At 66.2% G+C, this 57,671-nt stretch carries 53 protein-coding genes (1 of these 53 only partly in view); 39 read left to right on the forward strand and 14 right to left on the reverse strand.

Translation table 11 applies throughout. The annotated features are described in order from the left end of the window. The 5 genes from ACWDTF_RS07465 to ACWDTF_RS07485 form a co-directional block, all read left to right on the forward strand. Positions 1–60, forward strand: the 3' portion of a protein-coding gene (locus tag ACWDTF_RS07465; protein WP_355276826.1) for a class II aldolase/adducin family protein. It extends 591 nt beyond the left edge of the window; the window shows 60 of its 651 coding nt (coding positions 592–651); its start codon lies beyond the left edge, outside the window; it ends in the stop codon at positions 58–60. Beyond that, the gene (locus ACWDTF_RS07470) at positions 57–959 is read left to right on the forward strand and encodes a carbohydrate kinase family protein (protein WP_240856841.1); all 903 of its coding nucleotides are present in this window, start codon (positions 57–59) and stop codon (positions 957–959) included. Before ACWDTF_RS07465 ends, ACWDTF_RS07470 begins: the two co-directional genes overlap by 4 nt. A 296-nt stretch (positions 960–1,255) precedes the next feature. Next, entirely contained in the window at positions 1,256–1,672 is a 417-nt protein-coding gene (locus ACWDTF_RS07475) for a RidA family protein (protein ID WP_355276828.1), read from the forward strand. Between the two features lie 35 nt (positions 1,673–1,707). Next, complete coding sequence (locus ACWDTF_RS07480) at positions 1,708–3,090, forward strand: FAD-binding oxidoreductase (RefSeq protein ID WP_240856839.1); 1,383 nt, start codon at positions 1,708–1,710, stop codon at positions 3,088–3,090. Between the two features lie 32 nt (positions 3,091–3,122). Then, positions 3,123–4,271 carry a helix-turn-helix transcriptional regulator gene (locus ACWDTF_RS07485; RefSeq protein WP_449754189.1) on the forward strand — a complete coding sequence of 383 codons (1,149 nt, stop codon included), beginning with the start codon at positions 3,123–3,125 and terminating at the stop codon, positions 4,269–4,271. Positions 4,272–4,358: 87 nt separating this feature from the next. Here the strand turns inward: ACWDTF_RS07485 and ACWDTF_RS07490 are convergent, their stop codons facing one another. After that, on the reverse strand, positions 4,359–4,949 hold the full coding sequence (locus ACWDTF_RS07490; protein ID WP_355276834.1) for a TetR/AcrR family transcriptional regulator: 591 nt from the start codon (positions 4,947–4,949) through the stop codon (positions 4,359–4,361). A gap of 53 nt (positions 4,950–5,002) precedes the next feature. Between ACWDTF_RS07490 and ACWDTF_RS07495 the strand changes: the two genes are divergently transcribed. The 14 genes from ACWDTF_RS07495 to ACWDTF_RS07560 all read left to right on the forward strand — a co-directional run bounded on the left by ACWDTF_RS07495 (position 5,003) and on the right by ACWDTF_RS07560 (position 20,393). Then, on the forward strand, positions 5,003–6,805 hold the full coding sequence (locus ACWDTF_RS07495; protein ID WP_449754190.1) for an acyl-CoA dehydrogenase: 1,803 nt from the start codon (positions 5,003–5,005) through the stop codon (positions 6,803–6,805). Between the two features lie 25 nt (positions 6,806–6,830). Beyond that, positions 6,831–7,592: an SDR family NAD(P)-dependent oxidoreductase gene (locus tag ACWDTF_RS07500; protein ID WP_449754191.1), complete on the forward strand. Its 762-nt coding sequence runs from the start codon at positions 6,831–6,833 to the stop codon at positions 7,590–7,592. Between the two features lie 4 nt (positions 7,593–7,596). After that, the gene (locus ACWDTF_RS07505; RefSeq protein ID WP_449754192.1) at positions 7,597–8,079 is read left to right on the forward strand and encodes a PH domain-containing protein; all 483 of its coding nucleotides are present in this window, start codon (positions 7,597–7,599) and stop codon (positions 8,077–8,079) included. After that, positions 8,066–9,529: a PH domain-containing protein gene (locus ACWDTF_RS07510; protein ID WP_449754193.1), complete on the forward strand. Its 1,464-nt coding sequence runs from the start codon at positions 8,066–8,068 to the stop codon at positions 9,527–9,529. The genes ACWDTF_RS07505 and ACWDTF_RS07510 overlap by 14 nt, the downstream gene beginning before the upstream one ends. A 1-nt stretch (position 9,530) precedes the next feature. Further along, positions 9,531–10,391, forward strand: coding sequence for an LLM class F420-dependent oxidoreductase (locus tag ACWDTF_RS07515; RefSeq protein ID WP_449754194.1), 861 nt, complete (start codon positions 9,531–9,533; stop codon positions 10,389–10,391). Positions 10,392–10,572: 181 nt separating this feature from the next. Further along, positions 10,573–12,390, forward strand: coding sequence for a hydroxysqualene dehydroxylase (locus ACWDTF_RS07520; protein ID WP_449754195.1), 1,818 nt, complete (start codon positions 10,573–10,575; stop codon positions 12,388–12,390). Positions 12,391–12,442: 52 nt separating this feature from the next. After that, positions 12,443–13,048, forward strand: coding sequence for a TetR/AcrR family transcriptional regulator (locus ACWDTF_RS07525; RefSeq protein WP_240856866.1), 606 nt, complete (start codon positions 12,443–12,445; stop codon positions 13,046–13,048). 77 nt (positions 13,049–13,125) lie between these two features. After that, positions 13,126–13,248, forward strand: a complete 123-nt coding sequence (ykgO, locus tag ACWDTF_RS07530; protein WP_160900747.1) for a type B 50S ribosomal protein L36 — start codon at positions 13,126–13,128, stop codon at positions 13,246–13,248. Between the two features lie 79 nt (positions 13,249–13,327). Continuing rightward, positions 13,328–14,272, forward strand: a complete 945-nt coding sequence (locus tag ACWDTF_RS07535; RefSeq protein ID WP_240856832.1) for a metal ABC transporter solute-binding protein, Zn/Mn family — start codon at positions 13,328–13,330, stop codon at positions 14,270–14,272. Continuing rightward, positions 14,259–15,038 (forward strand): metal ABC transporter ATP-binding protein, encoded by a 780-nt coding sequence (locus ACWDTF_RS07540; RefSeq protein ID WP_240856831.1) that lies wholly within the window; start codon positions 14,259–14,261, stop codon positions 15,036–15,038. The genes ACWDTF_RS07535 and ACWDTF_RS07540 overlap by 14 nt, the downstream gene beginning before the upstream one ends. Positions 15,039–15,109: 71 nt before the next feature. After that, positions 15,110–15,970: a metal ABC transporter permease gene (locus tag ACWDTF_RS07545; RefSeq protein ID WP_240856865.1), complete on the forward strand. Its 861-nt coding sequence runs from the start codon at positions 15,110–15,112 to the stop codon at positions 15,968–15,970. A gap of 158 nt (positions 15,971–16,128) precedes the next feature. After that, complete coding sequence (locus tag ACWDTF_RS07550; RefSeq protein ID WP_449754196.1) at positions 16,129–17,970, forward strand: ABC transporter ATP-binding protein; 1,842 nt, start codon at positions 16,129–16,131, stop codon at positions 17,968–17,970. Beyond that, complete coding sequence (locus ACWDTF_RS07555; protein WP_449754197.1) at positions 17,967–19,727, forward strand: ABC transporter ATP-binding protein; 1,761 nt, start codon at positions 17,967–17,969, stop codon at positions 19,725–19,727. Before ACWDTF_RS07550 ends, ACWDTF_RS07555 begins: the two co-directional genes overlap by 4 nt. A 9-nt stretch (positions 19,728–19,736) precedes the next feature. After that, entirely contained in the window at positions 19,737–20,393 is a 657-nt protein-coding gene (locus ACWDTF_RS07560) for a TetR/AcrR family transcriptional regulator (protein ID WP_240856828.1), read from the forward strand. A 56-nt stretch (positions 20,394–20,449) separates the two neighbouring features. On the opposite strand, the gene ACWDTF_RS07565 is transcribed toward ACWDTF_RS07560, so the two are convergent. Beyond that, positions 20,450–20,926: an NUDIX domain-containing protein gene (locus ACWDTF_RS07565; RefSeq protein WP_240856827.1), complete on the reverse strand. Its 477-nt coding sequence runs from the start codon at positions 20,924–20,926 to the stop codon at positions 20,450–20,452. A 75-nt stretch (positions 20,927–21,001) separates the two neighbouring features. Here ACWDTF_RS07565 and ACWDTF_RS07570 point away from each other — a divergent pair, with 75 nt between their 5' ends. The 5 genes from ACWDTF_RS07570 (at position 21,002) to rsgA (ending at position 25,949) form a co-directional block, all read left to right on the forward strand. Further along, positions 21,002–22,696: a nucleobase:cation symporter-2 family protein gene (locus tag ACWDTF_RS07570; protein WP_240856826.1), complete on the forward strand. Its 1,695-nt coding sequence runs from the start codon at positions 21,002–21,004 to the stop codon at positions 22,694–22,696. Between the two features lie 63 nt (positions 22,697–22,759). Beyond that, positions 22,760–23,014 carry a hypothetical protein gene (locus ACWDTF_RS07575; protein WP_240856825.1) on the forward strand — a complete coding sequence of 85 codons (255 nt, stop codon included), beginning with the start codon at positions 22,760–22,762 and terminating at the stop codon, positions 23,012–23,014. Between the two features lie 12 nt (positions 23,015–23,026). Further along, positions 23,027–23,407, forward strand: a complete 381-nt coding sequence (locus tag ACWDTF_RS07580; RefSeq protein ID WP_240856824.1) for a VOC family protein — start codon at positions 23,027–23,029, stop codon at positions 23,405–23,407. 24 nt (positions 23,408–23,431) lie between these two features. Beyond that, the gene (gene aroA / locus ACWDTF_RS07585; RefSeq protein WP_449754198.1) at positions 23,432–24,697 is read left to right on the forward strand and encodes a 3-phosphoshikimate 1-carboxyvinyltransferase; all 1,266 of its coding nucleotides are present in this window, start codon (positions 23,432–23,434) and stop codon (positions 24,695–24,697) included. A gap of 232 nt (positions 24,698–24,929) precedes the next feature. Beyond that, the gene (gene rsgA / locus ACWDTF_RS07590) at positions 24,930–25,949 is read left to right on the forward strand and encodes a ribosome small subunit-dependent GTPase A (protein WP_240856822.1); all 1,020 of its coding nucleotides are present in this window, start codon (positions 24,930–24,932) and stop codon (positions 25,947–25,949) included. On the opposite strand, the gene ACWDTF_RS07595 is transcribed toward rsgA, so the two are convergent. The 4 genes from ACWDTF_RS07595 to ACWDTF_RS07610 all read right to left on the reverse strand — a co-directional run bounded on the left by ACWDTF_RS07595 (position 25,936) and on the right by ACWDTF_RS07610 (position 29,434). Beyond that, entirely contained in the window at positions 25,936–27,138 is a 1,203-nt protein-coding gene (locus ACWDTF_RS07595) for a protein kinase domain-containing protein (RefSeq protein ID WP_449754199.1), read from the reverse strand. The genes rsgA and ACWDTF_RS07595 overlap by 14 nt on opposite strands. Beyond that, the gene (locus tag ACWDTF_RS07600; protein ID WP_449754200.1) at positions 27,096–27,404 is read right to left on the reverse strand and encodes a hypothetical protein; all 309 of its coding nucleotides are present in this window, start codon (positions 27,402–27,404) and stop codon (positions 27,096–27,098) included. Before ACWDTF_RS07600 ends, ACWDTF_RS07595 begins: the two co-directional genes overlap by 43 nt. Before the next feature lie 232 nt (positions 27,405–27,636). Further along, positions 27,637–28,380, reverse strand: a complete 744-nt coding sequence (locus tag ACWDTF_RS07605; protein ID WP_240856820.1) for a GntR family transcriptional regulator — start codon at positions 28,378–28,380, stop codon at positions 27,637–27,639. Between the two features lie 34 nt (positions 28,381–28,414). After that, a complete protein-coding gene (locus ACWDTF_RS07610; RefSeq protein WP_240856819.1) occupies positions 28,415–29,434 on the reverse strand; it encodes a LacI family DNA-binding transcriptional regulator in 1,020 nt (339 codons plus the stop codon). Positions 29,435–29,539: 105 nt separating this feature from the next. Here ACWDTF_RS07610 and ACWDTF_RS07615 point away from each other — a divergent pair, with 105 nt between their 5' ends. The 7 genes from ACWDTF_RS07615 (at position 29,540) to ACWDTF_RS07645 (ending at position 35,518) form a co-directional block, all read left to right on the forward strand. Continuing rightward, positions 29,540–30,727, forward strand: a complete 1,188-nt coding sequence (locus tag ACWDTF_RS07615) for a phytanoyl-CoA dioxygenase family protein (protein ID WP_240856818.1) — start codon at positions 29,540–29,542, stop codon at positions 30,725–30,727. Beyond that, complete coding sequence (locus ACWDTF_RS07620; RefSeq protein WP_240856817.1) at positions 30,727–31,515, forward strand: SDR family oxidoreductase; 789 nt, start codon at positions 30,727–30,729, stop codon at positions 31,513–31,515. The genes ACWDTF_RS07615 and ACWDTF_RS07620 overlap by 1 nt, the downstream gene beginning before the upstream one ends. Continuing rightward, positions 31,515–32,555, forward strand: coding sequence for a Gfo/Idh/MocA family protein (locus ACWDTF_RS07625; RefSeq protein WP_449754201.1), 1,041 nt, complete (start codon positions 31,515–31,517; stop codon positions 32,553–32,555). Before ACWDTF_RS07620 ends, ACWDTF_RS07625 begins: the two co-directional genes overlap by 1 nt. Beyond that, positions 32,552–33,457, forward strand: a complete 906-nt coding sequence (locus tag ACWDTF_RS07630; protein ID WP_449754202.1) for a sugar phosphate isomerase/epimerase family protein — start codon at positions 32,552–32,554, stop codon at positions 33,455–33,457. The genes ACWDTF_RS07625 and ACWDTF_RS07630 overlap by 4 nt, the downstream gene beginning before the upstream one ends. Beyond that, entirely contained in the window at positions 33,454–34,434 is a 981-nt protein-coding gene (locus ACWDTF_RS07635) for a Gfo/Idh/MocA family protein (RefSeq protein WP_240856814.1), read from the forward strand. The genes ACWDTF_RS07630 and ACWDTF_RS07635 overlap by 4 nt, the downstream gene beginning before the upstream one ends. A gap of 215 nt (positions 34,435–34,649) precedes the next feature. After that, positions 34,650–34,976, forward strand: a complete 327-nt coding sequence (locus tag ACWDTF_RS07640) for a type IV toxin-antitoxin system AbiEi family antitoxin domain-containing protein (protein ID WP_355278175.1) — start codon at positions 34,650–34,652, stop codon at positions 34,974–34,976. Between the two features lie 14 nt (positions 34,977–34,990). Further along, complete coding sequence (locus tag ACWDTF_RS07645; RefSeq protein ID WP_240856812.1) at positions 34,991–35,518, forward strand: endonuclease domain-containing protein; 528 nt, start codon at positions 34,991–34,993, stop codon at positions 35,516–35,518. A 36-nt stretch (positions 35,519–35,554) separates the two neighbouring features. Here ACWDTF_RS07645 and ACWDTF_RS07650 read toward each other — a convergent pair whose 3' ends face one another. From ACWDTF_RS07650 to ACWDTF_RS07675, 6 genes are all read right to left on the reverse strand, one after another. Beyond that, positions 35,555–36,397: a LacI family DNA-binding transcriptional regulator gene (locus ACWDTF_RS07650; protein ID WP_240856811.1), complete on the reverse strand. Its 843-nt coding sequence runs from the start codon at positions 36,395–36,397 to the stop codon at positions 35,555–35,557. Next, entirely contained in the window at positions 36,394–37,212 is an 819-nt protein-coding gene (locus ACWDTF_RS07655) for an ATP-binding cassette domain-containing protein (RefSeq protein ID WP_240856810.1), read from the reverse strand. Before ACWDTF_RS07655 ends, ACWDTF_RS07650 begins: the two co-directional genes overlap by 4 nt. A gap of 7 nt (positions 37,213–37,219) precedes the next feature. After that, a complete protein-coding gene (locus ACWDTF_RS07660; protein WP_240856809.1) occupies positions 37,220–38,278 on the reverse strand; it encodes an ABC transporter permease in 1,059 nt (352 codons plus the stop codon). Beyond that, positions 38,275–39,297 (reverse strand): substrate-binding domain-containing protein, encoded by a 1,023-nt coding sequence (locus tag ACWDTF_RS07665; protein WP_240856808.1) that lies wholly within the window; start codon positions 39,295–39,297, stop codon positions 38,275–38,277. Before ACWDTF_RS07665 ends, ACWDTF_RS07660 begins: the two co-directional genes overlap by 4 nt. Positions 39,298–39,419: 122 nt before the next feature. Then, positions 39,420–40,823, reverse strand: a complete 1,404-nt coding sequence (locus tag ACWDTF_RS07670) for an MFS transporter (RefSeq protein WP_355274301.1) — start codon at positions 40,821–40,823, stop codon at positions 39,420–39,422. A gap of 279 nt (positions 40,824–41,102) precedes the next feature. Then, positions 41,103–42,308 carry a Gfo/Idh/MocA family protein gene (locus tag ACWDTF_RS07675; RefSeq protein ID WP_240856806.1) on the reverse strand — a complete coding sequence of 402 codons (1,206 nt, stop codon included), beginning with the start codon at positions 42,306–42,308 and terminating at the stop codon, positions 41,103–41,105. Between the two features lie 122 nt (positions 42,309–42,430). On the opposite strand from ACWDTF_RS07675, the gene iolC reads away from it, so the two are divergent. From iolC to ACWDTF_RS07705, 6 genes are all read left to right on the forward strand, one after another. Further along, complete coding sequence (gene iolC / locus ACWDTF_RS07680; protein ID WP_355274299.1) at positions 42,431–43,441, forward strand: 5-dehydro-2-deoxygluconokinase; 1,011 nt, start codon at positions 42,431–42,433, stop codon at positions 43,439–43,441. Next, a complete protein-coding gene (locus tag ACWDTF_RS07685; protein WP_240856804.1) occupies positions 43,434–44,348 on the forward strand; it encodes a Cgl0159 family (beta/alpha)8-fold protein in 915 nt (304 codons plus the stop codon). Before iolC ends, ACWDTF_RS07685 begins: the two co-directional genes overlap by 8 nt. 9 nt (positions 44,349–44,357) lie before the next feature. Further along, complete coding sequence (gene iolB / locus ACWDTF_RS07690) at positions 44,358–45,230, forward strand: 5-deoxy-glucuronate isomerase (RefSeq protein ID WP_355274295.1); 873 nt, start codon at positions 44,358–44,360, stop codon at positions 45,228–45,230. Between the two features lie 111 nt (positions 45,231–45,341). Further along, a complete protein-coding gene (gene iolD / locus ACWDTF_RS07695; RefSeq protein ID WP_449754203.1) occupies positions 45,342–47,381 on the forward strand; it encodes a 3D-(3,5/4)-trihydroxycyclohexane-1,2-dione acylhydrolase (decyclizing) in 2,040 nt (679 codons plus the stop codon). Continuing rightward, entirely contained in the window at positions 47,378–48,469 is a 1,092-nt protein-coding gene (locus ACWDTF_RS07700; protein ID WP_433255936.1) for a Gfo/Idh/MocA family oxidoreductase, read from the forward strand. The genes iolD and ACWDTF_RS07700 overlap by 4 nt, the downstream gene beginning before the upstream one ends. A gap of 235 nt (positions 48,470–48,704) precedes the next feature. Next, positions 48,705–50,243, forward strand: coding sequence for a CoA-acylating methylmalonate-semialdehyde dehydrogenase (locus ACWDTF_RS07705; protein WP_355274286.1), 1,539 nt, complete (start codon positions 48,705–48,707; stop codon positions 50,241–50,243). A gap of 74 nt (positions 50,244–50,317) precedes the next feature. On the opposite strand, the gene ACWDTF_RS07710 is transcribed toward ACWDTF_RS07705, so the two are convergent. Together ACWDTF_RS07710 and ACWDTF_RS07715 are read right to left on the reverse strand one after the other, a co-directional pair. Further along, positions 50,318–51,238: a hypothetical protein gene (locus tag ACWDTF_RS07710; protein ID WP_355274283.1), complete on the reverse strand. Its 921-nt coding sequence runs from the start codon at positions 51,236–51,238 to the stop codon at positions 50,318–50,320. 111 nt (positions 51,239–51,349) lie between these two features. Then, a complete protein-coding gene (locus tag ACWDTF_RS07715) occupies positions 51,350–52,366 on the reverse strand; it encodes a Gfo/Idh/MocA family protein (RefSeq protein WP_355274281.1) in 1,017 nt (338 codons plus the stop codon). 193 nt (positions 52,367–52,559) lie between these two features. Between ACWDTF_RS07715 and ACWDTF_RS07720 the strand changes: the two genes are divergently transcribed. Together ACWDTF_RS07720 and ACWDTF_RS07725 are read left to right on the forward strand one after the other, a co-directional pair. Beyond that, positions 52,560–54,026 (forward strand): sugar porter family MFS transporter, encoded by a 1,467-nt coding sequence (locus ACWDTF_RS07720; protein WP_433255944.1) that lies wholly within the window; start codon positions 52,560–52,562, stop codon positions 54,024–54,026. Between the two features lie 194 nt (positions 54,027–54,220). Next, the gene (locus ACWDTF_RS07725; RefSeq protein ID WP_449754204.1) at positions 54,221–57,499 is read left to right on the forward strand and encodes a BTAD domain-containing putative transcriptional regulator; all 3,279 of its coding nucleotides are present in this window, start codon (positions 54,221–54,223) and stop codon (positions 57,497–57,499) included. Positions 57,500–57,671 lie beyond the last annotated feature (172 nt).

The raw sequence follows: 57,671 nt of genomic DNA on the forward strand, positions 1-57,671 counted from the left end.
GTGCTCGAGACAGCCACGCGGCGGCACTACCGAGCCTTCCGGGGCGGGAGCGACGCATGAGAGTCGTCACCTTCGGGGCTCACGTACTCGACGTCCTCGCCCAGCCTGTCGACGCCATCCCCGATGGTCAGGGCTCAGTACTCGTGCAGAACATGCGGATGTCCGCGGCCGGCCCGGCCGGCGGCACCGCCATCACCCTTGCCAAACTCGGGGCCGAGGTGTTCACCGTCGGCGCCATCGGCGACGACGATGCCGGCGCGATGCTCGACACCGCACTCAACCGGTTCGGCGTCGTCACCGATCACCTTGTCCGCGTGGACGCGCCGACGTCGATGAGCATGCTGCCGATCCGCAGCAATGGCGATCGGCCTGCCATCCACATGCCGGGCGCCAACCTCGCCTACCCTCTCGATCGAGCCCCGCTCGAACTGCTCACCGGCGCCGACCATGTCCACATCGGCGCACCCGAACTCCTGAATCCACCCGAGCTGGCTCCGCTTCTGGGTGACATCCGGGAAAGTGGCACGACCGTCTCGGCAGACATCCTCGCCGACGGCGATCCCGGCGTCCTCGCGTGGCTGGAACCGATTCTGCCGCATCTGGATTACCTACTCCCCAACGACGATCAGGTGCGCGGCCTCACCGCGATCGAGGACCTCGTCACTGCCTGCCGTTCCCTCATCGACCGTGGTGTGCGATGTGTGGCCGTGACCGCCGGCGCCGACGGTGCGCACGTCGTCACCGCCGACGACGCCGAGCATGCCGAAGCCACTGGAGTGGAGGTGGTCGACACCAGCGGTTGCGGCGACGCCTTCTCGGCCGGCTTCCTCGCCGCCCGCGGCCACGACCTGTCCCTGCTCGATTCGGCGCGGGTCGGCTGCACGGTCGCGGGGATCGTCGCCACCGGATTGGGCAGCGACCACGGCGACTTCACCTGGGGTTCGATCACCGCGAACTGAGGTCCCTCCGACCTCTACTCCTGCCGCTCCACCACCCTCCTACCGCTCCACCCCTCCTACCGCTCCACCACTTGCTGGTTGAGTAGCAACGAGCGAGCGCAGCGAGCCCGATGCGTATCGAAACCACGAAAGCCGAGAATGTCGGTGACCATACGGTTGCGGACACTCAGCGGGATGACCCCCTCCGGCACAGCTCCCAGATTTCTGGGGCGTCGGTGCGCCCAGCGTTCTGGCGGCACAAGTCACCAGCGGCCGGGGATGGTGAAGCAGCTGGTTACTCAACGATTCTCGATTGCATGACAACCACAACAAGCACCAGCGCACCCGTCCGCATCAATCCATCGACCTGGAACGAGCCGTTCCGCTTCGACCATGCGCAACTGCGACCGGCACCCAGCCGAACCCTGTCCATCGCCGGGCAGGCGTCGGTCGACGAGCAGGGGCAGGTGCTGCACGAAGGTGATGTCGCAGCACAGATCTCGTTGGCGATGCACAACATCGAGGAAATCCTGCAGATGGCCGACATGTCGCTGGCCGACGTCACCATGCTCACCATCTACACGACCGATGTTCCCGCAACTCTCGCCGCCTACTCGGCCCTGACCGAACGCCTCGACACCGTCGCCGCCACCCCGCCCGCCGCACTGGTCGGCGTCACCGCACTTGCCTTCCCCGGTCTCGCCGTAGAGATCACCGCCCAAGCCGCCCGATAGCCAAGACCGAATCACACCCACAGAAGGAAACTTTCGTGTCCATCACCATCGATCAATCACCCTCCTCATCGCTGTCCGACCTGCGCGCCGCGGTCGCCGGACCCGTCTTCACCCCCGACGACCCGGAATTCGGTGCCGAACTCGCCGGCTTCAACGTCGCGGTCACTCCCGGCGCGTCGATCGTGGTCGGTGCGACATCCGCCGCCGACGTTGCCGCAGCAGTTCGCCACGCCCGCGCCAACGGCCTCCGCATTGGGGTTCGCGCGACCGGGCACGGACCCGTCCTCGAGGGCGGAAATCAACTGACCATCAGCACATCCCGGATGACCGACATCACCGTCGACCCGATCGCGCGCACCGCCCGGGTCGGGGCCGGAGTCCGGTGGCGCGACGTCGCCGCCGCAACGGCGCCGCACGGCCTGACCGGGCTTGCCGGGTCGTCGTCGAGCGTGGGCGTCGTCGGCTACACCCTCGGTGGCGGCCTGAGCCCATTCGGCCGCGAATTCGGTTACGCCGCAGACCATGTGCGGTCGATCGAGGTCGTGACCGCCGACGGGATCGTTCGGACCCTCGACGCGACGGCGGGTTCGGACCTGTTCACGGCATTGCTCGGCGCCCGAGACGGTCTCGGTATCGTCACCGCCATCGAGTTCGACCTTCTCCCCGTAGCCACCTTCTACGGTGGCGGCATCTTCTTCGCCGGGAACGCGGCGTCCGATGTCCTGCACGCCTGGCGGCAATGGGCACCGACGCTGCCGGAGGAGGCCGGAACCTCGATCGCCATCCTGCGCCTGCCGCCGGACCCCAACCTGCCCCCGCCGCTGCAGGGTCAGCTCGCGGTGCACGTCCGCTACACCCACACCGGCGACCCGGGCGTCGCCGAATCGCTCCTCGCACCGATTCGGTCGGCCGGCCCGGTACTGCTGGAGAACGTGGGCGTACACCCGGCCGCCGCGCTCGACGCGGTGCACATGGACCCGCCCGGGCCGATGCCCTCGGTGGAGCAGGGCGTCGCACTCGGCGAGTTGACCGCATCCGCCGTCGACGCACTGCTCGATGCGGCCGGGCCCGACGTCGCCAGCCCCCTGGCCATCGTCGAGATCCGACTGCTCGGCGGCAAGCTGGTTGCGCCGCAGCGGGTACCCAACGCGGTGAGCGGTCGCGATGCCGCCTTCACCGTGCTCGCCATCGGGGTTCCTGCCGGACCTCTCGGCGATCAGGTCGAGGCCCACCTCTCCGGCGTCGTCGACGCCGTCGCGCCATGGTCGCGCGGTGCGCTGCTCAATCTGTCCGGTCGTCGCGCCCACAATCGCGACGAGCTCTGGCCGCAAGCACAACGGGAACACCTCGCCGAGATCCGCCGTCGCCACGACCCGGCGGGCGTATTCTCCCTGACCGACCCCAACAATCTGGGATAGACATCGTCCCAGCGCAACCGCACAATTGAGCAATGACATCGAGCCTGACAGCCGAGCGTGTGCGCCGCGACCTGGACGTGGTCGCACACGCCGGCCTCGGGCTCGATGACTTTTTCGCCGAATCGGTGGCGTCACTGAGCCGAGCAATACCCAACGACGCGGTGTGCATCGCAAGTCTGGACCCCAGTTCCCTGATCCTGACCGGCGCCCGCAAGTACGGCGACCTTCTCGGTCAGGACGGACGTGATCCCGATTGGGGTCTCCTCGAGTACGGACGCGTCGAGGAATCGTCCTTTCGAGAGATGGCGGCACGCGGCGTCGATGCGGTCGGATTGAGCGAACTCACCCGTGGCGAGACCCGGCAGTCGGACCGGATGAGCGAACTGATGATTCCGGAGTTCTCCTACCACGATGAGGCGCGGGTTCTCCTGCGCGACGGCCGCGGGGTATGGGGCGGGATCTCGTTGTTCCGAAGCGGCACCGGGTGTCTGCCCTTCGATCGCGCCGAGATCGACTTCCTCGCCTCGGTGTCCCAGACGCTTGCTGTCGGCGTCCGAGCCGGGCTGCTCAGCACCGTCGTGGCCGAACCACAGATCCTCGAATCGCAAACCTCGATGACCGGACCCGCGGTGATCATCGTCGACAGCAACGATCAGATCGTGCAGATGAGTGCCGGCAGCCAGGAGCGGATCGATGAACTGGTCGCCGGTGCGAACAGTGGCGCCGCAATCAATCCGATCTTCGGATTGATCGGTGCCGCAAGGCTATACGGCCGCGGCGAATCGACGGTGCCGCCGCGTCTGCGCGTGCGCGGGGCATCAGGCATGTGGCTGGTGATCAATGCGTCGCCGCTGTCGTCGGCCGACGGACGGGTCGGCGAGGTGGTCATCACCATCGAAGAGGCCCGGCCGCCCGAGATCGTGCCGATCGTCGTCGAGGCCTTCGGGCTCACCGCCCGCGAACGTGACGTCACCCAGTTGGTGCTTCAAGGCGTGGCCACCAAGGACATCGCCGCTGCCCTGCACGTGTCGGCGTACACGGTGCAAGATCACCTCAAGTCGATCTTCGACAAGGCCGGGGTCCGCAGCCGCCGCGACCTCATCGCCCGCGTGTACTTCGATCAGTACGCCCCACGCATCAATCAGCCACTGGCCCCGTCGGGGTCGTTTCTGCCGATATGAAAAGTCGTCTCACCTGGCCCTTCGAGGCTCGTCGCTTGCGCTCCTCGCACCTCAGGGAGCGGGGTGGCCGCTCACGGTCCTCGCACCTCAAGGAGCGGGAGTGACCATCCGAACCGCGAGATCGGCGTAGACGCGGCCCAACTGCTGCGGATCGCGATGTGTGCGCGTCGGGAACCATCTGCACACGTCGACGCAGAGCGACGAGATCGCCAGCACGACGTCGTCCCGGTTGTCGACGTCGAAGTCGCCCGACTCGATCCCCGCCCCGACGATCTGAGCCAGGACCGAACTTGTCTCGCGCCGAATCCGGGTGATCGCCGAGTAGTGCGGCCGGGTGAGCCCGTGCAACTCGTACTGCACCACCTTCGCGAGGTCGTGATGTTCGGCCTGCCAGACCGTGAACGCCGCGACCACCGATCGAAGTCGCTGCATCGGTGGCGCGGACTCGTCGTCGGCGGCCCACAGCGCGGCGAGTACGCCACGGTGTCCGTCCAGCGCGATCGCGTAGAGCAATTCCTCTTTGGACCGGTAGTGCGGATACATCGCGGCCGCAGACATGCCCAACTTCCGGGCGATCTGCCGCGTCGACGTGGCACCGTAGCCGACCTCGGCGAACGACGCGATCGCGGCGTTGCGGATTCGCTCGGCCGCTGCCGATTCTGCCCGTCGCTCAGCCATCACAACCCCCAAGGAACGTTGACGTCGTCCATCTTGTCAGCCATTATAAGCGAGTGCTTAGCAAACGTGATCTGGAATTCCTGCTCTACGAATGGCTCGACGTCGAGTCGCTCACGGAGCGGGAACGGTTCGCCGAGCACTCTCGTGAAACCTTCGACGCGGTCCTCGAACTGAGCGAAGATCTCGCGACGAAACGCTTTGCGCCGGTGAACAAAGAGGGCGATCAGAACGAACCGTACGTCGGCGACGACGGTCGTGTGGTTCTGCCCGACGCACTCGGCGCCGGCATCGACGAGTTCCGCAAGACCGGCCTGATGGCGGCCTCGTTCGACGCCGAGCTCGGCGGCATGCAACTGCCGACGGTCGTCAGCCGGGCGTCGTCGGCCTGGTTCCAGGCGGCGAACGCAGCAATGTCCTCGTATGCGTTCCTCACCGTGGGCAACGCGAACCTGTTGGCCACCTACGGCACCGACGAGCAGATCGACACCTGGGTGCGGCCCATGGTCGAGGGCCGATTCTTCGGCACCATGTGCCTGTCCGAACCCCAGGCCGGATCGTCGCTGGCCGACATCACCACCAAGGCCACACCCCAGGACGACGGCACGTATCGGATCACCGGCACCAAGATGTGGATCTCGGCGGGCGAACACGAGCTCGCCGAGAACATCGTGCATCTCGTCCTCGCGAAGGCGCCCGGCGGTGGTCCCGGCGTCAAGGGCATCTCCCTGTTCGTGGTCCCCAAGTATCTTGCCGACGGCACCCGTAACGACGTCGCCTTGGTCGGGCTCAACCACAAGATGGGCAACCGGGCGACGACCAACACGCTCCTGAACTTCGGCGACGGAACACACACGCCGACAAACGCTTCCGGCGCCGCATCAAGTCGGCCCGCTCGCTCCGCTCCCGGCGCCGTCGGATATCTGGTCGGCGAGGAACACCGCGGACTGTCCTACATGTTCCACATGATGAACGAGGCGCGGATCGGCGTCGGCTTCCTTGCCACCTCGCTCGGCTACGCCGGGTATCTGGCCTCCGTCGAATACGCCAAGGTACGCACGCAGGGACGACCGGTCGATGCGAAGGATCCGTCGAGCAAACCGGTGCCGATCATCGAGCACGCCGACGTCAAGCGGATGCTGCTGGCCCAGAAGTCGTATGCGGAAGGCGCACTCGCACTGGGCCTCTACTGCAGCCGCCTCGTCGACATCGAGGCCACCACCGACGGCGACGAACGAGCGCGCACGACCCTGCTGCTCGACGTGCTCACCCCGATCGCCAAGAGTTGGCCGTCTCAGTGGTGCCTGGAGGCCAACAGCCTGGCCATCCAGGTGCACGGCGGGTACGGCTACACCAAGGAGTTCGACGTCGAGCAGTACTACCGCGACAACCGCCTGAACCCCATTCACGAAGGCACGCACGGTATTCAGGCTCTCGACCTGCTCGGCCGCAAGGTCGTGATGGGTGGCGGTAAGGGCTTGGCGCTGCTCGTCGAGACGATCGGTGCCACCATCGATCGGGCATCGTCGGTCGGCTCCGTCGCCGGATACGCCGACGATCTGCGAAAGGTAACCGACCGCTTGGTGTCCACCACGGCACAGATCTGGTCCGCGGGCGACCCGGCGGTGTCGCTGGCCAATGCGACCGCCTACCTCGAGGCAACCGGCCACATCGTGATCGCCTGGATCTGGCTCGAACAAGCACTGGCGGCCGACGGCCACGACGGCGCCTTCTACGACGGCAAACGCGCTGCCGCCCAATACTTCTACCGGTACGAGCTACCCAAGACCGGCCCACAGCTCGATCTGCTCGCCACCCTCGACCGCACCACCCTCGACGCCGACCCGGCGTGGTTCTGACCAACCGCACCAAGGAGATTCACCCATGCCGATTCTTGATCTGTTCGACATGAGCGGCAAGGTCGTGATCGTCACCGGCGCGTCATCGGGGCTCGGCGTCGCGTTCGCCCGCGGCTTCGCCGAGGCCGGTGCCGACATCGTCCTCGCCGCGCGTCGTGCCGAGAAGCTCGCCGACACCGCCGCGATGGTCGAAGGTCTCGGCCGCAAGGCGCTGGTGGTGCCCGCCGACGTCGCCGATCCGGCCGCCTGCAGCAACGTCGTCGACACGGCCATGGAGACGTTCGGCCGGGTCGACGTGCTGGTCAACAATGCCGGCGTCGGAACCGCCTTCCCGGCCACCCGCGAGACTCCCGAGCAGTTCCGCACGGTCATCGACATCAACCTCAACGGGTCGTACTGGATGGCGCAGGCATGCGGGCGCGTGATGCAGCCCGGCAGCGCCGTCATCAACATCTCGAGCATTCTCGGCATCACCACCGCCGGTCTGCCACAGGCCGCATACGCGTCGAGCAAAGCCGGCGTCATCGGCCTCACCCGCGACCTGGCCCAACAGTGGGGCTCCCGCAAGGGAATTCGGGTCAACGCCATCGCGCCCGGCTTCTTCGAGAGCGAGATGACCGACACCTACCAGGACGGCTACCTCGACAGCCAGCTACCGCGCGTGGTTCTCGGACGGGTGGGTCGCGGCGAGGAGATCGCGGCCACCGCAATCTGGCTCGCGTCGCCGGCGTCGGGTTACGTGACGGGGCAGACGGTCGCGGTCGACGGCGGAGTGACGATAACCTGATTTGGTGACGCTGCGCGAGCCGACGAATCGGGTCGATCCCCGTGCCAAGACGCTGTGGCGGATCGTTCCCGCCGTGGTGGGCATACCCCTCACCATCGCCGGGTTGGTCGTCGCGATCCTCGTCCCCGAAGCACGCTGGCTCGCTCTGCTCGGAGCTGTCGTCGTGGCTGCCGCAACGGTGGTCGCTGTCACCGCAATACCCGAGTGGCGCTATCGCTTTCATCGTTGGGAGATCGGCGACGAGGCGGTGTACACGCAGTCCGGCTGGTTTGTCCGGCATCGCGTGATCATCCCGATCGCCCGAATCCAGATCGTCGACACCGAGGCCGGACCGTTCGAGCAATTACTGCGCCTGTCGACGCTCACCGTCACCACGGCGTCGTCGGCGGGCACCATCCGCATCGTCGGACTCGACGCGGCGGTCGCTGCGCAGGTGGCCGCGGAGCTGACCCGACGGACCCAGGTGCACCGCGATGACGCAACCTGAGCCGTGGCGTCGGCTCTCACCAGGGACGATGGTGGTGCAGCCGGTCGAGCAGCTACCGCAACTCATTCCTGCCCTGATTGCACTCGTCTTCGCCGGCCAGTCTGCGCCGGTCTTCTCGTTGCTGGCCACGGTCGTCGTGGTGCTGTTGGTGACGGTGCTGCCCTGGCTGACCACCCGCTACCAGGTGACTCCCGAACACGTCCAGGTGCGAAAGGGACTGTTGACACGCAAGGTCGTCACTGCCCGCCGCGACCGCATCCGCAGCGTCGACCTCACCGCGGGCCCGGTCCACCGAATCCTGGGTCTCAAGAAGGTCATCATCGGCACCGGCGGCGACAAGGATTCCGCGACAGTCAAACTCAATGCCCTGTCGGCTGCCGATGCAGACGCGCTGCACGGATACCTGATGACCACCGCACCCCGGGGCGACGTACCAGCCGTAGACGTGGACCACCAACCGGCCACTGTTCTCACCCGTTTTCGCCCGGAATGGCTTCGGTATTCCCCGTTTTCGATGGCCGGACTCGCCACTGCGGGTGCCGCGCTCGGGCTCGGCGCGCAGATAGCCAACGACGCCGGACTCTTCGAACGCAGCGTCGGGACCGCGGAACGCGCGGCCGATGCAGTGCGCGGCATCCCCGTGGCCGTGGTGATCATCATCGTGGTCGTCGGTGTCATCGGGTTGGGTTCCGCGCTTTCGGTTCTCGGCTACGTTCTGCGCTTCTGGAACTTCACCCTCACCCGCCACCCGGACGGCACCTTGCGCACCGAGCGCGGACTCCTCACCACCAACGCCGTGAGTTTCGACGAATCCCGTATCCGCGGTACGCATCTGCACGAACCGGTTCTGATGCGACCGGTACACGGCGCCCGCCTGGGCGGTATCGCCATTGGCCACATCAAGCACCCCCTGCTGCTCCCACCCGCACCGAAGGACGAGGCTGTGCGCGTGGGCAACCTGGTCGCCGACGATGGGGTGGAACTGACGATGCCGCTCGTCGAGCACGGACGCACCGCGCGGACTCGTCGGCTCAATCGCGCGGCGATGGCCGGTGCCGCCGCGCTGATTCTCTCGGGCATCCCGGCAGTGACCGGCGGTCCGGTGTGGTTTCTGGCGCTCGGCGTCATCGCACTGGCCGCATCGATGACGTTTGGCGTGGCGCGCTACCGCCACCTCGGTCATGCGATCACCGATCAGTCCGTGGTGATCGCGCCGCCGAAGATCGCACGGCACCGGAACGCACTCGATCGCGACGGCATCGTCGGCTGGGCCACCCGCGCGTCGTGGTTTCAGCGGCGCGCGGACGTGCGCACCGTGATCCTCGCAACCGCCGCCGGCTCCGAGGGATACGAACTGGTCGACCTCGACGACGCTGACTCCGACCGCGTCATCGCGACCACCGCTCCACCCTGGATGCGCCAGTTCCTGGCCACAGCGAGAATGGATTGACATGCAGATAGGCCTGCACGCCCTGGGCATCGGCACCGGAGCCGATCCGGACATCATCGCCGCGACCGCACGGCATGCAGAGGACCGAGGTTTCGCCACACTCTGGTGCGGTGAACACGTCGTGATGGTCGACGACCCGACGTCGCGTTATCCGTACACAGCCGACGGGCGCATCGCGGTGCCTGCCGAAGCCGACTGGCTCGACCCGATGGCCTGCCTGAGTTTCGCGGCCGCGCACACGTCGACCATCCGGCTGGCCACGGGAGTGGTACTCCTACCGGAACACAATCCCCTGATCATGGCCAAGCAAGTGGCCTCCCTCGACCGCCTGAGTCGCGGGAGGTTTACCTTCGGCGTGGGAATCGGTTGGGCACGAGAAGAATTCGATGCGCTGGGGGTGCCGTTTGAGCGTCGTGGCAAACGTAGCGCCGACTACATCGAAGCAATGCGCACGCTGTGGACCGAGGAAGTCACGACCTACTCCGGCGAGTTCGTGTCGTTCCGCAACGTCCGAGTCAATCCGAAGCCGACACAATCCGCCCTGCCGATCGTGGTCGGCGGCAACAGCGATCGTGCGCTGACCCGGGTGGCCCAATGGGCCGACGGTTGGTACGGCTTCAACCTCGACGACGCCGACGCCGTGGCCGATCGCCTTTCGATCCTGCGACACGCCTGTGCGGAGCGCGGCCGCACATTCACCGACCTGCGCATCGCGGTCGCGTTGGCCACACCCTCGCCGACCGATCGCGACCGTCTTGAGGAACTCGGGGTCACCGAACTGGTGATCGTCGACTCGCCACCCGACGCGTCGTCCGATGTGCCGCGATGGATCGACGAACTCGGCGACCGCTGGTTGGGGTGACCGATCTGGTGTAGCGCCCTCGCGCTTCGATTGCCACCGTCCCCGACACTGATCCACTGACTGGGACATTCGACCGAGACTTTTCGGTAATTCCGTCCCAGCCCCCTCCGTGGCGTGGTACACATCACAGTAAGAAGAGTCAGATCTGACTGGTTCAGGGTCGAATCGAGGGGTGGACAGCATGCACGACAGGCACACAGAGGACGGGGTTTCGCGGCGGTCGGTGTTGAAAGGCTCAGCCGCTGCGGCAGTTCTGGCGGGCACAGCGGTGACGATGCCGCAGGTCGTGGCCCCGAGTGCACGTGCGGTGCCGCCCACCCCCAAACGTCGACGACGCGAGGTGGCGGTGTTCGGCGGCGGCATGTCGGGCCTGTCCGCGGCCCACGAGCTCATCGAACGTGGCTTCGACGTCACGGTGTACGAGCCCGCCTACCTCGGCGGGAAGGCCCGCAGCCACGACGTGCCGGGCACCGCTCGAGGCGGACGCAAGGCGCTGCCCGGCGAGCACGGCTTCCGCTTCTTCCCCGGCTGCTATCAACACACACCCGACACCATGGAGCGCATACCGCTCCCGGGCGGCGGCAACGTCAAGGATCGTCACCTCATCAACGTCGAGGCCGCGATTGTCGCCTTCGACGATTCCGGATATGCCCCCACCGCGGCCCCTGCGTCGATCATGGGCGGCATCGAGCACGCCGGCGAACTCGTGACCCTGGAGAATCTCCGCAACGCGTTCATGACCGGACTGAAGTTCGTGGTCGACATCCCGCCGTGGGAGCTCGCCTACTTCGTCAACCGCGAGCTGATCATCGCGACGAGCTGCAAAGAGCGCAGGCTCGGCCAGTGGGAGAACCAGTCCTGGATGGAGTTCGTCAAGGCCAAGGGAAAGTCGCCCGCGTACAACAAGTACCTCGCGGGTGCGCTCACGCGAGCACTGGTCGCCGCGAAGTCGGGCACCGCGTCGGCGCGGACGATCGGGCAGATCGGCCTGGCACTGGCGACGTCGGCGACCGGTCTCGTCGGGCAGTACGACGCCGGACTCCTGCACGGCGGCGTCGACCGAATCCTCAACGCGCCCACCAACCATGCGTGGATCGACCCCTGGGTGGCATATCTGAAGGCGCGCGGCGTGAAGTTCGTGATGGGCGACGGGGTCAGCCAGTTCACGCTGGCCGGCGGTCGAATCTCGGGCGCACGTATGACGTCGGGCCGCACCGTGACGACCGACTGGTATGTCGCGGCGATGCCCATCGACCGCCTGGGCCCGATGCTGACCCCCGCGCTGCTCGCCGCCGACCCCTCGCTCGCCGGAATCCGGAAGCTCGAAGACGACTGGATGGTCGGCATTCAGTACTTCCTGAAGCACAAGTCCGACCTCCCACCCGCGCACATCGCATCGCTCGGCACACCGTGGGCGCTGACCGGGCTCTACCAGGCCAAGCCCTGGGGAGTGGATTTCGGGCGTACGTACGGCGACGGTCGGGTCCACGACTGCCTCTCCATCGACATCTCCGACTGGAACAAGCCGGGAATTCTGTACGGCAAGCCCGCCAAGGAATGCTCCAAACAGCAGATCGCGCGTGAGGTGTGGGCGCAGATGAGCCGCGCCATGAACTCGGGCGGTCGTCGCATCCTGCGCAGCGAGGACATCGTGACGTGGTCGTTGGACCCGGGAATCACCTGGTCGCCGACCATCGCCAACGCCACCCCGCTCATGGTGAACACGGCCGGCTCGTACAAGAATCGCCCGACGTCGGACACCCGCATCTCCAACTTCTTCATCGGCGGCGACCACGTCCGCACCAACATCGACCTCGCCACCATGGAGGGCGCGAACGAGTCGGGCCGCATGGTGGCCAACGCGATCATCGGTGAATCGGACAGCCCGGCCCGACCGGCGACGGTGTTCCCCCTGTGGGAGTTGCCGATGCTCGAGCCGCTCAAGCAAGCCGACCGTGCCCGCTACCGCGCGGGCCAGCCGCACGTCCTCGACTTCTGAAGCCCAGGTGAGCATCACCGACAGCTACGATGCGGATGTGGGCAGCAGCCACTTGACTGCGGACATTCAACAGTCACGTCAGCATCGCAGCGACGTGACGCGCACCCGCGTGCTCGACGCCGCGATCCGCGTTCTCGTCGAACGCGGGTATGCGGGTGCGACGACGGTGGCGATCCAGGACGAAGCCCGGGTTTCCCGCGGCCGCATGCTGCATCACTTCCCATCGCGTGACGCCCTCTTGATGGCAGCGGTCGAGCACCTTGCCCGGACCCGGATTGAAGAGCTGCCGCTACAGGTCGAGTGGCCCGACGACCCCATCGCCCGGATCTCGCTGGCCGTCGACACCGGCTGGTCGACCTTCCACCAGCCCTACTTCGTGGCGTCGATGGAGTTGTGGATCGCCGCGCGCAACAACGAGAACCTACGGCAGGCATTGCTGCCGACGGAGAGGGAGATCGGCCTGATCGTGCGTCAGGCCGTCGCCGGGTTCCTCGGCGAGGACCTCACCTCACGCCCGCGCTATCGCGAACTCTTCCCGGTCCTGCTCAGTAGCATGCGCGGTGCCGCCACGACGTACCTCATCGACCGACGCGATCCCACCACCGATCCGCACCTGGATCTGTGGAAGGCAATGATCAAGACGTACCTGCTCGACTGAGCCACCGCCGGCGCGAGCAGGGCTTCCCCCGGATGTGCTCTAATGGCAATTGTTGTCATTAACGAGAGGACTCCGACATGAAGGTACGTGCATCAATCCGGTCGCTGAAGAATCAGCCGGGTTCACAGGTGGTCAAACGCAAGGGCCGAATCTATGTGATCAACAAGGCGAACCCGCGGTTCAAGGCGCGTCAAGGATGACCGGCTTCGACCTGCGTCGAGTCGCTAGTTCCGGGCACCGACTTCGCGACGCTAGTTGATATCGATTATCGTTATGCATATGCCGCTCATCCCCCGCCGAATCAAGCTGTCGGCCGCTGCCCTTCTTCTACTGCCCCTGGGTCTCGTCGGATGTACTTCCAACACCGAAGACGCGTCCCCGTCCGGTCCTGCCGCCTCTGCGCCTGCGTGTCCCATCACCCCGATCAAGGTCGTCGTCAGCGTCGACCAGTGGGGCGACATCGTCTCCGAACTCGGCGGCAAGTGCACCGAGGTCAAGACCATCCTGGCCAGCAGTTCGGTCGACCCGCACGACTACGAGCCCAGCCCGGCAGACGGCGCCGCCTTCACCGACGCGCAACTCGTGGTGGTCAACGGTGCCGACTACGACTCATGGGCGTCCAAGCTCGCAGCGTCGTCGGGCACCAAGGCTCCGACAGTCGATGCGGCAAAGGTGACCAACACCGCCGAAGGCGCCAATCCCCACCTCTGGTACTCGCCGACCGCGGTGACTGCGGTGGCCGATGCGGTGACCGCCGAGCTGACCAAGATCGACTCGAAGGGCGCCGAGTACTTCGCGACGCAGCGTCAGTCCTTCAACACCTCGATGGCCCCCTACAATGACCTGATCACCAAGATCAAGGCCGGGGCGACCGGCAAAACCTACGGCGCGACCGAGGGCGTCTTCGACTACATGGCCCAAGCTGTGGGCCTGATGGACAAGACTCCTGCGGGATTCCGTGCTGCGGCGGCCGCGGAGAGCGACCCCTCACCCGGTGACATCACCGCCTTCACCAGCGCGCTCGCCGGCAAGCAGATCAACGTGCTGATCTACAACAGCCAGACCGAAGGGTCGATCCCCGCACAGATCCGTTCCGCCGCCGAGTCCGCCGGCGTCCCGGTGGTCGAGGTGACCGAAACCGTTCCGCCGGGCCAGGATTCGTTTGCGGCCTGGCAGGTGGCACAGCTGACTGCCCTGGCGAAGGCGCTTGGTGTCCAAGTCTGAGGACGGCAGTACCACTGCGCTGGCATTCTCGGATGTCAGCGCGGTTCGGGGTGGTCGGGTGATCTGGTCGCAGGCGACGTTCGAGATCCCGGCCGGCGGCATCTATGCGGTCATCGGCACCAACGGATCGGGCAAGACCACCCTTCTCCAGATGATCCTCGGGTTGATCCCCAGCGAAGGATCGCTGCGGGTGTTCGGCGAGGCTCCCGGCGCCGAACGGGATCGCATCGGTTACGTCCCACAGCATTACGCCGAGATCAGCGGTGGAGCCATCCGCGCACGCGACGCCGTTCTTCTCGGATTGACCGGTCGACGTTGGGCATTCAGCCCCACCTCGGCGTCCGACAGACGTCGTGTTGACGACGCACTGCGCGCCGTCAACGCGGAGTCCTTCGCCGATTCCCGCCTGGCGTCCCTCTCCGGGGGTCAGCGCCAGCGGGTGGCCATCGCCGAAGCGCTTGTCTCCCAACCAGATATGGTGATCCTCGACGAACCGCTCGCCTCGTTGGACCTGCGTAGCCAGCATGAGATCGTCAGTCTTCTCACCAAGATCCAGCAAGAGATGTCAGTGACCATTCTGGTGGTCGCCCACGACCTCAATCCGTTCCTACCCGTCTTGAGCGGGGCCATCTACCTCCTCGACGGCCACGCACACTATGCCGCGACCGACGACGTGATCGACGAAGACCTCCTGACCCACCTGTACGGCACGCGCGTCCAGGTCCTCCGCACCCCACAGGGCGATCTCTACACGAGGAGCGTCTGACCGTGATGACGACGACAACTCTGGCCATCGGGTACCAGTCCAACTGGTGGGACATCCTCACATCACCGTTCATGCAGAACGCGCTCGTCGGCGGCATTCTCGTCGCCCTGGCGGCCGGACTGGTGGGCTACTTCACCGTCGTCCGCAACACCTCGTTCGCCGCGCACGCACTCGCGCACATCGGTCTTCCCGGCGCCACCGGGGCAGTCCTCATCGGGGTTCCGGTCACGTTGGGGCTCGGCGCCTTCTGTATCGGTGGCGCACTCGTCATCGGCTTCCTCGGTAAGAAGGCCGGCGAACGCGAGGTGATCACCGGCACCGTGCTGGCCTTCGCAACCGGGCTCGGACTGTTCTTCAATTCGCTGGCCACCAAGAGTTCGTCGACGATGACCAACGTCTTGTTCGGCAACCTGCTGGCCATCTCGAATCAGCAGCTGCTCGCCTTCACCGCCATGCTCGCCGTTCTCGCGGTGTGTATCGGATTCGTCTATCGGCCGCTGCTGTACACCTCGGTGAATCCGGGAGTGGCTGAAGCCAAAGGTGTTCCGATCCGTACGTTGTCGATTCTGTTCATGGCCCTGCTGGGTCTGGCGGTGACGATGGCGGTACAGGCCGTGGGCACTCTTCTGCTGTTTGCTCTCGTGGTCACCCCGGCCGCAACGGCGATCATGCTCACTCCCCGGCCGGCCCGGGCAATGGCAATCTCGACGCTCATCAGCGTTGTCGCCGTCGGCGCAGGTCTGACACTGTCCGCGATGTACAACATGCCGCCGAGCTTCCTCATCGTTTCGATCGTCTGCGCGTTCTGGTTGATCGTCTGGGTGAGCAGCAAACGTGTTCGCGCCACGGCACAGGCACTCGACGACACGGCGCCGCCCAGCCACGGCACCCAGACGCACACGACACCTGCCGGGACCTCCTCCGCTCCCTGACGGTGCTCGAGGCGCGAGGCGTCGCATCTCGCAGCGGAGGGGCTTCGACACTCGCAATTCGCCCTCGTGCTCGACCCGGACGACTCCTAAACTGAAGCCCATTCACAAATGAGTATGGTTACCCTAAGTTCCATTCTCTCCTACGTTCGGGAGCGTCCATGACGACGGCTACATCTTCACCGACCGACCAGTCGGACGAGCACGGCCTCGAGCCCGATCCGGCCGAGGAGCACAAGGCACAACAGAAGGCGGACGCTCGGGCTCTCAAGGACCTGATGAAACCGGTTGCGGGACAACTCGCGATCGGCCGGATTCTCGCCGTGATCTCCGGCATCCTCGCGGTATTCCCCTATGTCGCACTGGTGCACATCGGCGACGTGCTGCTCGACGCCTACAACACGGGCACCGCAGTCGACCGCGACGAAGTCGAATGCTGGATTCGAATCCTGGTGATCACCTTCGCCTTACGACTGTTTGTCTACCTGATCGCGCTGCTCGTCACGCATTTCGCCGACGTCAAGCTCGGTCACGTCATCCAGCTGCGACTGGTGCGTAGATTCGCGCGGGTACCTCTCGCGTGGTTCACTTCCACCAACTCGGGGCGAGTGCGCAAGGGCCTGCAGGACGACATCGGAACCATCCACCAGCTCATCGCCCACCAGCCGGTCGACGGCACCATGGCCATCGTGATGCCGCTGGCCTTGATGGTCTACAGCTTCGTCATCGACTGGCGCCTGGGCCTGTTGGCCATCGCCACTCTCCCGCTGTACGTCGGCGCGATGAGCTTGTCCATGCGCGGGATGGGCGGCAAGACCGCCGAGATGGATCAGCGCCTGTCGACGGTCTCGGCCCGCATGGTCGAGTTCGTCACCGGGATCGCCGTGGTGAAGGCCTTTGGGCGCGTGGGACGTTCGCACCGCAACTATCAGGACGCCGCCGACGAGTTCTACGATTTCTACTCCGAGTGGGTCAAGCCGCTGATCCGGGTGTCCGCACTCGGGATGTCGTTCCTCGCAGTTCCGTTGATCCTGGTCATCAACATCGGGATCGGTTCGATCCTCGTACACAACGGCATCGTATCCACGGCCGATGTGCTCGCGACGTCGCTCATCGCCCTGCTGATCCCCTACGCACTCGAGACCCTGATGCACTCGATGTGGTCACAGCAGATCGCCGGCGCGTCGGCGCTGCGACTCGTCGACTTGGCCAACACTCCGATCCTCCCCAGCGCAGACGAGACAGTGCCCCACGAATTACGTTCACATGAAGTGACATTCGACCACGTGAGCTACTCCTACGGCACCGGCCCAGACGCGATCCTCGCCGTGGACGACGTGAGCTTCACGTTGCCGGAGGGCACCGTCACCGCCCTCATCGGACCGTCAGGCTCAGGAAAGTCCACGATCGCGACCCTTCTCGCCCGCTTCGACGACCCGCGATCGGGAACCATCAGCATCGGCGGCGTCCCGATCGCCCACCTGCCCGACCTCTATTCCAGGGTGGGTTTTGTGCTGCAAGACGCTCAACTCCTCAACATCAGCATCCGCGACAACATCAGCCTGGGTCGGCCGCATGCCACCGACGACGAGGTACGACGAGCGGCCGGCGCCGCCCGTATCCTCGACGAGATCGAGTCTCTTCCACACGGATTCGACACGGTGTACGGTGCCGACTCCGGCTTGTCCGGAGGCCAGGCACAGCGCATCGCGATCGCCCGCGCCGTCCTCGTCGACGCACCGATCCTCATCCTCGATGAGGCGACCGCGCTGACCGACCCGGAGTCCGAACACCAGATCCAGCAAGCACTGTCGACGCTCGCGCATGGCCGAACGGTTCTGGTGATCGCCCACCGCCCCGAGGTCATCAAGGGGGTCGACCAGATCATCGTCGTCAACGACGGCCACGTGACAGCGATCGGCAAACACGAAGAGCTCCAGGACAATCCCGACTATGCGCGGCTGTGGAAACTCACCGGCGCGGCGAAGCGAGTTCAGAAATGACCACACTCCCCCTCATCGACATCGTCCCGCGCATGAAGCGCATGGTCTCGCATCCGGAAAACATGCGGCCTGCCATCGCCGGGAGCATCATCGTCGGCCTGGTTGAGGGCGTTGCGCTCGCGGCGCTGCTCCCCACCATCACCACGCTGGCGCAGGGCACCCCGGTCTGGGGCATGGGCCTCGCCGGCTGGCTCTGGGTACTCGGCATTCTCTCCGTCGTCGGCTTTGGCCTACACTACTTCTCGGAGAGCGCGAATTACGCAGTCGCGCTGGACTTCCTGCGGAGTCTGCACCGGCTGGTCGGCGACCAGGTGGCCAAGCAACCACTCGGTTGGTTCGCACGGCCGGCGGCCGGGGCGCTGTCCCGGATGGTGTCGTCGGAGTTGATGTCGGCCGGCGAGATCTTTGCGCACATGTTCGGGCCGCTCGTGTCTCGCAGCACCGCTGCGTTCGTGATCATCGTCGCCGCCTGGTTCTGGGATCCGACTCTCGGACTCATTCTGACCGTTGCGGTTCCGGTGTTCGTGCTCATCACCCTGGCGTCGACGGCGCTGATGCGCAAAGGACGCGCCATTCACGATCCGCAGGAAGTGAATTTGGCCAATCGAGTGGTGGAGTACGCCCAATGCCAGGGCGCACTCCGGTCCTGCGATCGGAGCGACGATTACCGGCCCCTGAGTCAAGCCCTCGACGACACCTACAAAGCAAAGACCAAAGGCTTGTGGCTCGAAACAGTGGGAATGTTGCTGAGCGGCATGGTGACCCAAGGTGTGATCGTTGTCCTGATCACGGTGACCGGGTCACTCGCCATCGACGGCTCGCTGGAACCCATTCCGGCACTGGCCTTCATCGGACTCGCACTCCGATTCACCTCGACGGTCTCGGCCATCACCACCAGTGCAATGGCGCTCGAATCGCGCTGCCCCCTCCTCGACGGCCTCGACGAGGTGCTGACCGCGACGCCGCTTCCCGAACCGAACACGACTGTCGCACTGACCAAGCCGGGAACCGTCGAACTCGATGACGTCACCTTCACCTACCCCGGCGCATCCGCACCCGCGCTGCGCAACGTCTCGATGACCGTTCCCGCCGGGTCGATGGTGGCCCTCGTCGGACCGTCGGGTGGCGGCAAGACGACCATCGCCCGCGTCATCAGCCGCTTCTACGACGTCGACACCGGGCGTGTGCTGGTCGGCGGGGTGCCCGTCACCGAACAGACCACCGAACAACTGATGGGCCAGCTGTCGATGGTGTTCCAGGACGTCTACCTCTTCGACGACACCCTCGAGGCCAACGTCCGAGTGGGCCGAGCGGACGCGACCGACGCCGAGGTCCGCGAGGCGGCCGACCTCGCGGGCGTCACCGAGATCGCCGCCCGCCTGCCCGACGGCTGGAATACGCAAGTGGGAGAAGGCGGCCGAGGGCTGTCGGGCGGCGAACGTCAGCGTGTGGCGATCGCGCGGGCACTGCTCAAGCAAGCGCCGATCGTCCTCCTCGACGAAGCGACGTCGGCACTCGACATCGAGAACGAAGCCAATATCGTCGCCGCCGTCGAGCGATTGCGCGCACAGGCCACGGTGATCATCATCGCCCATCGCCTGGCGACCATCGCCGGCGCAGACACGATCATCGCCCTCGACGCCGAGGGCCGCGTCGAAGCGCAGGGCAGACACGAGGAACTGATCGCCACCGACGGGACATACGCCCGGTTCTGGCATCGACTCGAGAGCGCACAAGGCTGGCAGCTGACGAATTAGAATCTGCGTATGCGTCAGAGCAACGTCGACGGCAACGCACGGACGGTGGGCAAGAAGGCCGGCCGCAAGCCGGCTTTCACCGAAGCCGACGTCGTCACCGCTGCGCTCGACGAGGGAATCGACAGGTTCACGTTGTCGGCTGTCGCACAACGGCTCGGCGTGGTCACCCCGGCGATCTACCGGCTGTTCGACTCTCGCGAACAGGTCGTCGTGGCATGCCTGGACCGCGCCGCCGCCAGTATCCGGTTGCCCGCGGACGAACCGGATTGGCATGCGGTGCTCAAACTCTGGGCCGACGAGTGCTGGCGGGTGTGCGAGAATTTTCCGGGCCTCGAACGCGTGGTCTACGACTACGCACCCGCCTTCACCCGGATCGAGGAGATCCTGGCGGAATACTCACGACGCATCACCGCGTACGGCAAGACTCCCGGTCAGGCGATGTTCGCACTCGATTTCATCGGCGACACCGTCTTCGCCTGCCACCTTTCCGTGGAGTCGATGCGCACCGTGGATGACAGCGGCACAACGGGATTGGACCGGGTGAAAGCGGCCGTGAGCACCCACTCGGTCATCGAACCCCGGGAGTCCTGGCGCGAGCGGGGGGTGGTCGACCTGAAGGTCGACTTCATCCTGATGGGACTCGAGCATCGCTGGCCGGAGATCTGAATCCACCCTCGACCCCACGGTCGTTCGGCGGTACCGATCACTCTTGATGGCAATCATCATCGACTGGCCAGGAGGTCGAGGAGGCGGTCGACGAACGCGGCCTGGGCCGGGTTCAGTTTGCGCCGGGCGGTGTCCGGTGACATCCATTCGGCACGGTCGATCTCGGGGAAGCTCTGCATCTGCCCCGACCGTGGCGGCCACACCATCTCGAAGGTGTTGCTCCGAACCGTCGTGACGTCGAGATCGCCTTCGACCCCGAAAGCGACGACGACCTTGCCCGATTTCAGCGTCACCTCCCCGAGATCGATGTGGCCTCCGTCGGGCACCGAGCTGCCGATCTCCTCGGCGAACTCACGGCGGGCGGTCTCCCAGGCCGACTCGTCGGGCTCGACCAGCCCCTTCGGAATCGACCACGCGCCGTCGTCCTTGCGCGCCCAGAGCGGTCCGCCCGGGTGCGCGACGAGAACGTCGACTCCGTCGTCGGATCGCCGATAGAGGAGGATGCCCGCGCTGCGCTTCGAACCATGTGCCATGGATATATTTTCACGGAAACACCGACGACACACGAATGCGGCAGTACCGAAATGTCCGAATCGTAGACACTGTGCATGGCGGTTCTCGACACGATCAAGCACGGCAAAGAAGCCCAGCATCCGGTGGATGACATTCCGCCTCTGGTCAAACTTCTGCCGCTCGGCATCCAGCACGTGCTGGCGATGTACGCGGGCGCGGTCGCCGTCCCGCTCATCGTCGGCGGCGCGATGGTCAGCGCAGGCAAACTCGAGCAGGGCGACATCGTCCACCTGATCACCGCCGACCTCTTCGTCGCCGGTATCGCGACGATCCTGCAGGCGGTCGGCTTCTGGCGATTCGGCGTCCGACTCCCCCTCATGCAGGGCGTCACCTTCGCCGCCGTAGGACCGATGATCACCATCGGGATGAACCACGGCGTGACCGCCATCTATGGGTCGGTGATCGCGTCGGGTGTCTTCATGATCGCCGCCGCACCCATCGTCGGCAGACTGATCAGATTCTTCCCGCCGCTGGTCACGGGCACGATCATCCTCATCATCGGCGTATCCCTGATGCGCGTCGCGGCCGGCTGGTTCGGCGGCGGAACCAACGAGGGCGAGGACTTCGGCGCACCCAAGGCCATCGCCTTCGGCTTCCTGACGCTGGCCATCATCATCGCGCTCGAGATGTTCGCTCCCCCGACGATCAAGCGGGTGTCGGTGCTCGTCGGCCTGGTGCTCGGCACGCTGATCTCGCTGCCCTTCGGCATGGCCGACTGGGATGGTGTCGGCGAGTCGGCGTGGGTGGCCGTTCCGCAGCCGTTCCAATTCGGTGTGCCGTCCTTCGAGCTCAGCTCGATCATCTCGCTGATCATCGTGGCGCTGGTGATCATGACGGAGACCACCGGCGACATCGTCGCGGTCGGCGAGATCGTCGACAAGAAGATCACCCCCCAGAAGCTGGCCGACGGTATGCGTGCCGACGGTCTCGGTACCGTCATCGGCGGCGTGTTCAACACCTTCCCGTACACCGCGTTCGCCCAGAACGTCGGGCTGGTCGCGATCACCGGCGTCAAGACCCGGCACGTCGCCACCTGCGCCGGCGTCATTCTGGTGGGTCTCGGGCTGCTGCCGAAGGTGGCCGCGATCGTGGAGGGCATTCCGCTCCCCGTGCTCGGCGGCGCGGGCGTCGCACTGTTCGGCATGGTCGCCGCGAGTGGCGTGCGAACCCTCTCCAAGGTGAAGTTCAACAACACCAACATCCTGGTCGTCGCCATCTCGGTGGGTGTCGCGATGCTGACCGAGGCCAAGCTGTACTACACCGACCGCAGCAGCGGCGAGGCGGTCAACGTCTCGCTCGACCTCTACCACCAGTTCCCCGACTGGTTCCAGACGATCTTCCATTCGGGTATCTCAGCGGGTGCGATCACCGCCATTCTGCTCAACCTGCTGTTGAACACCCGGAGCACATCGGCCGACCCGCTGGACTATCACAACACCGGCGAGATCGAGGTGGCCGGCGATCCAGTGGGCATCGCCGCCTCCGACGCACCCCGCGGCGCGGCCTTCGACCCCCGCGACGCCCTGGCCGCGGCCGACCCCGACACCCCACCCGAGACGCTACGCGTCCTCGCCGAACACGACGCCGGACTACACCGGTTCATCGTCACCAATCCCAATGCGCCACAGGACCTGTGTGACTGGATCAAGAGTCTCGGCGACCCCAAGGTGACTCAAGTGTTCGACGTCTGGGACGGCCGGACCGACGGGCAGTTCTCGCGCCGGGAGTGATCGGGCACCGTCGACGTTGGGCGGAACGCGGCTGGCCCTCCCGATCCACCGTATCGTTGAACCATGTCTCCCAGCCCAGAGCATGTCCCTACCGAACCGAGCCCGAACAATCCGGCCGCCGAGGATCCGACCGACGACCCGGACATCCCGCACGACTACCCGCACGAATCGGCATTCGCGTTCGGCGACGCCAAGCCGATCGGCGAGACCGACCGGATCGCCCGCGAGAAGGCGATCTACGAGGCTGCGCGTCACGGGAACGACCTCAACCGGGGACACGCGCTCGGCGGTACCGACGGGACCACCGAAGGGCAGTAGACAATAACCGTCGTGGAGGTTCTGTCCAGCCGTGTGCTTCTGCGCTCCGGTGACCCCGAGCGACTTCAGCACTTCTATCGCAACCAACTGCGGCTCGCCGTTGCCCGTGTCTACCCCGGAGGCATGGTCTTCCATGCCGGGAACGGGCTGATCGAGGTACCCGGGCACATGTCCGACGATGTCGGCCCGGCAACCGACGCCGTGCTCTGGCTGCAGGTCCGCGACGCGCAGGCATGCGAACGTGAACTGCGAGCCAACGGGGTCGCCATCTCCCGCGAACCGGTGACCGAGCCGTGGGGACTGATCGAGATGCACATCGAGGACCCGGACGGCAGGCTGTTGATCGTCGTCGAGGTGCCCGACGACCACCCGCTGCGCCGCGACACCCGGTGATAGACACATGACAGACTTGTCGCCATGAGCACTTGGATCGCACCGGTGGCGCCGACCCGGCTCGACGCGACGGTCGAACTGCCCGGCTCGAAGTCCATCACCAACCGTGCGCTCGTCCTTGCCGCTCTCGCCGACGGACCGTCGACCATTCGCGGAACGCTGCGTAGTCGCGACACGAACTTGATGCTCGGCGCGCTCACGGCGCTGGGAGTGGGCGTGCGCGTCGACCCGGCGCAGGAGACGACGGTGTCGATCGAACCGGCACCGCTGCATGCCGCCGACATCTACTGCGGACTCGCCGGCACGGTGATGCGATTCCTGCCGCCGGTGGCCGCTCTCGCAGACGGACCGGTCACCTTCGACGGCGACGAGCAGGCCCGCACCCGACCGCAGACCACCATCCTCGACGCACTGCGCGGACTCGGCGTGGGCGTCGAGGGCGACGCCTTGCCGTTCACCGTCGACGGTGCGGGAACAGTGCGGGGCGGCGAGGTCACCATCGACGCATCCGGATCGTCGCAGTTCGTGTCCGGTCTGCTGCTGTCCGGGGCCCGGTTCGACGACGGCCTGATGATCCGCCACGTCGGCGCGCCTGTACCGAGCACACCGCACATCGACATGACCGTCGACATGCTCGCCACCGCGGGTGTCACCGTGAACACCAGTGAGCCGAACACATGGCGGGTGGCGCCGGGGAGGATCGCCGCCGTCGACTGGACGGTCGAGCCCGACCTCTCCAACGCGGCCGCTTTCCTCGCCGCGGCCGCGGTCACCGGCGGCACCGTGCGCGTACCGTACTGGCCCGCGGTCACCACCCAGCCCGGCGCTCGCATCGCCGACATCCTCGCCGCGATGGGCTGCACCGTCGAACTGATCGACGGCACACTGTCCGTGCAGGGCCCGCAACGACTTTCGGCCGTATCGCTGGATCTGCGGGACATCGGCGAGCTCACCCCGACGATCGCGGCGCTCTGTGCGGTGGCCGACGGCGACTCCGAGCTGACCGGGATCGCCCACCTGCGCGGACACGAAACCGACCGGCTGGCCGCACTGACCACCGAGATCACGCGGCTCGGCGGCATCTGCACCGAGACCGACGACGGCCTCCAGATCACCGGGACCACTCTGCACGGCGGAACCTGGGAGTCCTACGCCGACCACCGGATGGCCACCGCGGGCGCGATCATCGGCCTCGTCACCCAGGGCGTCACCGTCGACGACATCGAAACCACCACCAAAACCCTCCCCGACTTCCCCGGCATGTGGCAGCAGATGATCGGGCACCCGTGACCCGCCCCCCGCTGCCTGAGGTGCGAGGAGCGCTAGCCGCCGGGTTGAGGAGCGACGAGCGAGCGCAGCGAGTCCGGCGCGTCTCGAAACCGACGAGCCTCGAAGGCCTCGCAACACTTCCTCGCCAGCCCTTCGAGGCTCGCAAGCTCGCTCCTCAGGGAGCGGAAACGGCTCGCAAGCTCGCTCCTCAGGGAGCGGAAACGGCTGGCAAGCGCAACGCGACGGTCCGCCCTTGACCCGCCGCGCGGCCAGCTACGACGAGTCCGACGTCCGGGTTCGTCCCGGTAAGGGCAGTCGGCCGCGCACCAAGCAACGTCCCACGCACGACGACGCAGCCGACGCGATGGTGGTGTCGGTGGATCGTGGCAGATGGGGATGTGTCCTGGGCGGCGACCCCGACCGTCACCTCGTGACCATGCGCGCCCGCGAACTCGGCCGCACACCGATCGTGGTGGGCGACAACGTTTCTGTGGTGGGCGATCTGTCCGGAAAGCCCGACACCCTTGCCCGGATCGTCCGTGTCGCCGAACGCTCCACCATCTTGCGACGCACCGCCGACGACTCCGACCCGTACGAGCGGATCGTCGTCGCCAACGCCGACCAACTCCTCATCGTCACCGCCATGGCCGATCCCCCACCTCGCACCGGATTCGTCGAAAGAGCGCTCGCCGCAGCCTATGTCGGCGGTCTCGCACCCATCTTGTGCCTGACCAAATCCGACCTCGCCGACCCCACCGAGTTCACCGCCGCCTTCGCCGACCTCGACCTGCCGATTGTCCGGGCCGGCCGAGACGACCCGCTCGACGACATCCTCACCATCTTGGACGGCCACCTCACCGCGCTCATCGGACACTCGGGTGTCGGCAAGTCGACATTGGTTAACCGTCTTGTGCCCGAGGCAGATAGAGCAACGGGCGTGGTGTCGGGTGTCGGCAAGGGACGGCACACGTCGACCCAGTCGGTCGCTCTCGCATTGCCTGGTGACGAGTTGCCCCGCACCTGGGTCGTCGACACCCCAGGTATCCGGTCGTTCGGACTCGCGCACGTCACCCCCGACGACATCGTCGACGCCTTCGACGATCTCCGCGACGCCATCGAGGACTGTCCGCGCGGCTGCACCCATCTCGGCCCACCCGCTGACCCGGAGTGTGCGCTCGATCTGCTCGAAGGCCACTCACACCGACGTGCAATGGCGGTGCGGCAGTTGCTCGTTGCCGTCACCACCGGCGTCGAATCTCCTAGCGAATCGTGAACGTCACCGGCTCCGCGTCGATCCCGTCCACGCTCGCGACCGCGCGATAGGTTCCGGGAACCAGATCTTGCCGTGGCTGTGTGCAGGTCAACTCGCTCGTCTTGAGCGACCACTTGTATCCGACGGCGGGCGCGTACTGGTGTGGTGCGATCACCACGACCCGAGTGCCCTTCTCCGGACTGCAATCCCGGCTTCCCCACTGCCGCTCTCCGGCGGCCGACGTCACGACGATCTCGGTCGCCGAGACACCGATGTCGAGCGGGCACGGGGTGTCGGCGTCGTTGCGGATCCGCCAGGCGAACATCATGCGATCACCCACCCGGAACGCCGGCTTGCTGGCGACCAGGGTCATCGTCGTCGTCTCCGGGGAACAGTGCCCGTTCGCGCGTGCGGCCACCGATGTCGTCGCCGACGTGGTGTCCGGTGCAGCTGCCGATGCCGCGTGCGCCGACTCCGAGTCAGACCTCCACCACAGGGTGGCCGCGACGACCCCGAGGACCGCGACGATCGCGACACCCGTGACGATGCCGACGACGATCTTCGCTGTCGATCTCGGGGCCGGCGTATCGGTCAGCTGCGCGGCGTGTGTGATCACTTCTCCCGGAAGCGTTTCCGCGGACTGTGCCGAACTCGCCTCGAGCGCCCGGGTCAGCGCACGCGCGAAGTCGGTGACGGTGGAGAATCGATGGGCCGGGTCTTTCGCGAGCGCCCGTTCGAGGACGGCGTCGACTCCCACGTATCCGGTTCCGAGAACCGCACTCGCCTTCGGCGCAGGTTTCGTGATGTGGGCAAGCATCAACGCCGCTGGCGTCGGTTCGGAGAAGGGTGCCCGTCCGCACAGCAGTTCATACGTCGTGCAGGCCAGCGAGTACTGATCCGAACGCGGGCTGGCCTCGCCGCCGTCGAGCACCTCGGGTGCCGCATAGGCGAGCGTTCCGATGAACGCGCCCGACGTCGTCGCTCCCGGCACATCGACGAGTCGCGCGATCCCGAAGTCCACCACGACCACCCGGCTGATGCGACCACTGTCGTCACGTCGCACGATCACATTGGCAGGCTTGATGTCGCGGTGAATGACGCCGCGACCATGGGCGTAGTCCAGCGCATCGGCAACCGACGCAACGACCGCGCCGATGTCGTGTGCATTCAGCACAGCAGCGGAAAGGTCCTGCCCAGCCAGGAAGGCCATGGTGAAGAACGGAGTGCCCTCGGCGACACCGTAGTGGTGGACGGTGACGATGCCGGGTGGTCCAGACCCGCGGCGGCTCGCGCCTCGTTCACGAATCGGCGCTCGAACTCGGCGCTGTTCGAACCCCCGACCGAGATCACCTTCAGTGCCTCACACCGATGAAGCTGCGCGTTCTCGACCAGGTAGACGGCGCCCATGCCCCCGCTGCCCAGAATGTCGAGCACGCGGTAACCGGCGAAATCCGCACCAATGTTCAGCAAGGTCACCCCCAACCGTCCTGCACCAAACGGACCTCAGCCTAACCGGTACGGCTCTTTGTCTCTTCGCCACCTGCGCGTCCCCTCCCGTCCGACTGGGCGCGCCCACCCCCGACGCCCCTCCCGCCGGCCGAGGTGCGAGCCTGCGAACCTCGCCCCTGGTGAGAGGACATTGTCGTCTCACCAGCCCTTCGAGGCTCGTCGCTTGCGCTCCTCACACCTCAGGGAGCGGATGGGGCCATCAGCGGTCGACGACGGTCGTTTCAAAGAAGTACCGGTCGGCGCGGTAGGCGTGGCGCCCGACCTCGACGACGCGTCCGGCGTCGTCGAACGCCGTGCGTTGCATGGTCAGCAGCGGTGCGCCGACCTCTTCGCCGAGCAGTGCGGCCTCGTCGGCGTCGGCGGCCTTGGCGCCGATCCGCTGGCGAGCAAGTCGAATGTGTACACCCCGGGCGCGGAGTCCCTTGTAGAGACCACCGTCTTCGAGTTCCCCTGCGGGCGGACAGATGTCGGCGGGCAGGTGGTTGGTCATCACGGCCAGCGGTTCTCCGCCTGCACTGCGGAGACGTTTGATGGTGACCGCTTCGCCATCGACCGGCAGCGCCAGATCCTGGCGCAATTCCTCGTCCGGGATGCCGATGCGGTATTCGAGCAACTGCGTGGCCGGATGCATACCGGCGGTGCTCAGGTCGTCGAACAGGCTCGTCAGTTCCACCGAACGGTGCACGGGACTCTGCACCACCTGGGTCCCGACCCCCCGCTTGCGTACGACGACGCCCTTGTCGACGAGTTCTTGTATGGCCTGACGAATGGTCGGGCGGGACAGCTTGAGCCGTTTGGCGAGATCGAGTTCGTTCTCCAGCCGGTCACCGGGGCGCAGGTCACCGCTGACGATGGCAGACTCGAAAGCCTGCGCGAGCTGGTGATACAGCGGCACCGGAGTCGACCGGTCGAGCTCCACGGCCAACTGCGTCGTCTCGGACATGCCTGTCATTATGTCATAACAAACTATGTTTGTGTCAGTACTCCGGGATGTTGTGTGGCGTGATCACCGCGATCGCCGATCGCCGCGGCCGAAACTCCGGGATGGCGCCGTGATGACTCATCACCACCTGGGCCATCGCCCGCATGTCCGATCGCAGGTCGTGATGCAGGATCGCACTCAGATGACCACTGGCGAGCAAGGTGCGGTTCATGTCGCTGAGGTCGTGCCCCAGAAACACCTCGCACGCGCGATCCGACGCCGCAAACGCGTCGACGATGCCACGATTTCCACCACCGATCGAATAGACCGCCACGATGCCCGGATGCTTGTCGAGCGCGGTGTCGACGAGGCGTCGGCACGTCGCGTCGAGACCGTCGGAGTTGGACACCGCGACCACCGTGCGACCCGGGTCGTGAACCCGCAGCGCCTCACGGAAGCCCTGCTCGCGCAGCCCCTCGCCCTCAAAGGTCGCACCGCTGGTGATCACCAGGACATCGCCCGCCACGTGCCGCAGCCAGCGCGACATCAGGTAGGCCGCCGTGGCTCCGACCGCCCGATTGTCCATGCCCACGTAGGCAATGCGAGTACTGCGCACGACGTCGGTGACCAGCGTGATCACCGGGATCCGCTGCGCAGTCAGGCGTCGGATCGCGTCCTCGATCTCGGGTACGTCCGGCGCTTTGAGGACCACCGCATGGCTGCCGCGCCGTCCGATGGCGTCGAGTTCGTCGACCATCGACGCCACCTCCCACCGCTCGCGCACGTGATAGCGCGCACGCATGACCGCCGGGCGCAGTGCGGGCAGTTCGGCCTCGAGGGCGTCGGTGACCAGCCGCGAGAACTGGCGTGGCGTGTCCATCACGAGGTCGATGAGGAACTGTCGGCCCGAGAGCCGCAGCTGGGTGCGTTGCCGATCGAGGTCGGCAATGGCCTGCTCGACCTGCCGCACCGTCACCTCGCGCACGCCTGGCCGGCCGTGCAGGACGCGATCGACCGTCGCATCGCTGACGCCCGCCTGCCGCGCGATCTCGCGCACCGGATACCGATGTGGCATGCCGCACTCCTGAGGGATTCTTGATGGATATTCCTTCTTGTCCAGACAATAGGATATTGTGATCCTGATCTCGACACCTTCAGTGCCGAGAGGAAGACCAGACTGATGAGCACCCAGCAGATCACCCCCGCCCGCGCCGATCGCATCACCGCCGAGGAATGCCGGATCGACGACTTCATCGCGCTCACCGACCGCACCACCGACCTCGCCGACTACCCATTCGCGGCGAGCACCGAGCGCGGCGTCCTCTTCTACGACGCCGCGGCGGTCACCGGGACCGACGATCGCACCCGCGCGCAGATCTCCGACGAACTCGCCCGCGCACTCCTCGCCGGACCCGGCATCGTCGTCTTCGCCGGAGCGTTCGGCGACGCTCACGCACTGCGCGAAACCACCGGTGTCTTCAGCGAGATCATCGCCGACCAGCACGCCGCCGGGATGGCGGGCGGCGACCATTTCGCCAAGCCGGGCGCCAACGATCGCATCTGGAACGCGCTGCAGAAGTTCGCGCAACGCGCACCTGAGCTCTACAGCCGCTACTACGCCAACGACGTCCTCGCGCTGATCAGCGAGGCGTGGCTGGGCCCGATGTATCAGGTCACGTCACAGGTCAACGTCGTCAATCCCGGTGGTGCCGCACAGAATCCGCACCGTGACTACCACCTGGGCTTCATGTCGACCGACACCGCCGCCCGATTCCGCGCCCACATCCACCGGCTCTCTCCCGCGCTCACGCTGCAGGGTGCGGTCGCGCACGTCGACATGCCCATCGAGTCCGGCCCGACCATGTACCTGCCGTATTCGCAGACCTACGAGCCCGGCTACCTGGCGTTCAATCTGCCCGATTTCCGTGAGCATTTCGCCCGCAACTACGTGCAGCTGCCGCTGTCGGCGGGCGACGCGGTGTTCTTCAATCCCGCCCTCTTCCATGGCGCCGGCCACAATGTGTCCAGTGACATCAGGCGGATGGCGAACCTGCTGCAGATCTCGTCGGCCTTCGGGCGGGCGATGGACGCCGTCGACCGCTCGGCGATGCTGCGGGCTCTCTACCCCGCTCTGCGAAAGTTGTCGGCGACCGGTGACCACCGCGCCGTTGCCAACGTGATCGCCTCGGCGGCAGAGGGTTACGCATTCCCGACCAACCTCGACATCGACGCCCCGATCACCGGACTCGCCGGCGAGACGCAGGCCGAACTCGTCGCACGTTGCCTCGCAGGCGATGTCACCGCCGAACGATTCGACGCCGAACTCACCGCACTCGACACCCGTCACGACCCGAACGGAGCGCACTGATGACCTTTTCGACGACGAACGCTCTGGCCGGCAAGGTCCTGCTGGTCAGTGGCGGCACGCAGGGCGTCGGCGCCGCGATCGTGCGGGCAGGCGCAGCGGCTGGGGCGTCGGTGATGTTCACCGGCCGCAATGCGGAGAAGGGCAAGGCGCTGGTCGCCGAACTCGACGGCGAAACGCCCGTCCGGTTCACGCAGACCGACCTGACCGATCCGGCCGCGGCGTCGGACTCGGTGGCGGCGACCATCGCCGAGTTCGGTCGCATCGACTGCCTGTGCAATGCCGCCGGCGCCACCAGTCGCGGCAGCCTGCTCGACACCACGCCCGAGCTCTTCGATCATCACGTCGCACTCAACATGCGCGCGCCGTTCTTCACCATGCAGGCGGCTGTGCGCGACATGGTCGACCGCGGCGCGTCGGGCTCCATCGTGAACATCATCACGATGTCGTCGTACGGCGGACAGCCTTTCCTCGCACCGTATTCCGCGTCGAAGGCGGGGTTGGTGGGTTTGACGAAGAACGCCGCCCACGCCCACCGCTGGGACCGCGTCCGGATCAACGGACTCAACATCGGCTGGACCGAAACCGAGGGCGAGGCCGACATCCAGAAGCGTTTCCACGGCGGTGACGACACGTGGGTCGAGAAGGCGAACGCGTCGGTGCCGATGGGCAAGCTCGGCCAGCCCGACGAGATCGCCGACTTCGTGGTGCTGCTGTTGTCGGACCACAGCGGCGTGGTCACCGGTTCGGTGATCGACTGGGATCAGATCGTGATGGGAGCGGTGGACTGATGGGATTGCGCATCGGCGTTGTCGGCCTCGGCCGGATCGGCGCCTTCCACACCGGCATCCTCGCCGGCCTCCCCGAGGTCGACGAACTGGTGATCACCGACGCCGTACCGGCCGCGGTCGACGCAGCGGCCGCCGCTTTCCCGACGGCACGTGCCGTCGCCGACATCGACGCGGTGCTCGACGCCGACGTCGACGCTGTGATCGTCGCGACCGCCACACCCACTCACGCGCCGTTCATCGAAAAGTCAGTCGCCGCAAATACTCCCGTCTTCTGCGAGAAGCCGATCGCCATGTCTGCGGAGGAGTCGGCCGACGTCGCCCGACGCATCGCAGGCTCCGAGGTGCTGGTCGCCATCGGCTACAACCGGCGTTTCGACCCGGCCTTCAGCGCCGCGCGTGCCGCCGTCGCATCGGGCGAACTCGGCTTCATCACGACGGCCCGCTCGACGACCCTCGACCCCGCACCGCCACCCATGGCGTATATCGCCGGCTCGGGCGGCATCTTCCGCGACTGTGCGGTCCACGACTTCGACACTCTCCGTTGGGTGTTGGACGACGAAGTCGAGACAGTGTTCGCCACCGGCACCAACCAGGGCGACCCCGCCTTCAGCGAGTACGACGACGTCGACTCGGCCACGGCGGTACTGACTTTCGCGTCGGGAACCATGGGGATCGTGTCCGCGAGCCGGTACAACGGTCGCGGCTACGATTGCCGTCTCGAAGTCCACGGCAGCGAGGATTCCGTTGCCGCCGGCTGGGATGACGGCACTCCGATGCGCACCACCGACCCTGCGGTCACGTTCCCGTCCGGCACCCCGCACGGCTTCTTCATGGACCGATTCGCCGAAGCCTACCGGCGTGAACTGACCGCGTTCTGCCACGCCGTCACCGACGACACACCCGGCCCAGTCCGGCTCTGCAGCGTCGATGACGCCCTCGCGGTCGCCGTGATCGCCGACGCCGCAACACTTTCCCTCACCGAACGCCGACCCGTAGAAACCGCCGAGGTCGACCCTCGACTCACAAGGACACTCCCATGACCAACTCCGCTGTGACCGCTACCCAGCTCCGTGTGGCCGGCGCCCCCATCTCCTGGGGTGTCTGCGAAGTCCCCGGCTGGGGCCACCAACTGCCGCCAGAGCGCGTCTTCGGTGAGATGCACGAGCTCGGCATGACCTCCGCCGAGACCGGGCCCGAGGGCTTTCTGCCCACCGATCCCGTCGAACTGCGAGATGCGCTGGCCGCGTACGGCCTCGGATGTGTCGGCTCGTTTGTGCCCGTCGTGCTGCACGACGCCGCAGCCGACCCGCTCGACGACGTCGCGCCGGCACTCGACCGCATCGTCACCAGCGGCGGAGACGTCCTCGTGGTCGCCGCCGCCACGGGCGTCGACGGATACGACTCGCGCCCCGACCTCACCGAGGAACAGTGGGACACGTTGCTGCGCAACCTCGATCGCATCGACGACATGGCCGCCGAGCGTGGCATCGTCGCCGCCCTGCATCCGCATGTGGGCACCATGATCGAGCAGCACGACGAGGTCTTCCGGGTCATCGACGGATCGAAGATCGGACTCTGCCTCGACACCGGACACCTCCTCATCGGCGGCACCGATCCGCTGGAAGTGGCTCGCACAGTACCGGATCGCATCCGGCACGCCCACCTCAAGGACGTGCGCGTCGACCTGGCCAAGCGTGTCCAGAACGGCGAACTCACCTACACCGAGGCCGTCGGGCAGGGCATGTACGTGCCGCTCGGCGCCGGTGAGGCCCAGATCGGACAGGTCGTCGCGACCCTCGTCGACTCCGGCTACCGCGGTTGGTACGTCCTCGAGCAGGACACCATCCTGACCTCCGAGAACGACGGTGACGCCGCAGCCGGCGATGTCGCTGTGTCCCTGGCTTTTCTGCGTAAGGCCACGCAGCGTCCGGTGCGCGTATGAACCCGCTACGCATCGGCGTGCTGGGCGCGTCGCGCATCGCCGAGTCCGCCATCATCGGTCCGGCACACACGCTGGGTCATCGTCTGGTCGCGGTCGCCGCGCGCGATCGTGACCGGGCGCAGGCCTTCGCCGACAAGTACGACGTCGAGCGGGTCCACGACGACTACCAAAGCCTCATCGACGATCCCGAGATCGAGATGATCTACAACCCGCTCGCGAACTCGCTGCACGCGCCGTGGAATCGGGCGGCGATCGAAGCCGGAAAGTCGGTGCTCACCGAGAAGCCATTCGCCCGCAACGCGATCGAGGCGGCCGCGGTACGCGATATGGCGCAGCAACCGGGCACTGTGGTGATGGAGGCCTTCCACTACCTGTTCCACCCGATGATGCACCGCACCTTCGAACTCCTCGACGCCGGCACGATCGGCGAAATCCGCCACGTCGAGATCACCATGGGGATGCCCGAACCCGGACCCGACGACCCGCGCTGGCGCTACGACCTCGCCGGCGGCGCCATCATGGACCTCGGCTGCTACGGCCTGCACCTGTTCCGGCAACTCGGCCGCTACTGCGGTGGTTCGCCGAACATCACCGGCGCACGCGCCCTGCTGCGGGACGACCAGATCGATGAAGCGTGCTCGATAAACGTCCAATATCCGAGCGGCGCATCGGGATTCAACACGAACTCGATGGTGTCAGGCGAGTACGAGTTCGCCTGCCACATCATCGGCGCCGAGGGTGCACTACTCCTGCACGACTTCCTCGGCCCCAACCGCGACGACCGCCTGGCCGTCACCACCACCGAACGCACCGTCATCGAGAACGTCGGCACCCGCTCGACCTACACCTACCAGCTCGAAGCGTTCGCGTCGGCCGTGCGTGACGGCACACCCCTACCCATCGGCATCGACGACGCCATCGAGAACATGCGTTACATCGACGCCGCCTACCGTGCCGCGGGACTCGACCCCCGCTGAGGGCACCATCCGCTCCCCGAGCCTGAATCCGCGGAGAACCCCTTCCGCTCCCTGAGGTGCGAGCGAAGCGAGCCTCGAAGGGCCAGGTGAGACAACGATGTCCGCGACCACCCCACGTTCCGTATGAAGTTGTGCCCGGAATCCGGGCACAACATCATACTGGTCAATTCGAACCATCGACGGAACCGGTTCGGCGCCGGCTGCGTCAGACTTTCATGGACATCAACGAATTGTCCGCACGACGCGACGGTGTCTTCACGACACAGGAAGCTCGCGAGTGTGGTGTAAGTGCCTCGACCATCTCTCGCAAAGTGCGCTCGGGTGCCTGGAAAGTTGTCGCTCGAGGCGTGTACATCGCTGCCGGACACTTGCGGTCGGCTCGAGCGCAAGCGCGCATCGCTGTGCTGTCGGTCCACACCCAAGCGGCACTCGGCGGGTTGCCGCTGCGTGGTGGCTTGGGTTCCACGACAAGGAACCCCGCAAGCACCTCGTGTTCACCAAGACTCGCGGGGCACACGCCCGATCGTCTGCCACTGCTGTAATCCAATACTGCGTCTTGCTCGACCAGGATGTTGTCGTCCACGACGGATTGCGGACCACGTCGGCCGCACTCACGGTGCTCGACGCCTCCATCGAGCTGGGGATCGCGGTCATCGACCGAGCATTGCTGTCCGGGCGAGTGTCGGTGGAGGATCTCGAGGCCGCGCACGCTCGCTATCCGAGGCGGCACGGCGCGACACGCGTCGCAACCTACCTGCGTCTCTTGGGGGACGGCGCACGGTCTGAAGCGGAGCGCCTCACGGTCAAGCTGTTCAATGCAGCCGGGATTGTTGGCTGGGTTGCGAACTTGCCTGTCGGTGGGTACGTGGTCGACTTTGCTTTCCCCGAGCTCAAGGTAGGTGTCGAGATCGACGGTCTCGCCTTCCACAGCGATGACACGTCCTTCCAGCGAGACCGCACCAAACGCAACGCGCTCACCGACGCGGGATGGACCATGTTCAATTACACCTACGGAGACGTCGTCGATCGCGCTGCTCACGTCGCAGAGCAGGTCAACAATGCGATCAAACGAGACGCGGCTTGATCAGTATGAAGTTGTGCCCGGATTCCGGGCACAACTTCATACTGATCTGACACGAGTCCGCGCACCAGCGGTCGACGACCGCACCGTCAGCACCGGGTCCAGCGCGACCGCCCCGTAGTAGCCGCATCCGCCGGTGTCGGCCGCCTCGTCGCTGTCCCCCACCAACGAGCCCACCGCCGACATCGCCGCGGAGGCCAACCCCGCAGTGTCCTGACGGACCGAGGTGAGCGCGATGTGCGCGAGCGCGGCGGGTTCGCTGTCGTCGTATCCGACGACCGAGATATCCTCGGGCACACGCACTCCGCGGCGTCGGAGCTCGGTGACCAGGCCGATGGCGGACCGGTCGTTGGCGGCGAACACCGCCGTCGGCGCGTCGTCGCCGTCGATGATCTCGTCGGCCACACGAGCCCCCGAGCGTTCGCTGTAGTCGCCGTCGAAGACGCGGACATGCTCGCGTAATCCGGCGGCGGCCATCGCGTCGTGGTAGCCGCGAAGTCGTTCGGCTGCACCGGAGTTCTCGCCGCCATCTAGATGCGCGATGGTGGTGTGCCCGAGGTCGATGAGGTGCTGGGTGGCCAGTTCGCCGCCGAGCCACTCGTCGGTGCCGACGGTCACCGCGTCGAGGTCGGGGATGCGTTCCCCGATGATCACCAACGGACCCGACACCGCGTCGAGCCGGTCGGCCCGATCAGGCCCGACAACGATGACGGCCGAACAGCTTTCGGCGAGTTCGGCCGTCACCCGATGCCGGCTGCGGCGTGGTCCGTAGAGACCGAGGACGAGCCGGTAGCCGGCACCGTCCGCGGCCTCGTACAGGTCGTCGACGAGGTCCCATTCGAACGGGCTTCGCGCGCTGAGGACCACGCCGACGTTCGTCACTCGGTGCGCCGCAATTCGTGGCTGAGAGTGTCGAGTTCGTCGCCGCCGGCCATCTGCTGGGTGAGCTCCTCGAGAGTGATCTCGTCGTAGGTGCAGTCCAGCTTCTGGCGACCACGGTTGAGCAACACGAAGTGATCGCCGACCATGTGCGCGTGATGCGGGTTGTGCGTGATGAACACGACGCCGAAGCCCTGGTCACGGGCGGCCGAGATGTAGCGCAGCACGGTGCCCGACTGCTTGACGCCGAGAGCGGCGGTGGGCTCGTCGAGGATCAGCACGCGCGCACCGAAATAGATGGCGCGCGAGATCGCCACACACTGACGCTGGCCGCCCGACAGGGAGCCGATCGGGGCGTCGACGTCGGGCAGGTCGATGCCCATCTTGAACAGCTCTTCCTTGGTGGTGGCGCGCATGGCCTGGATGTCGAGCATCCGGAACGGACCCTTGCGGATCTCCTGGCCGAGAAAGAAGTTGCGCCACACCGGCATCAGGCCGACGACGGCGAGATCCTGGTACACGGTGGCGATTCCACTGTTCAGGGCGTGCTTGGGCGAGTCGAACCGCGTCTCCTCACCGTCGACGAGGAGTTCACCGTCGGTCTGCTGGTGCAGGCCGGCCATGATCTTGATGAGCGTCGACTTGCCGGCGCCGTTGTCGCCGAGGACGCAGGTGACCTCACCGGCGTTGACACGCAGGCTGATGTCCTTGAGCGCGATGATCGCGCCGTAGGACTTGCCGACGTTACGCAGCTCGATCAACGGCACCTTGCCGTCGCTGGATTCGGATTCGGGTCGGGTTTCCACTGCTGAACTCATTGTCCGGTCACCTCTTTGCGGCGTAGTTACGGAAGGTGTTGTTGGCGATGACCGCGAACAGCAGCATCACACCCATGAAGAACTTGAACCAGTCGGGGTTCCAGCCGGCGTAGACGATGCCCTGATTGACCATGCCGTAGATGAAGGCACCGATGGCGGCACCCACTGCCGTGCCGTAGCCGCCGGTGAGCAGACAGCCGCCGACGACAGCCGCGATGATGTAGAAGAACTCGTTGCCGACGCCCTGGCCGGACTGCACGGTGTCGAAGGCGAACAGCAGGTGCATACCGACGAACCAGGCGCAGAACCCGACGAACATGAACATGCCGATCTTGACCGCGGTGACCGGAACACCCACGGCCCGAGCCGAATCCTGGTTACCGCCGACCGCGAAGATCCAGTTGCCGACGCGAGTCCGCATCAGCACCCAGGTGGCGACAAGGGTGAAGACGATCCACCACACCACGGTGATCCGCACCGAGACACCGAACAGTTCGAAGGACGACGCGAAGACCTTCTGCGCCGAGTCGTAGCCCTGCATGTCCGAGATCGACGGTGTCGCAACCTGACCGGTGACCATCTTGGTGACCGCGAGGTTGATACCGGTCAGCATCAGGAACGTGGACAACGTGATGAGGAACGACGGTATCTTCGTCTTCATCACCAGATAGCCGTTGAAGAAGCCCACGGCGAGCGAGCATCCCAGCGCGAGCAACGCACCCATCCACACGTTGAGGTGCAGATTGTAGGCGAGCATCGACGCCGCCAACGATGCGAAAGTCACTGCGACACCGGTCGACAGGTCGAACTCGCCGCCGATCATCAGCACCGCGACGCCGCAGGCCATGATGCCGATCGTCGAACTCGCGTAGAGGATGGTCGCGAGTGCCTCGGGCGTCCGGAAGGTGGGCGCCACGATGCAGAAGAAGATGAAGATGGCGATCGCGCCGAACAGGGCGCCGACCTCCGGCCGCACGAGCAGGCGCTGAACCGGCTTCTGCCGCTTGACCCGTTCGTCGGTGACCGGTTTGTGCGTACTCAGATCAAGATCTGCTTGGGTACTCATCGTGTGCCTGCCTTCGCATAGTCAGCGACCTTGCCGATGTTGGTGGAGTCGATGAATGCCGGTCCGGTGAGGACTGCCTGACCGCCGCCGATGGTGTTTCCGTTGGTGAGGTAGAGCCACAGCGAGTCGATCGCCAAGTAGCCCTGCAGATACGGCTGCTGATCGACGGCCCACTTGACCTGACCGCCTTCGATCAGCGGCACGAGGGCCGCGTTGGTGTCGAAGGTGACGACCTCGGCGTCAGAACCTGCATTGCCCTTGGACTGGACCGCCGTCTGCGCGATCGGGGCACCGAGGGTGACCACGGTGTCGATGGCCGAATCCTGTTGCAGCTTGGCGGTCATGGTCGCCTCGACCGACGGCATGTCCTTGCTGTTGACATACAAGATCTGGAACGAACCGCCGGTGAAGCCCTGTTTGACGCCGGCGCAACGGGATTCGAGAGCGACCTGGCCCTGCTCCTGGATCACGCAGAGCACATTCTTGCGGCCCTCCTTGGTGAGACGCTCGCCGACGGCGCGGCCCGCGATCGTCTCGTCCTGGCCGAAGTACTGCTGCACGCCCAGTTGCTGCCAGTCGTTGAAGCCGGAGTTGAAGGCCACCACCGGGATTCCGGCGGCGATGGCGTTGCGCACCGCCGGGGCCATGGCGTCGGGCTTGGCCAGTGTCACCGCGATACCGTCGACCTTGCTGTCGATGGCCGTCTGGACGAGGTTGGCCTGGTTGGGTGCCTCTGGGTCCGAGGAGTACTGGAGCTTGACGTTGTCCTTCTTGGCGGCCATCTCCGCGCCCTTGCGGATGAGGTCCCAGAACGAGTCGCCGGGAACCTCGTGCGTGATCATCGCAATGGTCAGCTCTTCGGTACCGGCGTTGCCGACGCCGGCGCCGTTCGCGGAGTCGTCGGGCTTGCCGCCGGTGGAAGAACACGCGGCCGCGGCCACCACGGCCGAGGCGAGAATCGCGACCAGGCCGACCGACCGGCCGGTGCGACGGCGCCGTGGGCGCTCTGTGGAGAACATCGTTGTCGATCCCTTCGATCCGTACGAGGAGTGTCGAGGGTGTCACTCCCACTGAGAAGATGTAATACCCGTCACACGGTGCGTGTCAAGACTTTGTCCAGACATTCAGATGAATTGGTTGGTCAGTGTCGCCCAACCGACACGTCACCGGCGTCCCTGGGGAGCCTCAGCGCACCCACGACCATCACGATCGTGAGCACCGCGAGCAGCAGGAACGCGAATCCGTACGGACCTGCCGGCAGCGCATCGGCCCCCAGGGAGGCGCCCACCGCCACGGCAACCGCCGCAGCCGCGACTCCGAGCGCTGCCGACAGTTCCTGAGCCGCAGCATGAAGCGCGTTGGCGTGTGGCAGTTCGTCGGGTCCGACGTCGGTGAACGCGAGGGTGTTGTACGCGGAGAAGCCGATGGAACGCAGCGCGCCGGAGACCACCAGCAGTGCCGCGATGATCCCGGTCGCGATCGCTGGACCGACGAAGGCCAGCGCGACGAATCCGGCGACCGAGATTGCGGTGTCGTACACGAGGACGCGTTTGATGCCGAGGACGCGCATCAGCGTCGTGGTGAACGGTTTGATCGCGAGATTTCCGACGAACAGTGCCGTAACCATCGCCCCCGCGGCGGTCGGCGACCAGCCGAATCGCACCTGGAACATGATCGGCACCAGGAAGGGCACGGCGGTGATGACGGCGCGGTAGAGAGACCCGTAGGACATCACCGACGCGAACGAATGATGCTGCAGTGCAGAGAGATCGAGCAACGGATCGGTGGCGCGACGCAGGTGGCGAATGGTCCATGCGCCGGCGAGTATCGCGATCGCGGCCCCGACTCCCACCACGACCCACCGCGGCGGCGACCCGGTCAGTTCGTGCGCGACCACCATGATCGCCGCGATGGCGATCGCCGAGCCCACGAGACCGGGCACGTCGAGCCGACGTGGCTGAACGGAAGTCTTGTCCGGTCGGCAGATGATGGCCGCGGCAACCAGCCCGACGACCCCGAGCGGCACATTGATGTAGAAGATGACGCGCCAGCTCCAATGGGTGACGATGAGCCCGCCCAGCACCGGTGCGACGACGGGCGCAACCAGCGCCGGCCAGGTGAGATAGGCGATCGCACGGACCAGGTCCGATCGGTCGACGGACCGCAGCACCGCCAGCCGACCGACCGGCACCATCATCGCCCCACCCGCGGCCTGGATCACCCGCGCAGCGATCAGCCAGCCCAGGCCCCCGGCCAGCGCACAGCCCAGCGAGGCGAGCGTGAACACGGCCATCGCGGTGAGGAACACCGGCCGCACACCCCACCGCTGCGCCGCCCACCCGCTGACCGGGATCACCACGGCCAGCGTCATCAGGTACGACGTGACCACCCCGGTCGCGTCGAGCGCCGACACCCCGAAGTCCGACGCAATCGCCGGGAGTGCGGTGACGACGATCGTCGCATCGAGGATCTCCATGAACATCGCCGACGCCCCGAGCAGCGCCAGCGCACGCGGAAACGTCGTGCGTTCGGCCGTTCTGTCCATGCCACCTCCTCGTTGACCGTGCGTCCCAAGCCGTTGACCGTGCGTCCCGATCTGTTGGCCACATCCCTGAACTGCGGATACCACCTGCTGGTTGAGTAGCGTCGCGCGAGCCTGCGAGCCCGGCGCGTATCGAAACCTCGCGAGCCAACGTTGTCGTCTCGCCAGGGGCTTCGAGGCTCGCAGGCTCGCGCCTCAGCCGGCGGAAGGGCACCCTTCGAGACGCACGGTCAACGGTCCACGACGCGCGGTCAGCGATTTGGGACGCACGGTCACCAAGGATCAGACGCGCACCGGCGACACCCACGTTCCCGAGCGCACCGACTCCGACATCGCGTCGAGCACTTCGGCGCTGCGAACGGCGTCAAGAATGTTCGCCCCGAGGCGCTCCGGCCCCGCGATCGACGCGCAGAAGCGGGCAGCCTCGATGACCTTGAGGTCGTCGTAGCCCATGGGATTTGCGGCCCCCGGCTGGAAGGCGGCGTAGTCGCCGGCACCAGGCCCGACGTAGCGGGTGGCGACCGATTGGTCCTGGTAGGCGCCCCCGGTGCCGACCTCGAGTTCGCCCATGCGGCGGTAATCCCAGCGCACGATTCCCTTGGTCCCGTGGATCTCGAAGCCGTAGGAGTTCTGTTCGCCCACCGACACCCGGCTGGCCTCGAGCACACACCGTGCGCCCGACGCCAAGCGCAGCTGCGCGCTCACGTAATCCTCGTTCTCGACCGGTCCGCGCTCACCGCCGACCGCGAGCTGGTGGCCTGCGGTCGCGCCCGTCGGCTTCGACCGTTCCGTGATGAACGTGGCGGTGTCCGCGATCAGCGAGTCGATGTCGCCGAGCAGGTACCAGACGAGATCGGCGCCGTGCGACGCGAGATCGCCGAGCACCCCGTTGCCGCCGCGGTCACGCGAATAGCGCCAGGTCAGCGCACCGTCCGGGTGGGCGGCGTAGTCGCTGAACAGGCGGAATCGGGCGTGGGTGATCTCGCCGATCTCCCCGGCCGCGATCATCTCGCGCGCAGCTTCGACCGCCGGCACGTTGCGGTAGTTGAAGCCGACAGCCGTCACCACACCGGCGTCCGACGCAGCGTCAGCCACTGCGCGGGCATCCGCCGCCGACAGCCCGACCGGCTTCTCGATCCACAGATGCTTACCCGCATTCGCAACAGCGACGCCGATCTCGCGATGCAGGAAGTTCGGTGCGGTCACGCTGACGGCCCGAATGGTGTTGTCGGCGATCACGTCTCGCCAGTCGGTGACGACCGATGCGACGTCGAACTGCTCGGCGGCGGCTTGAGCACGATCACCGAGTTCGTCGGCGATGACGGACAGTTTCGGCAGCGGCCGCAGCGTCGGATAGTGGTGTCGTACGCGTGCATAGGCCTGCGCGTGCACGCGGCCCATCCAGCCGAAACCGACGATGGCGACGGGGATGGTCAGGTGTGTGTCCGATGTCGGCGTTGCGATGTCGACGGCGGTGTCGATGGACATGCGCGTCGCTCCTCTCCCTATGGGTTCGTGGTCGTGTGACCGGAGACACGTCCATCATGCCAGGTAATAATGTCCTAACAAAGTCTTGACTTTGCGGTGTGGTGTGACGCACAGTAGATGCCATGAGCGGTTCCACCACCCAGCAACCAGCCCCCACCCCGATCTTCGACGTGCTGGCCATCGGCCGGAGTGGCGTCGACATCTACCCGCACCAGGTCGGCGTCGGCCTCGAAGAAGTCGAGAGCTTCGGCAAGTTCCTCGGCGGCAGCGCGGCGAACGTCGCCGTCGCCGCAGCCCGGCTCGGACGTCGCAGCGCGCTGATCTCCGGCGCGGGTGACGACGCGTTCGGTCGCTTCGTGCGCGCCGAACTGGCCCGGCTCGGCGTCGACAACCGGTACGTGCGGGTCGACGACGAGTACGCCACACCCGTCACCTTCTGCGAGATCTTCCCGCCCGACGACTTCCCGCTGTACTTCTACCGCAAGCCGACGGCCCCCGACCTGCAGGTCCGCGCCGACGAGATCGACACCGCCGCGGTGCACGACGCCCGCCTCTACTGGTCGACGGTGACCGGCCTCTCCGAAGAACCCTCCCGCGCAGCGCATTTCGCCGCCTGGGAAGCCCGCGGGCGCCAGTCACTGACCGTCCTCGACCTCGACTATCGCCCGATGTTCTGGCAGTCGCCCGCAGAGGCGACCACCCAGGTTCGACGCGCACTGCAGCACGTCACCGTTGCCGTCGGCAATCGCGAGGAGTGCGAGGTCGCGGTCGGCGAGACCGATCCGCAGCGCGCGGCCGACGCCCTGCTCGACCTCGGCGTCGAGCTGGCCATCGTCAAGCAGGGCCCGAAGGGAGTTCTCGGCAAGACCCGTCACGAGTCGGTCGAGGTTCCGCCGATCCCGGTCGACGTCGTCAACGGCCTCGGCGCAGGCGACAGCTTCGGCGGAAGTCTCTGCCACGGACTGCTCGCGGGCTGGCCGCTGGAGAAGATCCTCCGTCACGCCAACGCCGCCGGTGCGATCGTCGCCGGCCGCCTCGAATGCTCCACCGCGATGCCCACCGCCGTCGAAGTCGCCGATCTGGCCGATTCAGCCGAGCCCACCTCCCGCACCCAAGAGAGCGCCCATGTCTGACATCACCATCACCAGCCCTCCAATGACAACCCCCATGTGCTCCACATACGCCGAGGTCACCGCGGTCCGCACGCAGAATCCGGCCGCGATCGGCCAGGCCTGGGCCCGACGCCGGCCGCGCCCGACCGTGATCGGCGACGAGCGGCTCATGATCGTCGCCGCCGACCACCCCGCCCGCGGCGCGCTCGCCGTCGGCAACCGGCCGACCGCGATGAACAGCCGCACCGACCTCCTCGATCGACTGCGCACCGCGCTGGCCAACCCCGGCGTCGACGGCGTGCTCGCCACCTCCGATATCCTCGACGACCTGCTGCTGCTGGGCGCCCTGGAGAACAAGGTGGTCTTCTCGTCGATGAATCGCGGTGGCCTGGCCGGCGCGTCCTTCGAACTCGACGACCGCATGACCGCCGCGACCGCACGCTGGACCATCGACGCCGGTCTCAACGGCGCCAAGATGCTGTGTCGCGTCGACCTCGACGATCCGGGCACCCTGAACATGATGACCGCGTGTGCCGCTGCGGTCGACGAACTCGCCGCGGGCGGATCGATCGCCATGCTCGAGCCGTTCATGTCCAGCCGGCTCGACGGCAAGGTCCGCAACGACCTCTCGGCCGACGCCGTGATCAAGTCGATGCACATCGTGCAGGGACTCGGCTCCACCTCCGCCTACACCTGGCTCAAGCTTCCGGTGGTCGACGAGATGGAGCGCGTCATGGACGCCACCACCATGCCGACCCTGCTGCTCGGCGGCGACCCGCAAACCGCGCCCGACGAGACCTTCGCGAGTTGGGAACGCGCCCTGTCCATTCCGTCGGTGCGCGGTCTCATCGTCGGCCGCACACTCCTGTACCCGTCCGACGACGACGTGTCGACCGCGGTCGACACCGCCGTGAACCTGGTGAGCTGAGAGAGGGCCATGAACAGCAAGTGGTACATCCCGGCGGGCTCGGCGACCGCGCCGCTGACCGTCGACGTGACACCCGAATCCGCCGGATGGAGCGAATCATCGCTGTTCGTCGCCGAACTCGGTGCGGGCGAATCCCTCACCCGGACAACCGGACCCGACGAGATCATCGTCGTGCCGCTGAGTGGCTCCGCCAGTGTCGCATCCGGCGACACGACGTTCGAGCTGACCGGTCGCGCAAGCGTTTTCGACGGCCCGAGCGACTTCGCCTACGTCGGTCGCGATTCGGAGTTCACCCTCACCAGCAGTGCTGGTGGACGATTCGCTCTCTGCGGTGCCCGTGCGTCGAAGTCGTTGCCGTTCCGATATGTTCCCGCCGCTGACGTCCCCGTCGAACTGCGCGGGGCAGGCAACTGCAGTCGCCAGGTCCACAACTTCGGAACTGCCGACGCCTTCGAGGCCGACTCGATCATCGCCTGCGAGGTCATCACCCCCGGCGGCAACTGGTCGAGCTACCCGGCACACAAACACGACGAGAACTCCGACGTGGAGTCGCAGCTCGAGGAGATCTACTACTTTGAGATCTCTGAAGGACCCGACGGCACAGCCGGTTTCGGCTATCACCGCGTGTACGGCACCCCCGAGCGTCCGATCGAGGTCCTCGAGGAGGTCCGCAGCGGCGACGTGGTGCTGGTCCCGCATGGCTACCACGGACCGTCCATCGCCGCCCCCGGCTACCACATGTACTACCTGAACGTGATGGCCGGACCGGGCGACGAACGCGCCTGGCGCATCTGCGACGACCCGGCCCACACCTGGCTGCGCGGCAGCTGGGAACACCGGGAGATCGACCCCCGACTCCCCTTGCACGGCCCGGCCCGTTGATCGAGCCGGTACCGAGCCGCCCACGCTGATCGAGCCGGTACCGAGCGAAGCGAGGCACCGTGTCGAGATCACACAACCCGACAACCGACCCCACCCGAGAAAGAAGCAATCGTGGCACCGATCAACTCCGGACGCGCCGGCGGCGTCACCGGCGTGCGCACCCCACACGGTGAGTCGACGGTACGTCTGACCGTCTCCCAGGCGACCGTGCGGTTCCTCGCCAACCAGTACGTCGAACGCGACGGCGAACGCACCAAATTCTTCGCCGGCTGTTTCGGCATCTTCGGCCATGGCAACGTCGCCGGCCTGGGCCAGGCGTTGCTGCAGAACGAGATCGACGACGTCGAAGCTGCCGGCGCCGGGAGCGAAGCGAGCGGGCCGAATCGCCGCCGAGAGCCATCGCTGAAGTACGTGCTGGGCCGCAACGAACAGGCCATGGTGCACTCGGCGGTTGGGTACGCCCGCATGAAGGACCGGCTGCAGGCCTGGGCCGTGACCGCATCCGTCGGACCCGGCGCCACCAACATGCTCACCGGCGCCGCGCTGGCCACCATCAACCGTATTCCGGTGCTGTTGCTGCCCGCCGACACCTTCGCCACCCGCGCCACCGCGCCGGTGCTGCAGGAGCTCGAACTCCCGTCGTCGGGTGATGTCACCGTCAACGACGCGTTCAAGCCGGTGTCGCGCTACTTCGACCGCGTGTGGCGGCCCGAGCAGCTGCCGGGTGCACTGCTCGGCGCAATGCGCGTGCTGACCGATCCCGCCGAGACCGGCGCCGCGACGGTCGCCATCCCGCAGGATGTGCAGGCCGAGGCGTTCGACTGGCCGGAATCGCTGTTCGCGCAGCGCACCTGGCATATATCGCGTCCACTCCCGGAACGACGCGTGATCGCCGATGCCGCCGAGATCATCGCGTCGGCCAAGCGTCCACTCATCGTCGCCGGTGGTGGTGTCATCTACAGTGGCGCCACCGAGTCGCTCGCCCGGTTCTGCGAGCGCACCGGAATTCCGGTGGGCCAGAGCCAGGCAGGCAAGGGATCACTGCCCTACGATCACCCGCAATCGGTGGGCGCGATCGGCTCGACCGGCACCACCGCCGCCAATGCGCTTGCCGCCGAGGCAGATGTGGTGATCGGTATCGGCACCCGCTACAGCGATTTCACCACCGCGTCGCGTACCGCCTTCACCGGCGACGGTGTCCGGTTCGTGAACATCAATGTGGCGTCGCTGGATTCGGTCAAGCACAGTGGTTACAGCGTCGTCGCCGACGCACGAGAGTCGATCGATGCGCTCGACGAGCTGCTGGCCGACTACCAGGTCGACGCCGCCTACCGCGAGCGGGTCGGCACGCTGGCCCGCGAATGGGACGACATCGTGGAACAGGCCTACTCACCCACCGCCGTCGGCACCAACGTCGCGACCGGCGAGGAAGCCCTCACGCAAGGTTCGGTGATCGGTCTGGTCAACGAGACCTCCGACCCGCGCGACGTCGTCGTCTGCGCCGCGGGCTCCATGCCTGGCGATCTCCACAAGCTCTGGCGCACTCGCGATTCCAAGGGCTACCACGTCGAGTACGGCTACTCGTGCATGGGCTACGAGGTCGCCGGCGGGCTGGGCGTCAAGATGGCCTGCCCGGACCGAGACGTGTTCGTCATGGTCGGCGACGGGTCGTATCTCATGATGGCCACCGAACTGGTCACCGCGGTGCAGGAGAACCTCAAGGTCATCGTCGTGCTGGTGCAGAACCACGGGTTCGCGTCGATCGGTTCCCTCTCGGAATCGCTTGGATCGCAGCGGTTCGGCACCAACTATCGGTACCGCGGCGACAACGGCCGTCTCGAAGGTGGCACTCTCCCCGTAGACCTCGCGGCCAACGCGGCCTCGCTCGGTGCCGACGTCATCCGCGCCACCTCCGCGGCCGAGTTCACCGAAGCGATCAAGAAGGCCAAGGCCGCCGAGGTCACCACTGTCATCCACGTCGAAACCGACCCGATGATCGGCGCACCGGACAGCGAGTCCTGGTGGGATGTACCGGTTTCCGAGGTGTCGACGCTGGATTCGACCCAGCAGGCCTACGACGTCTACGCCCAGTGGAAGGCCGTGCAGCGGCCGTACTTCAACCCGACCAACCCTCAGGGAGAACAGTCATGACAGAACTCCGTGTTGCCGTCCTCGGCGTCGGCATGATGGGCGCCGACCACGTCGCCCGAATCACCGAACGCATCAAGGGTGCTCGGGTCAGTGTCCTCAACGACTACTTCCCCGAGAAGGCCGAGCAACTCGCCGCCACCATCCCCGGATGTCGGGTCATCAACGACCCGCTCGACGCGATCGCCGACCCCGAGGTGGACGCCGTCATCCTCGCCACCCCCGGTCCGACGCACGAGAAGCAACTGCTCGCGTGTATCGAACACAACAAGCCGGTGATGTGTGAGAAGCCACTGACCACCGACGTCGCCACGTCGCTCGAGGTGGTGAAGCGGGAGGCCGAGTCGGGCCGCAAGCTGATCCAGGTCGGCTTCATGCGCCGCTTCGACGACGAGTACGAACAGCTGAAGACGCTCATCGACAACGGCACGTTCGGGCAGCTGCTCGTCGCGCACTGCGTGCACCGCAATCCTGCCGTCCCGCCGAGTTTCGACTCGGCGATGATCGTCAAGGACTCGCTCGTCCACGAGGTCGACGTGACCCGCTTCCTGTTCGACGAGGAGATCGCGTCGGTCCAGATCATCACCCCCGGCGCCAACCCGAATGCACCGGAGGGACTGAAGGATCCGCAGATCGCGATCTTCACCACCAGCTCGGGCCGCCACATCGACGTCGAGTGCTTCGTCACCACCGGCGTCGCCTACGAGGTGCGCACCGAGGTGGTCGGCGAATTCGGTTCGGCCTTCATCGGACTCGACCAGGGCGGCGTTGTCCGTAAGCAGCGCAACCCGGTTCAATCGGATGCCGGCGCCGGGAGCGGAGCGAGCGGGCCGAATGGTAGCAGCGACGGACGCAAGATCGCCGGCATCTGGGGTGGCGACATCACCCCATCCTTCGTCGAACGCTTCGGCCGGGCCTACGACACCGAGATCCAGCGCTGGGTCAACGCCGTGCACGCCGGCACCAACGTCGACGGCCCGGGCGCCTGGGACGGCTACGCCGCCGCCGCCGTGTGCGCGGCCGGCGTCAAGTCCCTGGAAACCGGTGAGCCGCAGAAGGTCGAGATGGTCGACCGCGCGTCGCTCAGCTGAACAACCCAACTCAACCCACCCCCTGTATTACCCACCAAACGCAACCACCCCGCTCCCTGAGGTGCGAGGAGCGCTAGCGACGAGCCTCGAAGGGCGCTCGCACCACCACCCTTCGAGGCTCGCAAGCTCGCACCTCAGGGAGCGAAAACAGATCGCAAGCTCGCACCTCAGGGAGCGAAAACAGATCGCAAGCTCGCACCTCAGGGAGCGAAAGAACCCACACAGGAGTACCCCCATGTCTGCACCCGCCATCACCCGCACCGTCTCACACTGGGTGAACAACAAGGCGTTCCCCGGAACGTCGACCAACACCGCCCCGGTGACCAACCCGGCCACCGGCGAGATCACCAAGGATGTCGCGCTGGCCAACCTCGAGGACGCGCGCGCCGTCATCGACGCCGCAGCCGCCGCCTTCCCGGCCTGGCGCGACACCAGCCTCGCCAAACGCACCTCGATCCTGTTCAAATTCCGCGAGCTGCTCAACGAGCGCAAGGGCGAACTCGCGGAGATCATCACCTCCGAGCACGGCAAGGTCGTCTCCGACGCCCTCGGTGAGGTGTCGCGCGGCCAGGAGGTCGTCGAATTCGCCTGCGGTATCCCGCATCTGCTCAAGGGTGGGTACACCGAGAACGCCTCGACCAAGGTCGACGTCCATTCCGTGTACCAGCCGCTCGGCCCGGTCGGCATCATCTCGCCGTTCAACTTCCCGGCCATGGTCCCGATGTGGTTCTTCCCCATCGCGATTGCCGCCGGCAACACCGTCGTCCTCAAGCCGTCCGAGAAGGACCCGTCGGCATCGCTGTGGCTGGCAGCGCTGTGGAAGGAAGCGGGCCTGCCCGACGGCGTGTTCAACGTTCTGCAGGGCGACAAACTCGCCGTCGACGAGCTGCTGACCAACCCGTCGATCAAGGCCATCAGCTTTGTCGGCTCCACTCCGATCGCGCAGTACGTGTACGCCACCGGCACCGCCGCAGGTAAGCGCGTGCAGGCGCTGGGCGGCGCCAAGAACCACGCCATCGTGCTGCCCGACGCCGACCTCGACCTTGCTGCCGACGCTATGGTCAACGCCGGATTCGGTTCTGCCGGTGAGCGTTGCATGGCCATCTCGGCGTGCGTCGCCGTCGGCGACATCGCCGACGACCTCGTCGCCAAGATCGCCGAGCGCGCCAGGACCATCAAGACTGGCGACGGCACCAAGGATTCCGACATGGGTCCGCTGGTTACCAGGGTGCATCGCGACAAGGTTGCTTCGTACGTCGACGCCGGCGAAGCCGACGGTGCCACACTGGTTCTCGACGGCCGTACCGTGGAGGTGGATGGCGGGTCAGGGGCGAGCGAAGCGACGGGGGATTACACAGAAGGTTTCTGGCTCGGCCCGACGCTGATCGACAACGTCACCACCGACATGAGCGTCTACACCGACGAGATCTTCGGCCCGGTGCTCTCCGTCGTGCGCGTCGACTCCTACGACGAGGCCATCGACCTCATCAACGCCAACCAGTACGGCAACGGCACCGCGATCTTCACCAACGACGGTGGCGCCGCACGTCGGTTCCAGAACGAGGTCGAGGTGGGTATGATCGGCATCAACGTGCCGATCCCGGTTCCCATGGCCTACTTCAGCTTTGGTGGCTGGAAGGCGTCGCTGTTCGGCGACACCCACGCCCACGGCACCGAGGGTGTGCACTTCTTCACCCGCACCAAGGCCATCACCACCCGCTGGCTCGACCCGAGCCACGGCGGCCTGAACCTGGGCTTCCCGCAGAACGCCTGAGGACACACACAGAACTCCCATCTACACACGAGATCCCTTGTGTAGATGGGAGTTTTCGGTGTGCCCTCTGACCGTCAGGCGGCCAGCAAACCGAACTGGTCCAGCCATTCCCGGACCATCGCCGCCACCTTGAAGTCCTTCAGGTCTGCCCAGATCCAGCGGATCACCATCACGCCTATCCGGCGCAGCGCGTCTTCGCGAATCTTCTCCCGCTTCATCGCATCGAAAGGCGATTCCCCTTTTCGGAGATCACCCTGATACTTGCGCATGCCGTCGAACTCCGCGACCAACTTGCCCGACCATGCGTAGTCGCATCGACCGATGAACTCGCCCTCCCTGTCGTGGAATTCCTGTTGCAGGTCAGGAATCGGCAGACCGTCGTCGATGATCTGGCCGCGGCCCCATGACTCGCCCGCATTCTCCGATTTCCCATTTGCGTAGTGGAGACCGCGTCGTCCGATGAGTACGCCCGGCCGGTAACTCTCGAGCTTGCCGGCCATCACGTCGCGATCGGCCCCGAGCCGCAAAGCCGAGTCGAACACCGCCAAGGCCTCATAGAAGCCTCGCGAGCACGCGATGCTGACCGCCGTCTGCTCGAGGGAAGTCACCTTCACGCCTTCCACGGTCACCACGTCGGCGGCGTCGAGCGGTCCGGAGTGGATGTGCTTGCGTTTGTCGATACGGCCACCGGACTTCAGCCCGCTGGCCACATGCACCTTGTTCCACCGCGCATTGAGTAGCGACAGTCCATGCAGGACTGCGGCCGATTCGTCGGCCAGCGCTGTCGATCCACCGCTGGGCGTTCCCGCGGCGATCGCCGTTCGTTTGTGTCGTTCTTCGCGCGTGAGCGTCTGTTTCGGCAGGAACGCACCGGGCCAGATGCGCTCGATCTGTTTGTTCTCGACCGCCCTCGCGAGCTGATTGTCGGTGAACCCGCGGTCGATGGCAGTCTGGCGGAAGATGATGCCGTTGGCGTCAGTGGGAAATGTCTGCATACCAGGTTGGACGCAGGCGACCCGAATCCGGTTCCATCGCGTTTCCGCACACACAGAACTACCATCTACACACGGGATCTCCTGTGTAGATGGTAGTTCTGTGTGTGGACCTCAGAGCCGAACCGTGATCCCCTCGACGGCGCTCCGACGCGCGGCGTCGAGTACCTCCAGCACGGCAATACCCTCCGACGCCGGAACCGGCTGTGGCGCAGCATGGTCGACGGCGGCGGCGAAGCGGCGATAGTACTCGTCGTAGCGCCCCTGGGCCGACGGAATCACCTCGGCGCCGGCGGCGGTGTAGACCGCGCCAAGCCGAGTCGGGTCTTCGAACCCCCACGCGGAGAGGTCATCCGCCGGGCGCTTACCCGACTTGATCTGATCCACTTGCGCGTCAGTGCCGTCACTGGCGTACGTGCCCAGCGACCCGTAGATGCGCCACTGCCGTGCCGCGATGTGGTTGATCTTGCTCGCGCTCACCGTCGAGTAGACGCCAGACCGGTGGGTCATCGACACAGCGAAGCCACAATCCGTGCGACCCTCGCGCTGATCGACGACGTCGAGATGCGCAGACACCGACTCGGCCGGCCCGAACAGCACCAGCATCTGGTCGACGAGGTGCGCGCCGAGGTCGCGGAGCAACCCGCCCGAGGGACCTGCGTCGAGGCTGCCAGGCTCGTCCAGGTCGAAACGCGACTCGCATCGCCACACCTGTCCGAGCTTGGGCAGCACGTCGGCGATGGTGGTGAGGTCGGCGTCGAAGCGACGGTTGTGGAAGACACTGAGCAGGACGCCGGCACGCTGCGCGGCGTCGGCCAGTTCCCGACCACCCGCCGCGTCGGGCGCGAACGGCTTGTCGGCGACGACGTGGACGCCGCGACCGATGGCCTCCAGGACGAGGTCGTGTCGGGTGTCCGGCGGCGTGGTGATGGTGACCGCGTCTACGCCCGCGTCGAGGAGGTCGCCGAGGGTGTCGTACACGGCGACACCGGGCAGGTCGGAGGCCACCTCACGCCTACGATCGGGGTTGCGCGTCACTACCCCGACGAGATCGATCTCTTCGACCGCCGCGATGTAGGGAGCGTGAAAAAGCCGTCCACCGGCACCGTATCCGACCAGCCCAAGACGCATCGTCAACTCCTTTGTCCTGACATGTGTGGTCGATCCTAGGCGTGCCACGTCGGCAGATCAACGGTTCACCTCCTAGCGACGAGCATCACAAACTAATTTGACAGTTTGTTAGGACATATAGCCGTCATGCGCTATGCTGACCTGTGACGGCGATCACCACAGCGCGTCGAAGTAACGCACAAGGAGTTTTCCGATGACCACTGCCGAGAGTCCCCGAACTATCACCGACCATTCCAAGCTGCCGCCGCTGGGCCACGGGCCCTTCCGGCGGCGCCTGCATTCCGTCGCGCTCATCGCGACACTGGGCGGTCTGCTGTTCGGCTACGACACGGGCGTCATCAACGGCGCACTCGAGCCGATGAAAGAGGAGCTGGGACTCACGGCCTTCACCGAAGGCGTGGTCACCAGCTCCTTGCTTTTTGCCGCGGCATTCGGCGCGATGATCGGCGGACGCGTCGCCGACAAGCTGGGCCGACGCCAGACCATCATCGGCCTGGCCGTCCTGTTCCTCCTCGGCACCATCACCTGCGTCTTCTCGCCCGGCTTCGGCGTCATGGTGATCGGCCGCATCATTCTGGGCCTCGCGGTCGGCGGCGCGTCGACCGTCGTCCCGGTCTATCTGGCCGAGGTTGCCCCCTACGAGATCCGCGGTTCGCTGGCCGGCCGCAACGAGTTGATGATCGTCGTCGGACAGCTGGCCGCCTTCGTCATCAACGCCATCATCGGCAACGTCTGGGGTGAGCACGAGGGCGTGTGGCGCTACATGCTCGCGATCGCCGCGTTGCCCGCAATCTGCTTGATGGTCGGCATGATTCGCGTGCCGGAGTCACCGCGTTGGCTGATCTCGCAGGGCCGACGCGACGAAGCCTACGAGGTGCTCTCCACCATCCGCAGCCAGCAGCGCGCCCGCGCCGAGGTCGACATGATCGCCGAGGTCAAGGAACTCGAGGAGAAGCAGGTCCACGGCACCTGGAGCGCGATCCGCGACAGCCGATGGGTTCGACGAATCGTGTTGGTGGGCATCGGACTTGGTGTCGCCCAACAGCTGACCGGCATCAACGCGATCATGTACTACGGCCAATCGGTGCTCAAGGATGCCGGTTTCACATCCAACGCGGCGTTGATCGCCAACATCGCACCCGGCATCATCGCGGTCGTCGGCTCGGCAACCGCACTGTGGCTCATGAATCGCATCAACCGACGCACCACGCTGATCGTCGGCTACGCCTCCACCACCACGTTCCACTTCCTCATCGGTATCGCTTCCCTCGCGATCCCCGAAGGCAATTCGATCCGGCCGTACGTTCTGCTGGTCCTGATCGTCGGCTTCGTCGGCTCGATGCAGACCTTCCTCAACGTCGCCACCTGGGTGCTGCTGTCGGAGATCTTCCCGCTGCAGATCCGCGGACTCGCGATCGGCATCTCGGTGTTCTGCCTCTGGATGACCAACGCCTTCCTCGGCCTGTTCTTCCCGACCATCGTCGAGGCCATCGGCATCACCGGAACGTTCTTCATGTTCGGCGTCATCGGATTGTTCGCCCTCGCCTTCGTGTACACGCAGGCGCCCGAAACCCGGGGCCGGACACTGGAAGAAGTCGAGGAGGACGTCACCACCGGCGCGATCTACACCCATCACCTACGGGGGAAGATCCACTCCTGACGTCGCAAGCGAACTTTGCGCGGTAGAAAGTACACCAACGTCACGTTGGTGTACTTTCCCGTCTGCGACGATTGCGCCGAAATCTGCCCGCGCCGACACCCGCGCGAGTCGACCCTCTCCCCTGTTCGACCACCGCTGGACGGACGCCTCGACTAGGCTCTCCGAGGCAGGTCAGAGCACGAGAGCAGGAGACGATGTCGGAGCGCATCGCCGATCATGCGCACCCACGGCAGGTGCGTCTGTCGATGCTGGGTGCCCTGCGCTTGGACATGGATTCGCAACCCGCCGAGCTCGGCGCCCGCGGCCAACGGGCCGTGCTCGCGCGACTGATCGCCGCGGGTGGCCACGTGGTGTCGACGGACCGGCTGATCGACGACCTCTGGAACGGTGAACCGCCACCGAAGGCACTGGCCAGTCTGCAAGCCCACATCTCCAACCTGCGTCGACTCCTCGAACCCGACCGCCCACCTCGCGCACCCGCTCGCTTGCTGGTCAGCGAACCGCCCGGCTACGCGCTGCGGCTGCCCCGCGAGGCCGTCGATGTCTGGGAGTTCGACGATCTGGTCACCGAGTCCGGAAGCACCGCGGCCGATCGCCACCGACGGCTGACCCAAGCGCTCGACCTTTGGACCGGCGAACCGTACGGCCCGTACGCAACACAGGCGTGGGCGGTCCCCGAGGTCACCCGCCTCACCGAACTGCGCATGACCGCACTCGAACAACGAGCTTCCGCGGCCCTCGACCTGGGCCGGCCCGACGAAGTGGTCGCCACGCTCCCCACTCTGTGCGCCGACCATCCGACGCGCGAAGAACTGTTCCGGCTCCTCGCACACGCTCAATACCAACTCGGCCGTCAGGCCGACGCCATGGACACGCTGCGCGCCGTACGCACCTATCTCGCCGACGAACTCGGCGTCGATCCCGGACCGGCCATCGGTCAACTCGAACAAGCGATCTTGCGACACGACCCGGCGTTGCGCGCGTCAGTCGTGACGCGCACCCCGGTTCCGCTTGAAGTGTCACCACCCGAAACCGAACCCCCAGAGCCTTCCCCTCTGCAACCTGCCGGGCGAGAAACCGAACTCGAGAAACTTGCCGAGCACGCGCGCACCGCGACCGAGACCGGCCTACGTGTCGTCTGGGTCACCGCCGAGGCCGGTGGCGGCAAGTCCACTCTCGCACAGACTTTCGCCGACAGTCTTCGCGGCCAGGGGTGGTCCACCGCTGTCGGGCACTGCCCCGAGGTCGACGGCGCGCCGGCGGCGTGGGCATGGCGCGAGGTCCTCGAGGGTCTCGACACCGATCATGACGTCGAGGACCCGTTTCAGTTGGCGCGACGTGTGGTCACCGCCGTCGAAAAACCGGCCGGCGGCGTGCTCCTCGTTCTCGACGACGTGCACCGCGCCGACAGCGCCACCTTGCAGATCTTGCGGCAGGCCGTGACCTGGATGGCACGCCGCCCAGTACTGGTACTGGCCACATACCGACCGTCGGAAGCCGAGTCGGAGCTCCTCGCCACCGTGGCGTCACTGGTGGCGGTGACCGCCGATCTGATTGCACTGCAGGGATTGTCCGACGCCGGGATCGAAGACATCGCGCGATCTGTCGGGCTCTGGCCACTCGACACACCCACCTTCGACCTGCTCCGCGACCGCACCGACGGCAATCCCCTCTTCGTCCGGGAACTGGCCAAACTGGTCGCTTCCCGTGGACCGCGACAAGCCTTGATGTCGGTACCGGTGGGCGTACGAGAAGTGTTGCTGCGTCGCATCGACCGGCTACCCCCGGAGACCGCGTCGATGCTGCGGCTGGCCGCGGTCTGCGGTCGGTACGCCGACATCGACCTCCTGGTCGCACTCTGGCCAGGTGACACCGACACGGACACAGAAGATGTGGTCCTCGATGCCATCGACTCCGCCGTCGTCGCAGGCCTGCTCACCACCACCGTCGATCGGATCCGGTTCAACCACGTCCTCGTCCGCGACGCCGCGTACGACGCCATACCGGCACTACGTCGGCGTCGAATTCATTGGCAGACCATGCAGATCCTGCGATCCCGCCCGCACCACGACCCCGACGAACTCGCCCACCACGCCTGGCTGGGCGCCGGGACGACAACCGCAGTCGAAGCCCTCACCATGGTGGAACCTGCTGCCCAGCAGCGCTTTGCCACGGCGTTCAAGGGCGACTCGCTGACGTTGTGGCGTGCCAGCGTCGAAATCCATCGAATGGCCGGGCACGACCATCCCACCGCCGACGCCGCCGACCGTATCGCCCTGATCGACTCGATGCGCAATCTGGTCACCGCGTACGCCTACCAGGGCCACGTCACCGACGCCCGCGCACTCCGTAACGAGGCCTTGGGTCTTGCGCAGGCGATGGACGAACCGCGGGTCGTTCTGGATGTCCTGACCTGCTGGCGCACACCACACATCTGGACCACCCGACCCCACGGTGCCGCAGATCCGATCATGACGAGCGCCGTACTCGAGATGCTGCCCACCACAACAGGGGTCGACCGAATCAGGCTCCTGGTCACTGCTGCTTTGGAGTTCGAGGGCAACGACCAGGACAACGCTGTCCGTTATGCGGCAGAGGCGGTGAGCTTGGCGCGCCAGATCGGCGACCTGGAACTCGAGTGCGCGGCCCTCAACGCCCAGGTGTTCACTCACCTCGGCCCGGACTCACGGGTGGAGTTCCCGGTTGTCGCCGCCGATTTCCTCAGCGCAGCAAAGGAACTCGGCGATCTTGCCTACATCGCTACCGCCCACTGGGGCATGTTCCAGGCACTCAGCGCCGAGGGTGATCTGCCCGGTGCGGTGGCGCAAATGAACAGCGGTCTGCGCAGCGCAACCAGCGGACGCGTAGGCGAAATGGTCGTTGTCCTGTCCGTCTACAACGCCGTGCTGGATGCTCTCCGCGGCGACCTCGACGCGGCAACACGAAGCTACCAATCGGCGTCGAAAACCCTGATCGACGCGGGCCTTCCCAACGGCGCAGACCTGTTGCTGCTCAGCCGAATCCTGGTCGCCTGGTACCAAGGCTCCCTCGCACACCTCATCGACGACCTCCTCGAGCTGTACACCCGCGTCCCCGACCGCATCGGCTGGGTCTACGCCGTCGGACTCATCGACGCCGGCCGAACCGCCGAAGCCCACGTCATCGCGGAGCTGAAACCCCAACCGCTGCGCGACTATTACTGGTCGGCGCTGGAGGTCTTCCACGCCCGCGCGCTGGTCCGCCTCGGCCTGGTCGACGAAGCGCGCGAACTCTACGCCGAGCTCTCCGAGTACACCGGCACCATCGCCGGACTCAACTCCGGCAGTGTGGCTTTCGGTCCGATGGACGTCGTGCTCGCCGAACTCGCCGACCTCATCGGCAAACCCGATGCCGCCGAACGCCATCGGGCGATGGTCGTCGAGGTGGAAGAGAAGATCCGACGGGGGCTCGCCGAGGTCGATCAGATGCGCTGAGTACCTCCGCCGATCGAGCCGACACCGAGCCGCCAGGCGAGGCGTCGTGCCCCACGCTGATCGAGCCGACACCGAGCCGCCAGGCGAGGCGTCGTGTCGAGATCACACCAGCCGACCCCATCCGCTCCCTGAGGTGCGACGAGCGCAGCGAGGAGCCTCAAGGGCTGGTGAG

It is taken from the genome of Gordonia sp. NPDC003422, assembly GCF_053588675.1.

Coding starts and splice junctions, on each gene's coding strand:
- ACWDTF_RS07615 (WP_240856818.1), top strand. CDS start 29,540: ATGAGCACCCAGCAGATCACCCCCGCCCGCGCCGATCGCATCACCGCC.
- ACWDTF_RS07640 (WP_355278175.1), top strand. CDS start 34,650: ATGGACATCAACGAATTGTCCGCACGACGCGACGGTGTCTTCACGACA.
- ACWDTF_RS07670 (WP_355274301.1), bottom strand. CDS start 40,823: ATGGACAGAACGGCCGAACGCACGACGTTTCCGCGTGCGCTGGCGCTG.
- ACWDTF_RS07625 (WP_449754201.1), top strand. CDS start 31,515: ATGGGATTGCGCATCGGCGTTGTCGGCCTCGGCCGGATCGGCGCCTTC.
- ACWDTF_RS07715 (WP_355274281.1), bottom strand. CDS start 52,366: ATGCGTCTTGGGCTGGTCGGATACGGTGCCGGTGGACGGCTTTTTCAC.
- ACWDTF_RS07720 (WP_433255944.1), top strand. CDS start 52,560: ATGACCACTGCCGAGAGTCCCCGAACTATCACCGACCATTCCAAGCTG.
- ACWDTF_RS07710 (WP_355274283.1), bottom strand. CDS start 51,238: ATGCAGACATTTCCCACTGACGCCAACGGCATCATCTTCCGCCAGACT.
- ACWDTF_RS07700 (WP_433255936.1), top strand. CDS start 47,378: ATGACAGAACTCCGTGTTGCCGTCCTCGGCGTCGGCATGATGGGCGCC.
- ACWDTF_RS07620 (WP_240856817.1), top strand. CDS start 30,727: ATGACCTTTTCGACGACGAACGCTCTGGCCGGCAAGGTCCTGCTGGTC.
- ACWDTF_RS07470 (WP_240856841.1), top strand. CDS start 57: ATGAGAGTCGTCACCTTCGGGGCTCACGTACTCGACGTCCTCGCCCAG.
- ACWDTF_RS07485 (WP_449754189.1), top strand. CDS start 3,123: ATGACATCGAGCCTGACAGCCGAGCGTGTGCGCCGCGACCTGGACGTG.
- iolB (WP_355274295.1), top strand. CDS start 44,358: ATGAACAGCAAGTGGTACATCCCGGCGGGCTCGGCGACCGCGCCGCTG.
- ACWDTF_RS07725 (WP_449754204.1), top strand. CDS start 54,221: ATGTCGGAGCGCATCGCCGATCATGCGCACCCACGGCAGGTGCGTCTG.
- ACWDTF_RS07515 (WP_449754194.1), top strand. CDS start 9,531: ATGCAGATAGGCCTGCACGCCCTGGGCATCGGCACCGGAGCCGATCCG.
- ACWDTF_RS07705 (WP_355274286.1), top strand. CDS start 48,705: ATGTCTGCACCCGCCATCACCCGCACCGTCTCACACTGGGTGAACAAC.
- ACWDTF_RS07545 (WP_240856865.1), top strand. CDS start 15,110: ATGCAGAACGCGCTCGTCGGCGGCATTCTCGTCGCCCTGGCGGCCGGA.
- ACWDTF_RS07475 (WP_355276828.1), top strand. CDS start 1,256: ATGACAACCACAACAAGCACCAGCGCACCCGTCCGCATCAATCCATCG.
- ACWDTF_RS07570 (WP_240856826.1), top strand. CDS start 21,002: ATGGCGGTTCTCGACACGATCAAGCACGGCAAAGAAGCCCAGCATCCG.
- ACWDTF_RS07665 (WP_240856808.1), bottom strand. CDS start 39,297: ATGTTCTCCACAGAGCGCCCACGGCGCCGTCGCACCGGCCGGTCGGTC.
- ACWDTF_RS07555 (WP_449754197.1), top strand. CDS start 17,967: ATGACCACACTCCCCCTCATCGACATCGTCCCGCGCATGAAGCGCATG.
- ACWDTF_RS07490 (WP_355276834.1), bottom strand. CDS start 4,949: ATGGCTGAGCGACGGGCAGAATCGGCAGCGGCCGAGCGAATCCGCAAC.
- ACWDTF_RS07605 (WP_240856820.1), bottom strand. CDS start 28,380: ATGTCCGAGACGACGCAGTTGGCCGTGGAGCTCGACCGGTCGACTCCG.
- ACWDTF_RS07565 (WP_240856827.1), bottom strand. CDS start 20,926: ATGGCACATGGTTCGAAGCGCAGCGCGGGCATCCTCCTCTATCGGCGA.
- ykgO (WP_160900747.1), top strand. CDS start 13,126: ATGAAGGTACGTGCATCAATCCGGTCGCTGAAGAATCAGCCGGGTTCA.
- ACWDTF_RS07660 (WP_240856809.1), bottom strand. CDS start 38,278: ATGAGTACCCAAGCAGATCTTGATCTGAGTACGCACAAACCGGTCACC.
- iolC (WP_355274299.1), top strand. CDS start 42,431: ATGAGCGGTTCCACCACCCAGCAACCAGCCCCCACCCCGATCTTCGAC.
- ACWDTF_RS07550 (WP_449754196.1), top strand. CDS start 16,129: ATGACGACGGCTACATCTTCACCGACCGACCAGTCGGACGAGCACGGC.
- aroA (WP_449754198.1), top strand. CDS start 23,432: ATGAGCACTTGGATCGCACCGGTGGCGCCGACCCGGCTCGACGCGACG.
- ACWDTF_RS07635 (WP_240856814.1), top strand. CDS start 33,454: ATGAACCCGCTACGCATCGGCGTGCTGGGCGCGTCGCGCATCGCCGAG.
- ACWDTF_RS07535 (WP_240856832.1), top strand. CDS start 13,328: ATGCCGCTCATCCCCCGCCGAATCAAGCTGTCGGCCGCTGCCCTTCTT.
- ACWDTF_RS07500 (WP_449754191.1), top strand. CDS start 6,831: ATGCCGATTCTTGATCTGTTCGACATGAGCGGCAAGGTCGTGATCGTC.
- ACWDTF_RS07575 (WP_240856825.1), top strand. CDS start 22,760: ATGTCTCCCAGCCCAGAGCATGTCCCTACCGAACCGAGCCCGAACAAT.
- ACWDTF_RS07520 (WP_449754195.1), top strand. CDS start 10,573: ATGCACGACAGGCACACAGAGGACGGGGTTTCGCGGCGGTCGGTGTTG.
- ACWDTF_RS07630 (WP_449754202.1), top strand. CDS start 32,552: ATGACCAACTCCGCTGTGACCGCTACCCAGCTCCGTGTGGCCGGCGCC.
- ACWDTF_RS07685 (WP_240856804.1), top strand. CDS start 43,434: ATGTCTGACATCACCATCACCAGCCCTCCAATGACAACCCCCATGTGC.
- ACWDTF_RS07510 (WP_449754193.1), top strand. CDS start 8,066: ATGACGCAACCTGAGCCGTGGCGTCGGCTCTCACCAGGGACGATGGTG.
- ACWDTF_RS07595 (WP_449754199.1), bottom strand. CDS start 27,138: ATGGCCTTCCTGGCTGGGCAGGACCTTTCCGCTGCTGTGCTGAATGCA.
- ACWDTF_RS07655 (WP_240856810.1), bottom strand. CDS start 37,212: ATGAGTTCAGCAGTGGAAACCCGACCCGAATCCGAATCCAGCGACGGC.
- ACWDTF_RS07560 (WP_240856828.1), top strand. CDS start 19,737: ATGCGTCAGAGCAACGTCGACGGCAACGCACGGACGGTGGGCAAGAAG.
- ACWDTF_RS07675 (WP_240856806.1), bottom strand. CDS start 42,308: ATGTCCATCGACACCGCCGTCGACATCGCAACGCCGACATCGGACACA.
- ACWDTF_RS07610 (WP_240856819.1), bottom strand. CDS start 29,434: ATGCCACATCGGTATCCGGTGCGCGAGATCGCGCGGCAGGCGGGCGTC.